The following is a 55,785-nucleotide window of genomic DNA, read 5'->3' as shown; positions in this document are numbered from 1 at the left end:
GAGCCGGCCGGTTCGATGGTCTGGTCGGTGCAGGGGTGACGCGGGACGCCGTACGCGTCGCCGGCGACCTCGGTCTTGACGACGAAGTCCTCGGTGGCGATGAACAGGCCGTCGTCGTGGGCGGTGCTGTCGGCCGGCACGTCGACCTCGAACGCGAGCGTGTCGTTGAGCGGGACGTGGTAGCGGCCGCCGGGGAGACTGACGGACGACTCGCCCGGCTCGCGCTCCGGGAGCGCGAGCACACCGTCGGGGAGGTCGACGTCGTCGGTGGGGGCGGAGCTGTCGTCGGTGGGGACCGAGCTCTCCTCGGTCGCACTGGCGGAGGACGGACTCTCGTCCGCCTTGTCGACACTGTCGGCGCCGCTCTCGGAGCAGGCGCCCAGGAGGGCGGTCACCGCAGCGAGGGCGACCGACGTCCGGAGGGTGATGTTTCGTTGCATGCACCAACGAGGTCCGAACGCGGCGTCGGGTTCCCGGCGCGGTCGAATCTTTACCCTGGGGTCGCTGGTTCGATGACGTTAAGGTCCTGGAAACATCTGGGAGGCACTGTGGACGACATGGCGATGAAACCCGTGACAGTGGTGTTGTTCGGGGCCACGGGTGACCTCTCGCGGCGCAAGCTGCTGCCGGGCCTCCTCCACCTCTTCGAGACCGAGCTGATCCCCGACCTGCAGATCATCGGCACGTCGCTCGACGACCACACGGAGGAGTCGTTCGTCGACTTCGCGCACGAGGCGGTGAAGGAGTTCTCCGGCAACGACGGCGACCTGGACGCCTGGCCGGAGTTCGCGAAGCGGCTGCACTGGGCGCCGGGGGCGGAGGGCCCCGCCGGGCTGCGGTCCGCGGTCGAGAAGGCCGAGGCGGCCTCGGAGGGCGAACGCACCAGGTTGCACTACCTGAGCGTGCCGCCCAAGGCGGCGCTGGCCGTCGTGGCGACACTGCAGGAGGCCGACCTGGCCGCGGGCAGCCGGATCATCATGGAGAAGCCGTTCGGGGTCGACCTTAAGAGCGCGAAGGAGCTCAACGGCAAGCTGCACCGGGTCTTCGACGAGTCGCAGATCTACCGGATCGACCACTTCCTCGGGAAGGAGGCGGCCCAGAACATCCTCGCGTTCCGGTTCGCCAACGGCCTCTTCGAGCCGATCTGGCACCGCAACAACATCGACCACATCCAGATCGACATCCCCGAGGAGCTCGGCCTCGACCAGCGGGCGACGTTCTACGAGTCGACCGGTGCCTACAAGGACATGGTCGTGACGCACCTGTTCCAGGTGCTCGCCTTCATCGCGCTCGAGCCGCCGACCTCGTTGTCGCCGGACGCGATCAACGAGGAGAAGAACAAGGTCTTCCGGTCGCTGTTGCCGATCGATCCGGCTGATGTCGTCCGCGGGCAGTACCAGGGCTACCGCGACATCGAGGGCGTCCCGCACGACTCGGAGACCGAGACGTTCATCGCGCTCAAGTGCTACATCGACAACTGGCGCTGGGCCGGCGTGCCGTTCTACCTGCGCACCGGCAAGCGGATGGCGGAGGGCGCGCGGATCATCTCGATCGCGTTCAAGGAGCCGCCGCGCTCGATGTTCCCGAAGCACTCGGGCGTGGGTGACCACGGACCCGACCACCTCACCTTCGACCTGGCCGACAAGGCGAAGATGTCGCTGTCGTTCTACGGCAAGCGGCCCGGCCCGGGGATGCGGCTGGACAAGCTGTCGATGCAGTTCGCGATGGGCGACACGACCTGGGCAGGCTCGGTCCTCGAGGCCTACGAGCGGCTGATCTACGACGCTGCCCGTGGCGACCAGACCCTCTTCACGTCCGCCGAGGGCATCGAGCGGCTGTGGGAGGTCTCGGCGCAGCTGCTGGAGAACCCGCCGCCCGTGCGGCCGTACCGCCAGGGCAGCTGGGGCCCGAACGCGATCCACCAGCTGATCGCGCCGTACGCCTGGCGACTGCCGTTCGAGCGGGTCTGGCGCGACCCGAACGCGACGGGTGCCTAGGTTTCGAGGCTCCTCGCTGCGCTCGTCGCACCTCAACCAGCGGCGACGGGCTGTCTCGTCGTACTGAACTCGTAGTCGTCGATGGGGAACCGCACCGCCTCGCGGTGCGCGCTGAGCGTCGACGTCGGGCGCAGCAGCACCGCCTCGCCGTGCTGGTTGAAGTAGTAGCTGCGCGCGGTCGCGCAGCTGCCGGCGTTGAAGACCGAGTTGCCGAGCAGGCCGGTCATCCGGTCGAGGAACTCCTGGTTGGCCTTCTCGGTCACCTCGAACACGTCCGCGTCCTTCTCGTGCAGGGCGGTGAACAGTCGCTCCATGTGGGCCATCTGGGTCTCGATGGTCGTGAAGTAGGACAGGCCTGAGTAGGAGTACGGACTGTTGAGCGACAGGAAGTTCGGGAACTTCGGGACGGTGATGCCCTCGTAGGCGCAGAACCGGTTGTCCCGCCACCACCTGCCGAGGTCGCGGCCTTCGCGGCCGATCACCTGGATCGCCGGGAAGTTCTCGTCCCACAGGTTGAAGCCGGTGGCCAGGACCAGTACGTCGAGGTCCGCTCGCCGGCCGTCGGCGGTGATGATCCCGGTCTCGTCGACGTGGTCGATCGTGGTGGTCTCGAGGTCGACGTGCGGCTTGGTGAACGTCGGGTAGTAGCTGTTGGAGAACGTCGGCCGCTTGCAGCCGAAGTCGTAGTCGGGCGTCAGCTTGGCCCGGAGCTCGGGGTCCTTGATCTGGCGCTTGAGGTGCCGCTCGCAGGCCGCCTTGCCGATGGCGTTGGCCCACGGCATGTTCTTGTAGTGCAGCACGCCGGCGACCATCATCACCTCGAGGATCGAGGTCCCGGCCAGGCGGGCGGCCTTCTGGGTGAGCGGGACCTTGGCGAAGGCGGAGCGCACCGGTCCGGGCACGTTGCCGTCCATCTTGGGGCTGACGTAGATGGGCGTGCGTTGGTAGACGGTCAGGTGGCCGGCCACCTTCGCGAGCTTCGGGATCAGCTGGACGGCGGTCGCACCGGTGCCGATGATGCCGATCCGCTTGCCCTCGAGCTCGACGTCGTCGTCCCAGCGGGTCGTGTGGATGACCTCGCCGGCGAACTCGTCGATGCCGGCGATGTCGGGCATCCGCGGCTGGGAGAGGAACCCGGTCGCCGTCAGCAGGTAGCGGCCCCGCTCCGTGCTGCCGTCCGCGAGGGTGACCTCCCAGACGGATGCGTCCTCGTCCCACCGGGCGCCCTCGACGACGATGCCGAAGCGCATGTGCTTGCGGACGTCGTACTTGTCGGCGACGTGGGTCGCGTAGGCCTTGAGCTCCGGTCCGGGCGCGAACAGCCGTGACCAGTGCGGGTTCGGCTCGAAGGAGTAGGAGTACGTAGCCGACGGGATGTCGACCGCCAGACCGGGGTAGCGGTTGACGTGCCAGGTGCCGCCGAGGTCGTCCTCGCGCTCGAGGATGAGCAGGTCGTCGTAACCCATCCGGCGCAGCTGGATGGCCGCTCCCATGCCGCCGAACCCGGCGCCGACGATCACCGCGTCGTGAACGTGAGTCATGGGGCGAGCGTAGGACGTTCTGCCGTCGGCCGGATCCGACCGTGGTCGCAAGTTCACGTCGATGCCGTGATCGGCCGAACCGATCGCCGGATGTGACGCGGCGCGCTGGCCTCGGCATTGAAAGTCTATAAAGTCAGTCGAGTTAAACCTATAAAGCCCAGAGACCCAGGAGACCGCCCATGAGCGTCCAGACCTACCCCGCCACCGATGTCGTCAGGCCGGGGACATCCGCCTTCACCGCGCTGCTCGAGCGGATCGCCGCCGGTGCCGAGGAACGCGAGCGCGAGCGGATCGCGCCGTACGAGGTCATCGGCTGGATCAAGGAGGCCGGCCTGGGTCGGCTCCGGGTGCCGATCGCGGAGGGCGGCGCCGGGCTGAGCGTGCGTGAGTTCTTCGCCGTGCTCATCGACCTCGCCGAGGCCGACTCCAACGCGGCGCACATCCTGCGCACCCACTACTGGTTCGTCGAGCAGCAGCTGCAGACCGCCGACCCGGAGGCGCGGGCGCGGGGGATCGCGCTCCTCAACGCCAACAAGATCGTGGGCAACGCCTTCAGCGAGCAGAGCAAGCGGCCGGTCGGCCTCTCGTTCGAGACCGCGCTGACGCCCGAGCCCGACGGCGGTTACCGGCTCAACGGCACGAAGTTCTACTCCACCGGCAGCATCTACTCCGACTACACCCAGGTGTGGGCGGCCGCGCCGGACAACCGGATCGCCGGCGTCGTGATCCCGGTCGACCGCACCGGGGTGTCCATCCTCGACGACTGGGACGGCTTCGGTCAGCGGCTGACCGGCACCGGTACGACGCAGCTCGACGACGTCCGCGTCGAGCCGGACGAGTTCTTCGACCTCGGCGACCCGGACGGTGAGCAGCCGCCGGGCTACCAGGGTGCGTTCCTCCAGCTCTACCTGCAGGCGGTCACCGCGGGGGTGCTGCGGAGCGTGCGGAACGACGCCGCGGCGCTGGTCTTCCGGCGGGCGCGGAGCTTCAGCCACGCCAACAACCCGCAGTCGCCGGCGCACGACCCGCAGGTGCTGCAGGTGGTCGGCGAGATCGCCGCCGACGCGTTCGCTGCGGAGGCGATCGTGCTGAGGGCCGCAGAGCTCATCCAGGTCGCGACCGACTCGGTCGTCGACGGCGTACCGACTGCCGACGCCGCGGAAGCAGCCCAGTTCGCGGCGGCCGAGGCGAAGGTCGCGATCGACCGGTTCTCCTACGCCACCGCGGCCAGGCTCTTCGACGTCGGCGGAGCCTCGGCGACGCAGTCCGTCTACAACCTCGACCGGCACTGGCGGAACGTGCGGACGATCTCCACGCACAACCCCACCTTCCTCAAGGCGTCGGCGATCGGCGACAACATCGTCAACGGCACCGCGTTCCCCGCGAACGCCTACTTCTGATCGGGGTCTGCTGATGTCTGCGGTCGGACTGCTCTTCGTCGGCGCGGTGCTGTTCGTCAACGGCCTGCTCTTCCTCGGGAGGGTGGACCCCAAGAGCGCCGGGGTCTTCAACCTGTTCGTCGGTGCTCTCCAGACGGCGATCCCGTTCTGGCTGGTCAGCCACGCGACCACCCCGGACGAGATCCTCGGCGCGGCCGGGATCTTCCTGTTCGGGTTCACCTACCTCTACGTCGGCATCGGCAACCTCAAGGGGTACGACGCCAGCGGGCTCGGCTGGTACTCCCTCTGGGTAGCGGTCGTCGCCACCGGCTTCGGGATCACCAACATCGTCCGCTTCGACGACACCCCGACCGGGCTGCTGTGGCTGCAGTGGGCGGTGCTGTGGACGGTGTTCTGGGTGGTGCTCGCGCTCGGTGCCACCCGGCTGACGGCCGCCGCCGGGTCGCTCACCCTGATCCAATCGTTCACCACCTGCACCGTGCCCGGCTTCGTGATCCTGCTGGGGGAGTGGGATCGAGTGACGACCAGGCACATCCTGGCCACGATCGTCGCCTCGGCCGCCGTCTTCGTCGCGGTCGCACTGCGCAAGCCCGTCCCCGCGCCCGCCGTGCCGGCGACCCCGGCCGAGGTGCGGATGCCCGTGTCGGCCTGACCTACGGGCCGATCACCGCGGGGCCGCGTGATCGGGCGCGCGCAGCAGCCGCTCGCACTCCTCGATCAGCCGCCGACGCAGTGGCGCACCGCGCTCGGCGAACAACCGCTGGGCGGCGACGTACTCGGCCTTGCCCTCCGGCGTCTCGATGCGCACGGGCGCGAAGCCGAGGTCGGCGAGGTCGTACGGCGCAGCCCGCATGTCCATCACCCGGATGTCCCACGCCAGCTCGAAGCAGTCGGCGACGAGGTCCGACGACACCATCGGCGACAGCCGGAACGCGTGCTTGTAGAGGTCCATGCCGGCGTGAAGGCAGGCCGGCTGCTCGTACGATGGCCGGTCGTCGCGCCCGGGGGAGAGGGTGTTGAGCGGGCGGGCCGGCGTGGTGAAGAACCGGTAGGCGTCGAAGTGCGAGCAGGCGATCCGGTGCTCCTCGACGACGGCGTCGGTGCCGGTCGCGCCGAGGCGGAGCGGCCAGTCCGCGTGCCGGGTCTCGTCCTCGGCCAGCCGGTAGACCATCGCCCACTCGTGCAGCCCGAAGCAGCCGAAGTTGCCGGTGCGGCCGGCGGTCGCCGTCAGCAGCCGGTGCAGCGAGCGGATGAGAGGCACTCGCTCGGCGACGTAGTCGGCGGTCACCGCTGGGTCCTGTCCGAACCCCGGCGTCCAGCGCCGCAGCTGCGACGGCCGGAACGAGTAGTAGGTGAACAGGAAGTCGAAGACGGGGTGCTTCACGCCCGCGGCGCGGCGTTCCAGGTGCGGCGCCAGGAAGCGGTCGACGCGAGCGGCGTGCGCGTCGGCGCGCGCGTCCCACTCCTCCTGCGTCAGCACCTGCTCCACCACCGTGTCCACGACGGACAAGCCTAGAAGGCCGCTGTCAAGCCGCTCGTTCCCAGGGATGAAACGTTGAGCAAGGCTGAGCGTGACCGCAGGAAATCAGGTGTGGCGACCCCCGTCCTGTGGTTGTCTCCTCCACGGTGCCCGACTCGGTGGCGGGCCGGCCGAGTCCCGTCACCCCTGGAGATCCCACCGATGAACCCCCCAGCCGCCGTACTGTCGCGCCACCGCGCGGCCGTCGCCCTCGGCATCGTCACCGCCCTCGCCGGCACCCTGCTGGCGCTCACCCCCACCCCGGCGGAGGCCGTCGGCCGGCCCGACCTCCGCGTCGCCCGAGCGACCGTCGACAAGACCGCCGTCGTCGAAGGCGGCAAGGTCACCGTCACTCACGTCGTCCACAACCGTGGCAGCCGCAGGGCGGGCGAGTCCCGGACGCGCGTCTACCTCACGACCAACGTCCCCGCGAGCCTCGAGGAGCGGCGCCGGAGCCGTACCAACCCGCGGACCGCACTGACCGACCTCCGCCTCGTCGGCAGGGCGACCGTACGGGCCATCGCCCCCGGAGCCCGGCGCTCGATCGGCGCGACCGCCTTCACCGTCCCGGCCGGCATCCCGGCGGGTGACTACCGGGTCCTGGTCTGCGCAGACGACTACGGCACGGTCCGCGAGTCGGAGGAGGCCAACAACTGCACCGCCGCGGCGACACGTCTGAAGGTCACCGAGGCGCCTGGCAGCGACGATCTCGTGGTCCAGACGTTCGCCGACACCTACCGGTGGCCGGCCAACGAGAACTCGTCCCTCCAGTTCGTCAAGATCTTCTGCACCGCCAGCTACCCGGTGAAGCGGTTCACCCTGGCTGCCGCGGTGACCAGCGTGCGGCAGTTCCTCGAGCAGAAGGCTCCCGGAGGGCTCGCCCAGCTGAGGTCATCGGGCCAGGCCAGCACCCCCGAGAAGGCCCAGGAGCTGGCGGCCACGGCGCTCACAGCCGGTTCGCCCGGCCTCGCCCTCGCCGCCCTGCTGGAGGCCCACCGACTCCAGCCCGGGCGGGGCACCCATCTGGTCAACGCCGCCGCGCTGGCCACCTCGGTCAGCCTGCCCAACGAGGCGATCGCGTTCCTCGACGCGGCGATCGGTCGTGACTTCCTGCGACCGGCGCTCGGCATCCCGCACGAGGCGACAGCCGCCGTCATTCGCGGTCAGGCGCTCGTGATGACCGGTCGGTACGACGCTGCGCAGAGGCTCTTCGCCAGCGCCAAGCAGCTCGCTCCGCTGCTCTCCGAGGCCGACGCCGGGCTGGCCACGGTCGCCGCCTGCAAGGGCCAGGACGCGATCGCCAAGCGCTACATCCGCCGCACCCGGCAGCGCTCGGACGAGGAGGTCCCGAAGACCCCGCCGACGGAGGACCCGGTCCGCCCCGACCCCGAGATCGACTACACCCGCGGAGAGGCGGTGCCGCTGCGGCAGCTGCCGATCGCCGAGACGCCGAGCCAGGCCGTCGACATGCACGACGTGTACGACGGCATCGCGGCCGCCTTCCAGGGCGAGATCACGGACAACAACGCGGAGTACGACGAGCTCACCGAGCATCTGCGGCAGACCGACGAGCTGCGCACCCGTGCCGAGATCGAACGACGCGACTCGCTGATCAGCCTGCTCTACTCGACAGGCGACCTGGCCGAGGTCGTCGCTGCGCGGGACGCGTTCGAAGACAAGATCGACGTGCTGGTCGAGCACCGTGAGGAGTTCTGGGGCGGCGGCACCGGCGAGGTCGAGTACACCTACGGCGAGCTGAACGATGACGCACGCGACGCATGCGTGGGCTCCAGCGTGCCGAACTGCTTCGAGATCGAGATCAACAAGACCTGCCGCCCTGCGCTCGTCCGGGAGCACAGCGAGTGGCGGGTGCTGATCGCGCAGGCCCAGAACCTGGCCAACCACCTGTTCGAGGTCGAGTCGAAGCTGATGACCGGCATCGCGGCCAACCTGATCGACGAGGCTGCGCACCAGTTGGTGCTGAACCACATCGACTCGCAGGAGCGGGCCCTGTACGCCGGGCTGGTGCAGCAGGCCCAGCAGTGGACGCACAGCGTGCAGCTCCACCGGGACCACTGTGTCGAGCCGCTTCCCGAGGAGATCCTCAACCCGCCGGCTGACCCCGACGTCGAGTCGCCCGGTAAGTGCGAGGGCGCCCTCAAGGCGATGAACCTGCGGGCGAACCTGGGACCGACCACCGTCAAGATCAGCTGCGAGCGGATCGAGCAGGGCTTCTCGGTGAACGTCCTCCCGCTGCTCGACGTCTTCGTCGACGTGAAGTTCGACTTCCGCACCGGGAACGTGTCGGTCTGGGCCGGCTCGAAGGGCGGCGGGACCGTCGGCGGTGTCGAGGCGGGCTTCAAGTCCGGCATCTACATCAAGGTCGACCAGCAGGGTGAGCTCGTCGACACCGGTTGGCGGGTCGGCCCGAGCGTGAGCGTCGGAGCCGGTGCCGCCGAGTTCAGCGCCTGGGAGAACGAGATCGACCTGTCCTTCACCTCGAGCCTGACCCCGGGGTACTGACGACGCGACGCACCCGGTGGGCCGGATAGGCTCGCCGGGTGCGTATCGCGAGATTCACCACCGGCGACGAGCCGGCGTACGGCGTCGTCACCGGCGACCTGGACCAGTTCGGACAGCCGGCCGAGGACGCGGTGGTCGTGGAGCTGGCCGGCGACCCGATGTACGTCGGTCTCCGGCTCCTCGAGAAGGAGCACCGGCTGGCCGACGTCAAGCTGCTCGCGCCGGTCCTGCCGCGCAGCAAGGTCGTGGGCGTCGGCAAGAACTACGCGAAGCACGCGGCCGAGATGGGCGGTGACCAGCCGGCCGAGCCGCTGCTCTTCCTCAAGCCCAACACCAGCGTGATCGGGCCGAACGACGCCATCCTCTATCCCCAGCAGACCTCGCACCTGAGCTATGAGGGCGAGGTCGCCGTCGTCATCGGACGGATCTGCCGCGACGTGCCGCCGGAGCAGGCCACCGACGTCATCTTCGGCTACACGATCGCCAACGACGTGACGGCGCGGGACCTGCAGAAGACCGACAACCAGTGGGCGCGAGCGAAGGGCATGGACACGTTCTGCCCCCTCGGGCCCTGGATCGAGAACGACCTGGACCCCCAGGCGTTCATCGACGGCAGACGGGTGCAGACCTTCCTCAACGGCGACGTCGTCCAGGACGGCACGACCGCCGACATGACGTGGGACATCCCCCACCTGATCGCCTACATCTCGGCGGCGATGACGCTGCTGCCGGGCGACGTCATCCTCACCGGCACCCCCGAGGGTGTCGGCCCGATGCACCCCGGCGACGAGGTGGAGGTATTCGTGGAAGGACTCGGAGCACTGACGAACAGGGTGAACAAGCGATGAGCAACGTCAGGGTGCGGATGGCACCGTCTCCGACCGGCAGCCCGCACGTGGGCTTGGTCCGCACTGCCCTCTTCAACTGGGCGTTCGCGCGGCACCACGGCGGCACCTTCGTGTTCCGCATCGAGGACACCGACACCGCGCGCAACACCGAGGAGTCCTACACCTCGATCATCGAGCTGATGCGCTGGCTCGGGCTCGACTGGGACGAGGGCCCCGAGGTCGGCGGGCCGCATGCGCCGTACCGCCAGAGCGAGCGGAGCGAGCTCTACGCCGACGCGCTCGGCAGGCTGCGCGCGTCGTCGTACACCTATGACTGCTACTGCAGGAACGAGGAGGTCGACGCCCGGCGCAAGGCGTCCGGCTCCAAGGTGATGGGGTACGACGGCTTCTGCCGCGAGCTGACCGACGAGCAGGTGGCCGCGTTCGAGGCGGACGGGCGGCGGCCCGTGGTCCGGTTCCGGATGCCCGACGGCACCATCACCTGGGACGACCTGGTGCGGGGCGAGATCAGCTTCGAGAGCCAGTTCGTGCCCGACTACGCGCTGTGCCGCGCCAACGGCGAGCCGCTCTACACGCTGGTCAACCCGGTCGACGACGCGCTGATGGAGATCACCCACGTGCTGCGCGGCGAGGACCTGCTGTCGTCGACGCCGCGCCAGATCGCGCTCTACGACGCCCTCATCGACCTCGGGATCACCGACTCCACGCCACGCTTCGGCCACCTGCCGTACGTCATGGGCGAGGGCAACAAGAAGCTGTCGAAGCGCGACCCGGAGGCACACGCACTGGCCTACCGGGACGGCGGCTTCCTGCCGGAAGGGCTGCTCAACTACCTCGCCCTGCTCGGGTGGTCGATCGCGGCCGACCGCGACGTCTTCTCGCTCGCGGAGATGGTCGAGGCGTTCGACATCGGCGACGTCAACCCCAACCCGGCCCGCTTCGACCTCAAGAAGGCCGAGGCGATCAACGCCGCGCAGCTGCGGCTGCTGTCGGTCGAGGAGATCACCCACCGCGCGCTGCCGTTCCTCAAGGCCGACGGCGTCGTGGGCGACCCGGTGCACGACGCCGACGCGCAGCTGCTCGAGCTGGCGATGCCGCTGGTCGCGGAGCGGATCAACAAGCTGACCGAGGCGTCGGCGATGCTCGGCTTCCTCTTCGTCGACGAGGCGAGCTTCACCGTCGACGCGGCCGACGCCGAGAAGCTGCTGGACGACGCCGGCAAGGGCGTGGTGAAGGCGGCGTACGACGCGCTGGACGATCTCCATCCCTGGTCCACCGACGCGATCCAGAGCGCCTTGCAGGCGGCGCTGGTCGACGGCCTCGGCCTCAAGCCGCGGCTGGCGTTCGGAGCCGTGCGGGTCGCCGTGACCGGTCGCCGGATCTCGCCGCCGCTGTTCGAGTCGATGGAGCTGCTCGGTCGCGACCGCAGCCTCGGGCGCCTGCAGCGTGCCCTCGCCTGACCGCACGGCCGCCGGCGGCGCGCCGGCCCCGCCCCGCCAAGACCTGCGCTACCACCAGCTGCACCGGCTCGGCCGGTTCGGCGCGGTCCGCGCACTGCTCGGCACGCTGGGGATGGTCGTCGCGCTGCTGGTCGTGGTGCCGCTGCTGCTCACCGGCGGCTACAACAGCGCGGGCGAGCCGTACGGCGAGCTCAGCATCGACCCTCTGACGCCGGTCGGGCTGGTGATGGTGTGCCTGAGCCTGGCGGCCGCCGTACCGATCGTGATCGCGACGACGCGGCTCGCGCACGACCTCCCCGGCGGCTGGATCATGTCCGTCGTCGGGCGACTCCGCTGGCGGTGGCTGGTCACGTGCCTGGGCCTCGCCACGCTCGCGCTGCTGGGTTCGGTGCTGCTGGCGCTGGTGCTCCCCGAGCACGGCGGCGCCTCGGTCGAGGGCTCGGTCAACGAGGTCACCGACCGCACGATCGCGTTCGCGCTGATCGTGCTGCTGCTGATCCCGCTGCAGGCGGCGGGGGAGGAGTACGCCTTCCGCGGCTACCTGACGCAGGCCGTCGGAGGCGTGGTGTCGGGTCGCGTCGGTACGGCGGTCGCGGTCGTGGTACCTGCGCTGCTGTTCGCGCTCGCGCACGGCGTCCAGGACCCGCCCGTCTTCATCGATCGGTTCCTGTTCGGTCTGGTCGCCGGGACGCTGGTGATCCTGACCGGCGGGCTCGAGGCCGGCATCGCGATGCACCTGCTCAACAACTGGGTGTTCTTCGGCCTGGCCCTCGCCTTCGGCGACATCAGCGAGGCGCTCGCGCCGGTCGCCGGCACCTGGTGGCTGCTGCCGGGCACCCTCGTGCAGTCCTTGGGCTACCTCGCGCTGGTGGCCTGGGTGGCCCGTCGGCGCTCCCTCGAGACCACGACGGACAGCGTCGTGGCGGTGGGCGTTTTGGAAGGGAAACGACCCCGCGTGTAAGGTTTCTCGTCGGCTCCCGGACTCCTGGAAGTGTGGAATTCTGGGGAGCCGAACAGCAGCACAACAGTGGTCTATGGTGTAATTGGCAGCACGACTGGTTCTGGTCCAGTTAGTCTAGGTTCGAGTCCTAGTAGACCAGCGAGAACAGCCGCAAGCGCAGGCAGAAGGGCCGATTTGGCCCTGAATGCAGGCGCTCGCTAAAGTTCTCTTTCGTTGCGAGGCCGCAAGGCCGGACAACATGTTGCCCCCGTCGTCTAGCGGCCTAGGACGTCGCCCTCTCACGGCGGTAACGCCGGTTCAAATCCGGTCGGGGGTACGAACGAAGGGCCCTGGCCCAGCGCAAGCTGGGTCAGGGCCCTTCGGTCTTGTCTCGTCTGCTCAGTGGTCGTGCTGGTGCCCGGAGTCGGGTGGCACGGTGTCCGGGTCGCGTCTCATCCACGCGGGAGGCGGTGAGGCTCCCCTCAGGTCGTCGGTCTCGTAGAGCGCGAGCATCAGGATGCCCATGATGCGCTGCAGCGGCTGCGACGTGTCGTAGATGCTGCTGATCTCGAGCTGCTGCCCTCTGCGCACGGCGCCGAGGCTGTCCCAGCTGCAGGTCGACATGTCGGTGACCTGGCCCTCGAACGCGCCGGAGGTGCCGTACGCCGCCTCCGACGTGCACATCCGCCGGCCGGTCGCGGCGTTGCGGAGGACGATACCGACGCCGCCCGCGTGCACGTGGCCGCCGGCCGCGACCACGCGACCGGTGAACTTCGAGGGCCAGCCCCAGGTCTCGGTCGAGCGACCGGACGGGACGTCGTACTCGGACAGGCCGCAGTTGGCGACGTCGAGCCAGATCGGGACCACCGGCTTCATGCCGGGCCGGGACGCCGGCACGTGGTAGATGTCGGCCTCGAGATAGACCGTCTTGAACCGGTTGCTGTGGTTCATGATCTCGGCGATGTAGGCCAGGGGCGCGCCGGAGGTCTGGAACCCGTAGCCCCGCGGCAGGGAGATCGGCGTGCGCTCGTTGCCCGCGGCGAAGATGCGGCGGCCGAGGAGGCCGACACCGTTGAACCGCTCGCAGGTGGGGTCGTTGCGGCCGGTGTCCATCAGCACCGTGTGGTGCAGCATCGCCCCGTTGCCGAGGTCGGCCGGGCTGCCGTCGCCGTACACCAGCCGCGGCTCGATGCCGGTGATGTAGCAGTTGCGGCACGGCTGGCTCGGGATGATGCCGGGGCGGTTGAGGTGCGCCTCGCCGCCCATCCTGCTGGGCGGAAGCAGGAACGGTCCGACGCGCATCGTCGTCTTCTCACCCCAGAACTCGGGGTCGGGGAAGTCGTCGGGGACGGCGTGGTTGTCGTGGTCGCCGTGCTGGTCGCCGTGGTTGTCGCCGTGGTCCCCGTGACTGTCGCCGTGGTTGTCGTTATCGCCGTTGTGGTCGCTGTGGTTCCCGGTGTGACCGGTCCCGTCGTCGTGATCGTGGTTCCCGGTGCCGTGGTCGCCCGCCGCATCTCCGTGGCCGGTCCCGTCGCCGTGCCCGTGGCCCGTCCCGTCCCCGTGCTGGTGACGCGCGCCGCCACCGGGCTCGTGACCGTGCTGGTGGTCGCGTCCCGCCTTGTGTCCGTGGCGGTCTTCGGCGTGGTGGCCCTTGTCCCCGTGCGCGTGGGCTTCCGCCCCGTGCACGTGGCCGGGGCCGGCGAGCGCGGCCGAGCCGGTCACCGCCAGGACGGCGGCGGCGGTCACCGCCACGGCGCGACGCCCGGCCGGGAGCGCGACCGCAGCGGCGCTCGCAGGAAGCAGTACGGCGAGGCCGGCGGCACCGACCGCGGTGCCCTCGAGGAGGGTGGCCACGACGTCGCGGACGCCGAGCGGCTCGGCATGTTCGGCTCCGGGGACGAACGGGAGGCCGGTGGTGCGCGAGAGCACCCAGGTGCCGATGACCGCTGCGTTGCCGGCGATGCCGGCCAGCAGGATCGGCCGGCTCGGCGCGACCAGCAGCGCGGCAGCCCAGCCGATCTGGGCGAGCGCGGTCGCCACGAAGAACACGGCCATCAGGGCATGTGACCGGTGCGCGTCGACCGCGAGGAAGTGGATGGCGCCGGCGCCGGCAGCGGCCAGGGCGGCCACCAGGACGACGAGGCGGAACAGTCCGAGAGCGCTTCGTTCGGCTTGCGTCATGGTGAGACCCCAGGAGTGACGAACACGGTTGTTCGTCACACTAGGATGAGGGGCATGGCGGCGCAAGAGGCAGAACCGCTCTCCCAGCTCCCGCGTGGGCCGCACCGCCTCGGCCGCGACGTCGTACGGGCATCGCAGCGACGCCGGTTGCTCGACGCGATGACGGCCGAGGTCGCCGACCGCGGGTACGCGGCCACGTCGGTGCAGCACGTCCTGCGCGCGGCCGGGATCTCGAGGAGCACCTTCTACGAGCTGTTCCCCGACAAGTCCGCCTGCTTCCTCGCCGCGCTCGACCTCGGCATCACCCGGATCGCCCACGAGATCGAGGCTGCGGTCGCCGCCGAGACCGAGAACGACGCGCGGCGGATGGCCGGCTTCCGCGCCCTGTGCCAGGGGCTGGCCGACGACCCCGCCTTCGCGCGGACATCGCTGATCCGCGCTCCCGAGGCCGGCGACGTCGCGCACGCGCACCAGCAGGTCATCCGCGACGGCGCGGTCATGATGATCCGCGACATGGTACGGACCGGCCGACGAGGAAACGCTGGGCCGTGCGAGGTGAGCGAATCGGCCGTGCGTGCCCTCGTCGGCGGCATCGAGACCCTCCTGGCACACCACGTGGAAACGCGCGGCGCGAGGTCGCTGCCCGAGCTGGCGGAGACCCTGGGCGCTGTCACTTCCGCCCTGCTGGAGGCGGACGTTCCCGACGTGGGCGGCGCGTAGACGGCGCCTACTGAGGGATCGATCCCGGATGAACGTCGCGGCTCCCGCGGCGGGGTCAGGCGCGACGATCGGGCGCTGTGCCGGAGAGGCAACCATGAAGCGAGCCGTCGCCGTCCTCGTCGTGATCGCCGCAGCCGCGGCGCCCGGCCCGCTGGGGCGGAGTGATGCCGTCGGCGACAGCAGTCAACGGGTCCCCACCTTCCATCCGATCGCGTGCCCCGACGGGGTCTTCCCCGACGATCGGGTCGTCGACTGCGGCTACGTCGTCGTGCCGGAGGATCGCCGGGAGCCGAATGGCCGGCTGATCCGGGTGGCCGCTGCGGTCGTGCACGCGACGTCGCCCGATCCCGGGGAGCCCATCGTGTTCCTCGGCGGCGGTCCCAGCTTCGGCGCGATCTCCGACTTCGCCCTGGGCGGCTACTTCGCAGACTGGGCGACGGCAGAGGAGCACGACCTGGTGCTCGTCGACACGCGGGGCACGGGGATCTCGCGTCCGCGGCTCGGGTGCCGCGAGCTGGACCGGGCCGAGGTGCGGGCGTTCTACGCAGGGAGGTTCGTGAACTCCGAGGCGCTGCGGATCTTCGGTCATGCGCTTGATCGCTGCTGGGAGCGGTACACCGAGCGCGGCATCGACCTCGCCGACTACAACACCCACCAGAGCGCGGCCGACCTCGAGGCACTGCGCCGGGCGCTGGGCTACGACCAGTGGAACCTGCTGGCGGTCTCGGCCGACGGCACCCTCGGATTGACCTACATGCGCCGGTTCCCCGGCGGCATCCGGAGCGCCATCATCGACTCCGGCATGGCTCCGAACGCCCTGTGGGGCCTCGACTACCACGTCGGCACCGTGCGCATCCTCAACCGGGTGTTCGCGGGTTGCCGCGCCAACGCGGCGTGCCGGTCGACGTACCCGGGGCTCCGGCGGCTGTTCGAGCGCAAGTCGCGGCAGCTCAAGCGCGACCCCGTCGTCGTCACGATCCCGCGGATGCGGCCGGAACCGGTCAGGCTGCTGGTCGACGAAGCCGGCATCTACAGCGATGCCATCTCGCTCATCTACCCCGGCGACCAGTTCTCCCCCTCGCAGATCCCCGGCGTCCTCGCGTTCGCGTGGAAGGTCGCCCACGGACACCTGAAACGGCCCTATCGACGCCTCCTCGGCACCGGGCCGATGGAGAACTCGCACAGCCAGGACTTCTTGGCCGGCGGGAAGACGATGTCGTACGTCTGCCGTGACAACGTCAGGTTCATCACCTGGGAGGACCGTCGGGAGGCCGCCGACGCTGCGCCGCCGTTCGCACGCCGCTTCCTGCGGCGTGGCTTCGACCTCGCCGCGGGCAACAACGACCCCCGATCGCCCGCCGGGTGTCGTCACTGGCCGGTCGGCCGGGCGGGTCATCGCCAGCATGAGCTCGTTGTGAGCGCGATCCCGACACTGGTGCTGGCCAACCGCTACGACCTGGCTGTCCCGCCGCGGATGGTGAGACCGATGCTGCCCGGCCTGTCGCGGTCGACGTACGTCGTGCTGCCCGCCGCCTTCCACCTCTCGCTGGCTTTCTTCACCAACGGCAATGAGTGCGCGCGCGAGATCGCGACGGACTTCCTCGTGAGCCCGGAGACGGCGCCCGACACGTCTTGCGTCGACAGCCTGCCGCGGCTCGACTACACCCCGCGACGCACGACCTCCCCTCTCGCACCGGGATGCTCCGATCGTTACGGACCGGCTACCGGGTCGAGGGTCATCGGGATCCCGTGCCGGGACCGCAACGTGCTCTGGGCCCTGACCCGTACCTGGTGACCCTTCGCCAGTCGCGGGCGGAACTCCTGGCTGAGCCGGCGTACGACGAGCTCGAGCTCGAGCCGTGCGAGCGGCCGCCGATGCACATCCGCTGTCCGGCCGCGAAGGGGTAGTAGGCGTGGCGGTGCGTAGGCGGTCCGTTGCGCCAGCGCTGGGGATCGAAGCGCTCCGGGTCGTCCCAGAGCTCGGGGCGGCGGTGGGTCATCCAGGGCACCAGGAGAACGCTGGCGCCCGCGGGCAGCACGTGGTCACCGAACCGGTCCTCCTCGTAGCTGCTGCGGAGCACCTCCCAGAACGGCGGATAGAGCCGCAGGACCTCGTCGACGACGCAGCGGGTGAACGATCCGTCGGTGTCCGCCCGGACCCGGTCGGCGACGTCCGGGTGCCGGTCGAGCTCGTACCAGGTCCAGGCCAAGGTGTGGGCGGTCGCCTCGTAGCCGCCGAAGAGGAGCGTGATGATCTCGTCGCGCAGCAGCCTCGGGCTCATCGCGCCATCGCTGGCCGCGGCGACGAGCAGCTCGAGCACGTCATCGCGCGGCTCGGTCCGGTCCGCCACGATCCTGCCCACGATCCGGTCGGCGTGGAAGCCCGGCTGCATGATGCGCCGCTGCCGGTGCCAGCTCTCGCCGTCGTTCAGGACCAGGCCATCGCCGAAGAGGAAGTCGGCGCGCCGGAAGAGGCGACCCTTCCAGTAGTTCGCGTTGTTGCTGACGAGGACCCGCTCGACGTGGTCGGGATGGGTCAGCAGGAAGACCTCGCCCCAGATGACCGGCAGGCGCACGACGTCGCCGTACCGCTGCTGCGCGCGGAGGCAGGTACCGAGTGGGTCGCGGGCAAGGTGGGCAGCATTCCCAGGACCGGAGCGCCGCGCGGGCCGGGCACCGACGACATGTCCGCATTCTGGCAGCGTCGAAGTGGTCCTGTGGATCGTTCGCGAGGACGATGCCGAATCGTGTGTGGTCGTGGAAATCTCGGGGTAGACATGACCCATCCGGGTCCCACCAGGGCCCGGATCTCTCGGGTCTGACCACCGTCACCCCACCAGAAGTGAGAGCACACCGATGCGCAGTGATCTGTTCGCCCAGGAGAACCACGAGGTCGAGGGCCCGGGCAACTTCGTCAAGCAGAACTCGAAGATGATGAAGGTCGAGCTCTCCCAGGGCAGCGTCAAGGCGCTCCAGGGGTCGATGGTCGCCTACCAGGGCGACGTCCGGTTCGATGCCCAGGGCGCCGGCGGCGTCGGCAAGTGGATCAAGCAGAAGGTGACCGGCGAGGGCCTGCCGATCATGCGGATGCACGGCACCGGCGAGATCTTCCTCGCCAAGCTGGGCATGGACGTCCACGTCATCGACCTCGAGAACGACTCCATCTCGGTCAACGGCGCCAACATCCTGGCCTACTCCGAGTCGCTCCAGGACAACATCCAGCTGGTCCGCGGCGCGGGGATGCTGTCGGGCGGTCTCTTCAACACCACCCTGACCGGCACCGGCCAGGTCGCGCTCGTGACCGACGGCCCGCCGCTGCTGCTTCAGACCCACGAGGCGGCGACGTTCGTCGACCCCGACGCCGCGGTGTGCTGGTCGGCCGGCCTCCAGATCCAGCTCAAGACCGACATCGGCATGAAGGCGCTGATCGGGCGGACGTCGGGCGAGGAGTTCCAGCTCGGCTTCCACGGCCAGGGCTTCGTGATCGTCCAGCCGAGCGAGAACATGCGCTTCGGTGGGGCGCAGGACGCCGGCCAGCAGGTCCAGCAGCAGAGCCCGCTCGGCGGTCTCGGCAACCTGTTGCGCTGATAGGACGGCGCGAGCGCGTCGCTCCTTCGTCACGCCGCGCTGCCGCGCGCGCAGTCGACGTAGGTGCCATGACGGGCTGCTGGGCGGCTCACCGGCCGGCATCGCGAAAGCCGGACCGGGCTGCGGCTCCGGTCGCTCGTGCCTCGCTCTCTCCGCCTCGCCGGGCCGGTTTTCGCGACTGGCCGGCGCTGCGCAATCACGGCGTGGTGCCGCCTCCCCGGCGGCGCCACGCCCTAGCGTCGAAGCACCATGGGGATCCTGCAGCACGCGGGCACGGCGCCGCGCCTGCGTGTGACGAGCGACGACGCCAGCGTCGAGTACGACGAGGCGGCCAGCGTCGGTGCGCTCCGAATGGTGCGCGCGGAGGGTGGCTGGACCCTGGTCGACGCAGGCGTCGAGGGTGGCGTCTATCGCGACGGCTGCCGGGTCGGCCAGCTCGCGCTGCGCACCGGCCGGTCAGTGCGGCTGGCGGCAGGAGCCCCGGACGGGCCGACTCTGCTGTTCGAGGCGATCCCGCCGCCCACCCCGGCGGTCGAGCGGCACGAGTCCCGGCACGGCGTACTCATCCTCGGGCGCGGCGCCGGCAACACCGTCGTCCTCGACGACCCCCTGGTCTCGCGCCACCACGCGGTCGTCGACCTCACCACGCCGCCGGTGCTGCGCGACCTCGGCTCGTTCAACGGCACGTTCGTCAACGGGGAGCGGGTCACGTCGATCCCGCTGCGCAACGGCGACCAGGTCGTCGTCGGCGCGCAGACGCTGGTGTGGGACGGCCGGCGGCTGGCCCCGCCGCAGCGGACCGTACGGCGGATGCTCGTGGCTGACGGCCTCAGCACGGTCACGCCCGAGCACGTGCGCCTGCTCGACGGGGTCTCGCTCGAGCTCGCGTCCGGCACGCTCACCGCGGTCATCGGCCCGTCCGGCGCCGGGAAGTCGACGCTGCTCAACGCGCTGACCGGCCTCGTGCCGGCGGGTCGCGGCCGGGTGCTGTGGAACGGGCACGACCTCTACCGCCACTACGAGGAGCTGCGCTTCCAGATCGGTCTGGTGCCGCAGGAGGAGATCCTGCACCCGCAGCTGACGGTCCGCGAGGGGCTGCGCTACGCCGCGCGGCTCCGGCTGCCGCCCGACACGACCCGCGCCGAGCAGGAGCGGCGCGTCGACCAGGTCCTCGACCGGCTGGGGCTGACCGGCCAGCGGGACCTGAGGATCGGGCGCCAGCTGTCGGGCGGGCAGCGGAAGCGGGTCTCGATCGCGACCGAGCTGCTGACGGCGCCGCCCTTGCTGTTCCTCGACGAGCCGACGTCCGGCCTGGACCCCGGCCTCGACCGCTCGGTGATGGAGCAGCTGCGCGACCTCGCGGACGACGACCGGGTGGTCGTGGTCGTCACCCACTCGGTGCTGGCGCTCGATCTCTGCGACCAGGTCGTCGTGCTCGGCAAGGGCGGTCGTGCGCGGTACGTCGGACCGCCCGCCGCGCTCCTCGACCACTTCGGGTGCGACGACTACCCCGCGCTGTTCCAGCAGCTCGACAAGGCCGCGCCGCGGCCGAGGCCTGCCGGAATCACGGACAGCGGGACGATCCCGGCGGTGCCGCGCGCCGTCGTACCCCCGCAGCGACCGTCGCGGTGGCGGCAGCTCGGCACCCTCATCGCCCGGGACGTCGCCGTGGCCCGGGCCGACCGGACCTTGATGACGATGCTCGTGCTGCTGCCGCTCGCGCTGGCCGGCCTGAGCCGGATCGTCCAGGGTGGCGCCGGCCTGTCCCTCCGGGCCGCCCGCGAGGGCCGGGTCTTCGACGGCTCCGAGGTCGGCCAGCGGCTCACGATCCTGGTCGTCGCGGCCGCGCTGATGGGCGTGGCGATGACGATCCGCGAGCTGGTGAAGGAACGCGCGATCCTGCGCCGGGAGTACGCCGTCGGCCTGTCGCCGGGGCCCTACCTGCTGAGCAAGGTCGTCGTCCTCGGCGGCGCATGCTTCGTCCAGGGCATCGCCCTCACGTGGCTGGCGACCGTCGGCCTCCCCGGACCGGACCGCGGCGGCGTGCACGGCTGGGGCTGGTGGGAGATCGCCCTCCCGGTGGCCGCGCTGGCGACCACGATGGCCGTCGTAGGACTCGCGGCGTCCGCGCTGATCCGCAGTGCCGACCACGCGATGCCGGTCCTGGTGGCGCTGGTGATGGCGCAGCTGGTGCTCTCCGGTGCCATCGTCGGCATCGCCGGCCGGCCGGTGCTCGAGCAGGTCGCCTGGCTGGCGCCGTCGCGCTGGGCCTACGCGGCGTCGGCCGCCAGCGTCCACCTCGGGCGGACCCAACGGGGCGTCGAGGACGCCGTCCGCGACCCGCTGCAGGCGTACGACGCGGGCAGTGGAACCACCACCTCGCCGTGATCGTGCTGATCGGGGTGGTCGCGGCGGCGGCCGGGGTCGTCGCCGTACGACGCAGCGCGCGGAGCGTGCGCGGCTGAGACCTCGCCTGAGATCGGGCTAGGCCGTGCTCCTCGGCTTCGGCGTGGTCGCCTTCCGGGCCGGAGCCTTCGCCGTGGTCGGCTTCTTGGCGGGCGCCTTGCTGGGTGCCTTGGTGGGCGTCTTGGTCGCGGCCGCGACCTCTGCCTTGGCCGTCACCCGGGAGGCGCGCGTCTTCGGGGGAGTGGGATCGGTGCCGACGACGGCGAAGACCGGTGCGGTGACCCGCTCCAGGGCGGTGACGGCGTCCGCGTGCCGTTCGGCGAGCTTGGCGACGACGTTCGCGAGCTCAGACTGGGCCTCCGCGAGGGTCGCCACGGTCTCGGCCAGCTCGCGCTGGCGCACGATGAAGTCCTGGAGCGGCTGCGCGGTGGCGCCGGCCAGCCCGGTGATCGCGCCGGCCATGTTGGCGACGGCGCCGGCCAGGTCGCCGACCTGCCGCACGAGCTCGTCGGGCTGGGTGACTCCGGTGACGGCGGCGTTCGTGACCGTGCGGAACGTGTCGCCCGCCAGCTTGAGGGCGATCTGCTGAGACCTGATCAGCAGGTCGATCGGGTTCTCCACCATGCGCACAGGGTGGCAGATGCGCGCGCCGATGGGCGGGACATCGCCGGGACGGACAACTCGGCGTGCCCGCGGAGGAACTCGGGACCTTGCCCGACGGCCATGTCCGATTTCCGCGAGAACATGTCGGCGGCGCCGTACAGAATGGAGCCATGACGACCACCACTGCAGGGATCCCGGGGCTCGACACGGAGTCCTGCTACTCCGCGGTGAAATCGCGCGATCGCCGGTTCGACGGGGTGTTCTACATCGCGGTGCGGACCACCGGCATCTACTGCCGGCCGTCCTGCCCGGCCCGGACGCCGGCTCTGCAGAACGTCAGCTTCCACCGCAGCGCAGCTGCGGCCCAGGCGGCCGGCTACCGGGCCTGCAAGCGATGCCTGCCGGACGCGACGCCGGGCAGTCCGGACTGGGACGTCGCCGCGACCGTCGCCGGCCGCGCGATGCGACTCATCGCCGACGGTGTGGTCGACCGCGAGGGGGTCGACGGCCTGGCCCACCGGCTCGGCTACACCGCGCGTCACCTGTCGCGGGTGCTGACCGCCGAGCTCGGGGCCGGACCGCTCGCGCTCGCCCGAGCGCAGCGCGCGCAGACCGCCCGGGTGCTGGTCGAGACCACCGACCTGAGCTTCGCCGACGTGGCGTTCGCTTCCGGGTTCGCCAGTGTCCGCCAGTTCAACGACACCGTGCGGGAGGTCTACGCCGCATCGCCCACCCAGCTGCGAGGTCGGCGGGGCGGAGCGCGTACGCCGGGGGCGATCGAGCTCCGCCTGGCGGTGCGGACGCCGTTCGCCGGGTCCGCGCTGCTGCGCTTCCTCGCCGCCCGCGCCGTGGAAGGCGTGGAGGTGGCGGGCGACGGGTGGTACGCCCGGACCCTCGACCTTCCCCACGGCCCGGGCACGGTCCGGCTCGAGCTCACCGATGTGCTCGACCCCGGCCAGACCGCCCTCGTGCCCGCGCGGTTCGTGCTGCACGACCTGCGTGACACCGCAGCGGCGGTCGCCCGGGTCCGTCGGCTGCTCGACGGCGACTGCGACCCGATCGCCGTCGCCGACCACTTCGCCGGCGATCCGGTGATCGGGCGGCTGATCCGGCTCCGGCCGGGGCTGCGGGTGCCCGGCCACGTCTCCGGCGACGAGATCGCCGTGCGCGCGGTGCTCGGCCAGCAGGTGAGCGTCGCCGGTGCCCGCACGGTCGCCGGCCGGCTCGTCGCGTCCCACGGGCGCCCGTTCGAGACCGACATCCCCGGCCTGACGCACCTCTTCCCCGACGCCGCGACGGTCGCGGCGCTCGACCCCGAGCAGCTGCCGATGCCGCGGGCGCGCGGCCGCGCTCTGACCGGCCTGGCCGCAGCCCTGGCCGCCGGCGACGTCGCGCTCGACCGCGGCCCGGACCGCGACGACGTACGCCGGGCGCTGGTGGCGATCCCCGGCATCGGACCCTGGACCGCCGACTACATCGCGCTCCGCGCGCTGGGCCACCCCGACATCTACCTGCCGACCGACATCGGCGTGCGCAACGCGCTGGCCGGACTCGGCCTCACCGACGCCGACCCGACGACCTGGGCGCCCTGGCGCTCCTATGCCCTGCTACACCTGTGGACCTCACTGGAGGAGAAGTCATGACCTGGACCGTGATCGACTCACCGATCGGCGAGCTGCGACTCGTGGCACGCGGAGGCGCGCTGACCCAGATCGAGTTCACGCCGTTCCGCGACGCCGACGGTCGGCCTAAGGGCGACCGTGTCGACGACGACCCGCTGCTCGTCGAGGCGGCCCGGCAGCTGCGCGACTACTTCGCCGGCGACCTCAAGGACTTCGACCTCCCGCTGGCCCCCGTCGGCAGCGCCTGGCAGCAGTCGGTCTGGGACCAGCTGACGAAGATCGGCTACGGCGAGACAGCGTCGTACGGCGAGGTCGCCGCGCGCCTCGGCAAGTCCAACGCCGCCTCCCGCGCCGTCGGCCTCGCCAACGGCGCCAACCCGATCCCGATCGTCATCCCGTGCCACCGGGTGATCGGCGCCAACGGCACCCTCACCGGCTACGCCGGCGGGATCGAGCGGAAGCAGACCCTGCTGTCGCTCGAGCAGGACGCCTTGTTCTGACCGCGCGAAGTGTCGATGTTGGTCGTGCGAGGGGTGACACCTCGAGGGGCCAACCCTGACACTTCGAGGCGCCAACCTTGACACTTCGCGCTATTCGGCAGCAGCCCGCCGCAGCGACTCGGAGAGCCGCTCCGCGGCAGCGAGTACGGCGGGGGCGTGCATCCGGCCCGGCTGGCGGGAGAGCCGCTCGAGCGGGCCGGAGACCGACACCGCGGCGATGACCTTGCCGCCGGGGGAGCGGACGGGGGCGGACACGGAGGCCACGCCCTGCTCGCGCTCGCCGACGGACTGCGCCCAGCCCCGGCGCCGGATCGCGGAGAGCTCGGCCGCGGAGAACGCGGCGTTCTGGAGGCCGCGGTGGATGCGGTCCGGGTCGTCCCACGCGAGCAGCACCTGGGCGGCGGAGCCGGCGCGCATGGTCAGCTGCGATCCGACGGGGATCGTGTCGCGCAGGCCGGACGGCCGCTCGGCGGCCGCGACGCACACCCGGTGGTCGCCCTGGCGCCGCCAGAGCTGTGCCGATTCGCCCGTGATGTCGCGCAGCCGCGCGAGCACCGGACCGGCGGTCGCCAGCAGCCGGTCCTCGCCGGCCGCGGCGGAGAGCTCGGCCAGCCGCGGGCCGAGCACGAAGCGCCCCTGCATGTCGCGGGCCACCAGCCGGTGGTGCTCCAGTGCGACCGCCAGGCGGTGCGCTGTCGGACGCGCCAGACCCGTGCCGGCGACCAGGCCGGCCAGGGTGGCGGGCCCGGACTCCAGGGCCGTGAGAACCAGGGCGGCCTTGTCCAGCACGCCCACGCCGCTCGAGTTGTCCATATGGCAAGACTATCGTCTCAGATCATGGGATGCAAGCGTAGGGTTGCTCCAACAAGCCGGAAGGACGATGAGACCCGTCACACCCACCGGCCAGAACCGATCGAGGAGGAGCGAGTCATGGGCAAGACCCTGGCGGAGAAGGTGTGGGACGAGCACGTCGTCCGGTCGACCCCGGGGGAGCCTGACCTCCTCTACATCGATCTCCACCTCATTCACGAGGTGACCAGCCCCCAGGCGTTCGACGGCCTCCGTCTCGCCGGCCGCAAGGTACGACGCCCCGACCTCACCCTCGCGACCGAGGACCACAACGTCCCGACCCTCGACTGGGACAAGCCGATCGCCGACCCGGTGAGCAAGACCCAGGTCGACACGCTGCGCAAGAACGCCGCCGACTTCGGCGTACGACTCCATCCGCTCGGTGACATCGAGCAGGGCATCGTCCACGTCGTCGGCCCGCAGCTGGGTCTCACCCAGCCGGGCATGACGATCGTGTGCGGCGACAGCCACACCAGCACCCACGGTGCGTTCGGCGCGATCGCGTTCGGCATCGGCACCTCCGAGGTCGAGCACGTGCTCGCCACCCAGACCCTGATGCAGGCGAAGCCCAAGACGATGGCGGTGACCGTCAACGGCAGCCTGCCGGACGGCGTCACCGCCAAGGACCTCGTCCTGACCCTGATCGCGCACACCGGCACCGGTGGCGGCCAGGGCTACATCGTCGAGTACCGCGGCGCTGCCATCGAGGAGCTCTCGATGGAGGGCCGGATGACGGTCTGCAACATGTCGATCGAGTGGGGCGCGAAGGCCGGCCTGATCGCTCCCGACCAGACCACGTTCGACTACATCGAGGGCAAGCCCGAGGCGCCCAAGGGCGCCGACTGGGACGCCGCGGTCGCGCACTGGAAGACGCTGGTCACCGACGCGGACGCCGAGTTCGACAAGGAGATCGTGCTGGACGCGTCGACCATGACGCCGTTCGTCACCTGGGGCACCAACCCCGGGCAGGGCGTCCCGCTCGGCGCGAACGTCCCGAGCCCCGACGACTTCGACGAGCCCAACGACAAGATCGCGACCGAGAAGGCCCTGGAGTACATGGGCCTCGAGGCCGGCACCCCGATGCGCGAGATCAAGGTCGACACGGTCTTCGTCGGCTCCTGCACCAACGGTCGGATCGAGGACCTCCGCCTCGCCGCCGAGATCATCAAGGGCCACAAGGTCGCCGACGGCACCCGGCTGCTCGTCGTGCCGGGCTCGGTCCGGGTCCGCAACCAGGCGATCGAGGAGGGCCTCGACAAGGTCTTCCTCGAGGCCGGCGCGGAATGGCGCGGCGCCGGCTGCTCGATGTGCCTCGGCATGAACCCCGACCAGCTCGCTCCCCAGGAGCGCAGCGCGTCGACGTCCAACCGCAACTTCGAGGGCCGGCAGGGCAAGGGTGGTCGCACCCACCTGGTGTCGATCCCGGTCGCCGCCGCCACCGCGGTCCGCGGCACCCTGTCGTCCCCCGCCGACCTCGAGCCGCAGGAGGCCTGAGCCATGGACAAGTTCACCACCCACACGGGCGTCGGCGTACCGCTCAAGCGCAGCAACGTCGACACCGACCAGATCATCCCGGCCGTCTACCTCAAGCGGGTGACCCGCACCGGGTTCGAGGACGGGCTCTTCGCCGCGTGGCGCAACGACCCGGACTTCGTCCTGAACAAGCCGGAGTACGCCGCCGGCTCGGTGCTCGTCGCCGGCCCCGACTTCGGCACCGGCTCGTCCCGCGAGCACGCCGTCTGGGCGCTGCAGAACTACGGTTTCAAGGTCGTTCTCTCGGCCCGCTTCGCTGACATCTTCCGCGGCAACTCCGGCAAGGCCGGGCTGGTCGCGGCGCAGGTCGACGAGAAGGTCATCCAGGCGCTCTGGGACTACCTCGAGGACAACCCGGGCGGCGAGATCACCGTCGACCTCGAGGCGAAGACGGTCAGCACGCCGGGCGGCGAGGTGCAGGACTCGTTCGACATCGACGACTACACCCGCTGGCGCCTGCTCGAGGGTCTCGACGACATCGGCATCACCCTGGGCCACGACGAGACCATCTCGGCCTACGAGAGCACCCGACCGAGCTGGAAGCCCCAGACCCAGCACGCCTGAGCCCAGGCTTCACACGGCCATCCGGGCGAAGGCGCTGCGGTGGAAGACCAGGGGGGCGCCGGCTGATCCGGCGTCGTCCTGGTCGATGGCGTGGGCGACCGCGTGCAGCAGGAGCAGCACGATGGTGTGGTCGCCCGCCTCGACCTCGCGGTAGATCGAGCAGTCGAACCGCGCCAGGCCCTCGTCGAGGGTGACCGCGCCGGCGTCGGTCACGGTGACCGGGACCTGGTCGAACCGCTGGGCCACGGGACCGGCGAGCTGGCGGCAGACGTCGCCGTGGTGCTCGGCGAGCACGGTCAGGCCGAGCCGGGCGGCGCGGCGCAGGTCGGGCCAGGTCTTCGAGGTGTTGGCGACGGAGACGGAGACCAGCGGCGGGTCCAGGCTGACCGACGTGAACGAGCTCGCGGCGAGCCCGACGAGCGCCCCGTCGACCTCGGCCGCGACGGCGACCACGCCGCTCGGGAAGCTGCCGAACGCCGCGCGCAGCCGCGCCTGGTCGAGGTCCTGGTTGGTGGTGAGCGTGATCGGCGCGGTCACGGTCATGCGGTTGCTCCTCGGGGCAGGGTGAGCAGGGCGGAGATCGCGGGGCGGGCGCTGGCGAGCCACTCGGCATAGGCGGCCGGGTCGTCGTACTCGTTCTCGAGCACGTACAGGCCGGGCGTCGGCACCAGCGCGCCGAGGTGGGTCAGCAGCGGCCGGAGCCCGATGTCCGGAGCCAGCGCGTGGGCCGGCCCGGCCCCGAGCATCAGGGGTACGGCGACCCCGGCGAGCTGCCCGACCGAGAACCGGTCGAGGAACAGCTTGAGCAGGCCGGTGTAGGTGGCCTTGTAGGTCGGGCACGCCACGACCACCAGGTCCGCCCGGCCGACGTCGGCGACGAGGTCGTTGACCGAGGCGGCGCGCCAGCTCACGAGCTCGGCGCCGATCGTCGCGAGGTCGACGACGAGGTCCGGCTCGGCGCCGGTGAGCTCGCGCGCGAGGTACGACGCCGCGGTCAGTGTGCGGCTCCCGGCCTTCGGGTTCCCGACGACCACAGCCGTGGTCGGCCCGGTCACGAGGCAGCCCGTCCGGCGGTGGCGAAGGGGACCGCGGCGTTGTGGTGCCGCTGGGGTCGCGGATCCTTCCAGAGGCCGCGCTCCGCCAGGATCGGCAGCACCCCCTCGCCGAACCAGTAAGCCCCCTCGAGATGGGGATAGGCCGACAGGACGAACTCGTCGATCCCGAGCGCGGCGTACTCCTCGATCCGGTCGGCGACCTCCTCGTGGCTGCCGACGAGTGCGGTCCCGGCCCCGCCGCGCACCAGGCCCATGCCGGCCCACACGTTCGGGTAGACCTCCAGGTTGTCGGCGCTCCCGCCATGGAGGGCGAGCATCCGCCGCTGTCCCTCCGACTCGCTGCGGCGCAGGCCCTCCTGCACGCGCCGGATCGCGTCGTCGGGGATCTGGGCGAGCAGGCGGTCGGCCTCGGTCCAGGCCGCGGTCGTCGTGTCGCGGGTGATCGTGTGCATCCGGATGCCGAACCGGATCGGCCGTTCGTCGCCCCGGCCCTCCTCCACGGCCAGCTTCCGGATCCACGCGATCTTCTCCGCCACCGCGTCCGGCGGCTCGCCCCACGTCAGGTAGACGTCGGCATGTCGCGCCGCCACCCGGCCGGCGGCGGGTGACGAGCCGCCGAAGTAGATCGCCGGCACCGGGTCGGGGATCTGGTCGAGCGAGGCGCCGGTGACGGCGAGGTGCTCGCCGTCGAAGTCGACCGTCTCCCCGGCCCAGAGCCGGCGTACGACTTCCAGGAACTCGTCGCACCGTGCGTAACGGCCGTCCTTGTCCAAGAAGTCGCCGTACATGCGCTGCTCGTGGGGCTCGCCGCCGGTGACGACGTTGAGCAGCAGGCGTCCACCACTGAGGTTCTGGAACGTCCCCGCCATCTGAGCGGCCAGGAACGGCGCGACCAGACCGGGCCGGAAGGCGACGAGGAACTTGAGCCGTTCCGAGGTCTGGCTCAGCATCGCCGTCGACAGCCAGGCGTCCTCGCACCAGGCCCCGGTCGGGGTCAGCGCCGCGTCGAAGCCGTTGTCCTCGGCGGCACGGGCGACCTGGGTCAGGTAGGCGACGTCGCCGGGGCGACCGGAGCGGCCGGGTGAGATCCCGTGGCCACCGCCGACCACGTGCCGGCCGTCCCCGCCGTTGGTCGGGAGGAACCAGTGGAAGTTGAGAGTCATTGCGGTCCTTACAGCTGGCCGTGCCGGGGCGGGAGGGTGCCGTCGATCGCGTAGCGACCGAGGTGCTGGACCTTCCAGGCGGCCGGGTCGTGGAGGGTGTGCGTGCGGGCGTTGCGCCAGTGGCGGTCGAGGACCAGGGAGGCGAGCGCCGACCGGGTGCCACACACCTCGAACAGCCGGCTGCCGGCATCCACCGACGCCGCCGTCGTCGCGGCCCGGGCGGCAGCGACCGCGAGACTGGCTCGCGCGGCCGTCGACTCGTTCAGGTCCTCGTCCGCGCGGTCGACAGCACGGCCGGCCTCGGCGAGCAGTGCCTCGGCGGCGCGGACCTGGACCTCGAGCTCGCCGAACGCGTGCACCACCAGCGGGTCGTCGGCCGCCCGGTCGACGCCGGCGTCGGGATAGGGCCGGCTCCGGGTGGTGACGAACTCGGCCGCGTCCGCCAGCGCGGCGCGGGCGATGCCGGCGTCGATCGCGGCGTGCAGCAGCTGCGCGAACGCCCCGAACGTCTGCGGGCGCTCGAAGGTGAGGTGGTACGGCGTGATCCGGTCGAACGGCACCCGGACCTGCTCGAGTCCCACGGTCCCGCTCGCGGTCGTCCGCTGACCGATCCCGTCCCAGTCGTCGATCACGGTCACGCCGGGCGCATCGCGCTCGACCCAGGCGACGTAGAGCGGGCCGTCGTCGTCGAGGTGGGCGAGCACCGGGATCCAGTGCGCGAAGAGCGCGCCCGTGCAGTAGCCCTTGGTGCCGTCGAGGATCCACTCCGCGGCACGCGCCGGGCCGGCGCCGAGCCGTGGGCCGATCGGGCGCAGCGTCGTCGCGTGGTCACGGGCGTGCTTGCTGCGGATCTCGGACTGGGCGTTGCCGAACCGCGCCCCCTGCCGCACCTCACCGAACAGCAGCTCCTTCTGGGCCGCGGTCCCTTGCTCCCGGAGCACGTTGACGTAGACGAAGTGGCTGTGCGGGATCTGGGCGACGTTGGGGTCGCCGGTGGCGATGAGCCGCACCACCTCGGTGAGCGTCTCGGCGGAGAGGTCGGCTCCGCCGTACTCCCGCGGCACGGTGACGGCCAACAGGCCGGACGCCGAGAGCTCCTCGATCTGCTCGGTCGGCAGGACCCGGCGCCGATCGCGTTCCGCGGCTCCGGCAGCGAACCGGGCTGCGAGGTCGCGTGCGACCTCGACCGCCTTCTTGGGACCCAGCACCGGAACCTCGGGACGGTCGAGTGCGAGCGGCTCGGCGAGCTCGTGGACTTCGTGCAGGGCGGTCATCAGACGCGCTCCAGCTCGGCGGTCTCGAGCTCCCGGACGATCGGGAGCACCTCGCGGCCGAAGTACTCGACGTCCTCGAGGTAGTGCAGGAAGCCGAGCAGGAAGAGGTTCACCCCGCGTCGCTTGTACTCCAGCATCCGGGTCGCGATCTGCTCCGGCGAGCCGATCAGCCCGGTCCGGAAGCCGTCGTTGTACTGCACCAGGTCGGCGAACTCGGAGTCCTGCCACATGCCCTTCTGGTCTCCCGTGCTCTGGCCGGCCTGCTTGACCGCCGACCCGAAGCCTTCGACGGCCTCCCGGTCGGCCTTGTCGACGATCTCCCGCAGTACGTCGCGCGCCTCCCGCTCGGTGTCGCGGCCGATGAAGAAGCCATTGACGCCGAACCTCACGGACCGGCCGTGCACGGTGGCGACGTCGGACACGTCGCGGATCTGCTCGGAGATGCCCTCCGGGGTGTTGCCGTTGGCGAAGTACCAGTCCGACACCCGGCCGGCCATCCCGCGCGCGTCGGTCGAGTTGCCGCCCTGGAAGATCTCGGGGTGCGGCCGGTCCGGCCCGACGACCGGCTTCGGCTTCAGGTCGAAGTCGTGCAGCCGGTAGAAGTCCCCGTTGAGCTCGGCATGCTCGGAGGTCCAGATCTCGCGCACGTAGCGGATGAACTCCTCCGACCGCCGGTAGCGCTCACCGTGCTCGAGCCACGGCTCGCCGAGCTTGGTGAACTCGTCCTTGAACCACCCGCTCACGACGTTGATGGCGGCCCGGCCGCCCGAGATCTGGTCGGCGGTGGCGATCCACTTGGCGAGCACGCCGGGGTGCCAGAGGCCCGGGTGGATGGCGGCAATCACCTTGAGCCGCTCGGTGGCGAGCAGCAGCGCGAGGCTGAAGCTCGTGGACTCGTGCTGGTAGGCGGCGCCGTACGACGCGATGTAGCGCACCTGTGACAGCGCGTAGTCGAACCCGTTGTTCTCCGCGAGCTGGGCGAGCTGCTTGTTGTAGTCGTAGCCCCAGTCGGTGCGCTGCTCGATCTTGCTCACCACGAGTCCGCCGCTGACGTTGGGGACCCAGTAGGCGAACTGCAGCGGGGTGGCGAAGGACTCGGGGTCCACAGGGGGATGGTGACTCATCGTCTGCTCCTCGGCTCGGCGCGTTGTTTGTTCTTTGTATATCAAGTTACTAGAGTTTGAGGTCCACACAAGCAGCGACTGGCAGGTGTCCCGGATCGAACGATCGGGTGGGCCTGTCACCCACGGCGCGCAGCACGAGACAGAGGCGGACGGCATGCGGATCGAACAGCTCGAGTACCTCGCGGCGGTGACCCAGCACGGGTCCTTGCGCCGCGCCAGCGAGAGACTCCATCTCTCCCAGCCGGCGCTGAGCGAGTCGGTGACCAAGCTCGAGCGCGAGCTCAAGGTCACCCTCCTCGACCGGCGACGGTCGGGGGCCCGGATCAGCAGGGAGGGTCGTGAGCTGCTGCCCTACATGGAGGAGGTGCTGGCAGCGGTCAGCCGGCTCCGGGCCGCCGCCGGCGACCAGCGGGTCGATGGGAGGCTGATCCGTCTCGGCACTGTGCACGCCGCGACGGCGACGCTGCTCGTCCCGGCGGTGCGGGCGTTCCAGGCCGGCCGGCCGGCCGCGACGGTCGAGGTGCTCACCCTGCAGCAGGCCCAGATCGACGAGGGTCTCGCCGAGGGCACCCTCGACCTCGGCCTGGTCAACGTGCTCGAGGGCGACGACGCCCCGGCCGGCCTGGTCGGGACGGACCTGCTGCACGGACGGCCGGTCGCCGTGCTCCCGTCCGACCACCCGCTGGCCGCGCAGGCCCAGGTCTCGATCGACGACCTGCGCCGCCAGCGGTTCGTGATGATGCGGGCCGGCTACCTCATGCACCGCTACGTCCACCGGATCTTCGGCACCGAGCTGCCCCGCACCTGCCACAGCACCGACGGCGCCGAGATGGGCAAGGCGCTGGTCGCCGAGGGCCTCGGCGTGACCGTGCTGCCGGACTACAGCGTCGTCGGAGACCCGCTGCACCGCGCGGGACTGATCGTCACCCGGCCGATCGCCGGTGATCCCACGCTGGTCACGCTCGTCGTACGCCAGCGCACCAACCTGCCGGTGTTGCTGCAGGTGCGTGAGCTGCACGCCGCACTGCTGGCGAGGGCGGGGGAGTACCGCGCGGCGCAGGCATCCTGACGCCTGAGGTCGTACGCCGGACCGCCGCGCCGGTCGTCGCGAGATCGGCGAGACGCCCATCGGCAACTTACGATTAACCGCGTGTCCACCTCCTCCGTCGCCGACCCGCCTGTGCCGGCCGACGACGAGGGCGAGGAGCTGCAGGTCGTCGACGACGACCTGCCCGAGGAGGCCGCCGGCAAGGCACCGCACAGGCTCGGTGTCGTCCTCCGGCGCGGAATCCTGGCCTCGTTCCTGGTGGCGATCGTCCTGACCCTCGTCCTCGAGGTGTCGACGCTGTGGATGGGCGACCCGCTCTTCATCCAGGACCAGTTCGTCAACTACGTGGGGTTCTACGTCGACGTCGTGCTGGTCTGGATCATCCTGGTCTTCCTGTGGTCCGTGATCGGCCGGCTGTGGTGGTCGACCGGGCTGCTCGCCGCGGTCGTGATCCCGGTGGCGGCGGCCAACCGGATCAAGATCGACCTCCGTGAGGAGCCGATCTATCCCAGTGACACCGACTTCCTGACGGAGCCGGGCTTCCTCAGCGCGTTCGTCTCGCCGTCCAAGGCGGTGCTGCTCGTCCTCGGCCTCGGCATCCTCATCGCGGGCTGCGTCCTCGTGGGTCGCCTGCTCGGGCGCCGCTACCCACGGCCGTCACTGCGCCGGCTGCCCCGGCAGCAGGCCGTGCGGCTGGGCCTGCTCCGCGTCGGCGTACTCCTGGTGAGCGCCACGCTGCTCTTCCAGACGACCAAGTTCAACGAGCCGGGCAACGTGTGGCGCAAGGCCTACGAGATCCGGGGCGAGCACTGGCGCTACTGGAACCAGAAGACCAACTACCGCAGCAACGGCTTCGGTGGCGGCTTCCTCTACAACATGCCGATCTCGGCGATGGCGAAGCCCGGCGACTACGACGAGGCCGCCATGGAGCAGCTCGCCGATCGCTACACGCAGACCGCGGAGCGCATCAACCGCACCCGCACCGGGAGCCTCGACGACGTCAACGTGGTGCTCGTCCTGAGCGAGTCGTTCACCGACCCCACGCAGCTCGACGGGTTCGACCTCGAGCGCGACCCGATCCCGCAGACCCGCGCAGTGATGCGGGAGACGACGTCCGGCACCATGCTCGCGCAGCTGTTCGGCGGCGGCACGGCCAACATGGAGTTCGAGACGCTGACCGGTGAGTCGATCGCGTTGTTCCGGCCCCAGATGGTCTCGCCGTACCAGATGCTCGTCTCCGACCACGCGAAGTACCCGTCGGCCGTCGGCTGGTTCAAGTCACAGGGCCACAAGGCGATCGCGATCCACCCGTACATGGTGGGCCTCTACAAGCGCGAGCAGGTCTACGAGACCTTCGGCTTCGAGGAGTTCATCCACGACACGTCGATGCAGTCGACCGAGAAGATCGACAGGAACCCCTACATCGACGACCACGCTGCGTTCGACGAGGTCCTGCACCAGATCGACGAGAACGACGATCCGCTGATGATCAACCTCGTCACGATGCAGAACCACATCCCGGTCGACGGCAACTACGAGGACCCCCTCGAGGTGAGTGGCATCGGCGGCGACCAGGCGGACCGGATCGGCCAGTACGCACGGGGTCTCGAGCACAGCGACGCCGCCCTCACCGAGTTCCTCGCCGACCTCGAGGCCAGCGACGAGAAGTCGATCGTGCTGTTCTTCGGTGACCACCTGCCGGGCATCTACGACTCCGAGGTGAAGAACGCCAACACCGACGGGCTGGGGCTCTACCAGACGCCGTTCTTCGTGTGGAGCAGCGAGGGCAACGCGCACCAGCCGATGCCGCTGACCAGCCCGGCGTTCTTCCTTCCGCTCGTCTACCGCGTCGCCGACGCCCCGGTGCCGCCGTACTTCGCACTGCTCGATCGCCTGCACGGCCGCGTGAGTGCCCTGCAGCAGGGCCGCATCATCACCAGCGACGGTGCTGAAACCCCCGAGGATTCGCTGGATCCGAGGTCGGCGCAATTGCTCGGCGACATGCGTCTGGTGCAGTACGACTTCTCGATCGGCGAGCGATATGCCGTCGACGAGCTGTGGCCCGGCGCCGACGACTAGCAGGGCCGCGAAACGTGCTGATGTGACGAAAGTGGCGTCAAAACGGCCAATTCGGCACATATCGAAGAAAAAACCCGCGGCATTCCGCGCGTGGTGATTGTGACGTCGGCCACGAATGCCTAGCGTGCCGGAGAAGGAATCCGGGCGCACGCTCGGTACTCGACGGCCAAGGGGCGGCGATCATGCCGGTCCAGGCGGAAGGACAAGTAGTGAACAAGTCTCAGTTCATCGATGCGCTCGCCGAGCGCTACGACGGGAACCGCAAGGCTGCTGCCCACGCGCTCGACTCCGTGCTCGACACCATCACCCGCCAGGTCGCCAAGGGTGAGAAGGTCGCCATCACCGGCTTCGGTTCGTTCGAGAAGGCAGTGCGCAATGCGCGCTGGGTCCGCAACCCGCAGACCGGCGCCCGAGTCAAGACCAAGAAGAAGGCGGTGCCGAAGTTCAGCGCCGGCGCCGATCTCAAGAACGTCGTCTCCGGTGCCAAGAAGCTTCCGGCACTGAAGAAGGCAACCGCTCCGGCCAAGAAGGCTGCGGCACCCGCAAAGGCAGCGGCCAAGAAGGCCACTGCTCCGGCGAAGGCCGCCGCCAAGAAGGCGACCGCCCCGGCAAAGGCCGCTGCCAAGAAGGCCGCTCCGGCGAAGAAGGCTCCGGCCAAGAAGGCGCCCGCAAAGTCGGCACCGGCGAAGAAGGCTCCGGCGAAGAAGGCACCTGCCAAGAAGGCTCCGGCGAAGAAGGCGCCCGCGAAGAAGGCACCTGCCAAGAAGGCTCCGGCCAAGAAGGCACCTGCGAAGAAGGCGCCCGCGAAGAAGGCTCCGGCCAAGAAGTCCTGAGCTTCCAGATCACCCGCGACGGGCCGTCCTCACCACGAGGGCGGCCCGTCGTTCCTTTCCGGTACGGAGAACGCGCCCGCGGCCAGTGCCGCACGGGTGGCCGGCCCGACCCCCAGTGTCACCGCGGCCTGCAGGCTGACGACGTCGTCGACGTCCTGGCGGAGACCGGGGAGCTCGCCCGGCAGCGGCGACGCTCCGGCGGCCGCATGGGCGGCGGCGGAGTCGACGCCGAAGCGGGGGTCGAAGTCGTCGTACGCCGCGGTGTAGAGCGTGGTGCCGGTGCCCGCGGCATCGGCGACGTACGCCGTACGACCTGCGACGGACGCCAGCGCCGTTGCCAGGTCCTCGGCGCGCAGGGCAGGGAGGTCCGCGCAGAGCGCGACCGGGCGCAGGTCGGGCCAGCGGCGCGCAGCTTCGGCGACCGCCTGGACCAGGGCCTGGTTGAGGCCGTTCTCCCCGTCCGGGCAGGCCTCCGCTCCCAATGCGCTGAGGGTGGACGCGAACCGGGCGTCGTCGGTGGTGACCAGCACCCGCTGGACACCGTCGGTCGCGAGGCACGCCGTCACCGTGTCGATGGCGAATGCCCGGGCGAGCGCGACCCGCTGCTCCGGGGGCACGCCGACCAGCCGCGTCTTGCCCACCCCCGGAGGCTTCACGGGGATCACGACGACGTGCTGTGCAGTATCGACCTTCGGGTCCGCGACCACGTGCCGATCCTGTCAGGTGGGCCCGAGCGGACCGCACCGGTGTCCTGCGCAGTGGCAGAGGTCACGGGCCGGTAGCCTGCGTCCCGTGAGGGTGCGCAAGGTGCAGGAGAAGCGCAGCTGGGCCATCGGCCTGGCGGTCGTGATCATCAAGCCGACGTTGCTTGCGACCACGAAACGCGAGTGGATCGGCGGTGAGGACAACCTCCCCGCGGACCAGGGCTGCGTGATCGCGCTCAACCACCTCTCCCACCTGGACCCGATCACCTCGGCGCTGTTCGTCTACGACCACGGGCGGATCCCGCGCTACCTGGCCAAGGACGGTCTGTTCAAGAACAAGGCGCTCGGCTTCTTCCTGCGCCAGGCGGGCCAGATCCCGGTGCACCGCGAGACGCCCGGTGCTGTCGGTGCCTACGAGTCCGCGGTCGCTGCTGTCAGACGGGGCGAGGCAGTGATCATCTACCCCGAGGCGACGATCACGCGCGACCCCGAGATGTGGCCGATGCGCGGCAAGTCGGGTGCTGCCCGGATCGCCCTGGAGACGGGTTGTCCGGTGATCCCGGTGGGGCAGTGGGGCGCGCAGGAGATCCTGCCGCCGTACACGAAGAAGCCGTTGGTGTTCCCGCGCAAGAAGATCGTCGCCCGCGTCGGGCCGCCGGTGGACCTGGGCGATCTCGCCTCGCGGCAACCGCGCAGCGCCGATGTCATCAACGAGGCCACGGACCGGATCATGGCTGCGATCACCCAGCAGGTGGAGCTGATCCGCAACGAGGAAGCGCCGGACGAGCGCTACGACATGCGGATCCACGGTGACCGCTTCAAGAACCGGAAGAAGGCCTCATGAGCAAGGTTGCGGTGCTGGGAGCGGGCTCCTGGGGTACGGCGTTCTCCATGGTGCTCGCCGACGCCGGCAACGATGTCGTGATCTGGGCCCGCCGGGAGGAGGTCGCCGCCGGGATCCGCGAGCGGCGCGAGAACTCCGACTACCTCCCGGGCATCGAGCTCCCGCGCACGGTCACCGCGACCCACGACCCCGAGCAGGCGCTGCGCGGGGCCGACGTCGTCGTACTGGCGGTGCCGTCGCAGTCGCTGCGCACCAACCTGCAGCCGTTCCTGCCGTTCCTCGAGCCGGACGCCGTCCTGGTGTCGCTGATGAAGGGCATCGAGCTCGGCTCGCTGGAGCGCATGAGCGAGGTGATCCAGGAGGTCGCCGATGTCGACCCCGGCCGGATCGCGGTGGTCAGCGGCCCGAACCTGGCCAAGGAGATCGCCCGCCGGGAGCCGGCCGCCTCGGTCGTCGCGTGCATCGACGAGGACGTCGTCACGATGCTGCAGAAGCGCTGCCACTCGCCGGCGTTCCGTCCCTACACCAGCGTCGACGTGCTCGGCTGCGAGCTGGGCGGTGCCTACAAGAACGTCGTCGCCCTCTGCGTCGGCATGGCCGTCGGGCTGGGTTTCGGCGACAACACCACGGCGTCGCTGATCACCCGCGGCCTCGCCGAGACGGCGCGGCTCGCCATGCGGCTCGGTGCGAACCCGCTCACGCTGATGGGGCTCGCCGGCCTCGGCGACCTGGTCGCCACCTGCTCATCGCCGCTCTCGCGCAACAGGACGTTCGGCGAGAAGCTCGGGCTCGGGCTGACGGTCGAGGAGATCGTGGCGTCGACCCGGCAGGTCGCCGAGGGCGCCAAGTCGTGCTCCTCGATCCGCGCGCTGGCCGAGAAGGCGGGCGTCGAGGCCCCGATCGCCGAGCACGTCGATGAGGTCGTCGCCGGTCGGATGACCACCTCCGAGATGATGGAGGCGTTCATCAGCCGCGATCCGAAGGCCGAGATCGACTAGCCCCTGGGCGTGATGCCCGCCAGCGCCTGCTCCAGGTCGGCCCAGAGGTCCTCGACGTCCTCGATGCCCACGGACAGCCGCACCAGGCCCTCGGGGATGGTCGCGGCCTCGGCCCTCCAGCGGCGTCGACGCTCGAGCGTGGACTCGACGCCGCCGAGGGACGTGGCGTGGACCCACAGCCGTACGTCGTGGGCGAGCAGGTCGGCTGCCGGCGCGCCACCGGCGACCACCGCGGCCACGATCGCGCCGAACCCCGGGTAGCGCACCTCCTCGATCGCAGGGTGCTCGCCGAGGCGTCGGGCGATCTCGGCGGCGTTCGCCTGGGCGCGGTCGAGGCGGACGTGCAGGGTGCGCAGGCCGCGGAGCGCCAGCCAGGTCTCGAACGGGCCGGGGATCGCGCCGACGAGGTCGCGCCGTCCCTTGAGCGCGGCGTGCACCTCGTCGTCGGACACCACCAGGGCGCCGAGCTGGACGTCGCTGTGGCCGGCCAGGTACTTCGTCGCCGAGTGGACGACGATGTCCGCGCCGAGCGCGAGCGGCTGCTGCAGCAGGGGAGTGGCGAACGTGTTGTCGACGACGACGCGCACGCCCAGCTCATGTGCGGCCGCGACGAGGGCGGGGATGTCGGCGAGCTCGAGGGCCGGGTTGGTCGGCGACTCGATCCACAGCAGCGCGCAGTCCTCGTCGTCGTTGATCGCGGCGATCACCGCGTCGGTGTCGGCGATGTCGACCAGCTGGCAGTGCAGCCGCTCCCGCGCCTCGAGGTCGGCGAGCGCCATCACCGTGCCGCTGTAGGCGTGCCGCGGCGCCACCACCCCGCCCCGCAGCCCGACCAGGTCGAGCACCGTCGACGCGGCGGCCATCCCGGACGCGAACGCCAGCGCCCGGCCGCCCTCGAGCGTGCCCAGCACCTCCTCGAACGCCGACCAGGTCGGGTTGCCGTAGCGGCCGTACTCCAGGTCGCCGGTCGCGACGTACGTCGACGCCATCGTGATCGGGGGATTGAGCGGCGCGTCCGGCTCGTGGGCCGGACGTCCTGCCGTCACGGTGATGGTCGCCGGGCGCAGGACGTGAGCAGGCTGGTCATCGGGTTCGGGCATGGGACAACGGTAGGGTCGTCGCCGATGAACGAGCCCACCGGTCGCCGTACCCGTGTCGCCGTCGTCTTCGGCGGCCGCTCCTCCGAACACGCGATCTCGTGCGTCACCGCCGGCAGCGTGCTCAAGGCGCTGGACCGCGATCGCTACGAGGTCATCCCGATCGGCATCGCCCCGGACGGGCGCTGGGTTCTCGAGGCCGACGACCCGGACCGGCACGCCATCAAGGGCCCCGACCAGCTGCCGTCCGTCGATGCCGACCGCGCGCCGGTCACCCTCACCCGCACCGGGAGCGGTGCCGGCCTGGTCGTCAGCGAGCCCGCCGCGCCGCCTCGTGAGCTCGGGGGCGTCGACGTCGTCTTCCCGCTGCTCCACGGCGCGTGGGGCGAGGACGGCACCATCCAGGGGATGTTCGAGATGGCCGGGGTCCGGTACGTCGGGGCCGGGGTGCTCGCGTCCGCCGTCGGGATGGACAAGGCCTACCTGAAGGTGGTGCTGGCCGCGGCGGGGCTTCCGGTGCTGCCGTCCACGATCGTCACCGAGCGGGAGTGGGCGGAGGAGCCGGCGTCGGTCCGGGAGCGGGTGGCCGCGCTCGGCTACCCGGCGTTCGTGAAGCCGGCGCGCGGTGGGTCCAGCATCGGCATCGGCAAGGCCCACACCGCCGACGAGCTCGATGCGGCGATCGAGGGCGCGCTCCGCCACGACCCGAAGGTGCTGGTCGAGGTCTCCGCGGAAGGGGCACGCGAGGTCGAGTGCGGTGTGCTCGAGACGCTCGACGGCGGCGTCGAGACGACCGTGCCGGCCGAGATCCGGATCACCGGCGACCACGAGTTCTACGACTTCGAGGCCAAGTACCTCCCCGAGGAGGCCACCGAGCTCGACGTTCCCGCCGACGTGCCGGAGGAGACCGCTGCCGAGGTGCGGGCGCTGGCGGAGCGGGCGTTCCGAGCCGTCGGGTGCGAGGGGCTGGCGCGGGTCGACTTCTTCCTGATGCCGGACGGGTCGCTGGTGGTGAACGAGCTCAACACGATGCCCGGGTTCACGCCGCTGTCGATGTTCCCTCGGATGTGGGCCGCGAGCGGGCTGGACTACCCGGCCCTCGTCGACCGGCTGGTCTCGCTCGCCCTGCAGCGCGGCACCGGACTGCGCTGAGCTCGGTCAGAGGTCGCAGTCCCCGGCCTCGCGGAGGTGCTCCTGGACCAGAGGTGAGAGCACGGCCATGACCCCGCCCTCGTTGCCGCGGAGCTCCGCCGGCAGCTCCACCTGCACGCGGGGCTCGTGCCACGCCGACGTGATCACGAGGTCGAGGCTGAGGTCGTCGTACTGCTCCGGCGGGATGTACCACGGCACGTCGTTGACGACCTCGCACTGGGCGCCCAGCCCGAACCCGGCGGGCTCGCCGACGCCACAGGTGACGACGACGGGCGGGTCGCCGTAGGCAGCCGCCGGAGCGTCGGACGGCTCGATGTCCACCCGGGACTCGTCGGCAAGGGTGTCCGGCAGCTCGTCGGCGAAGGCGTCGCAGGCGGCCGAGTCCTCGGCGTCGAGGTCGGGTACGTCGACCTCGACGGCTCCGCCGCAGGCCGACAGCAGCAACAGGCCTGCGAGCAGGCCCGCAAGTCGCACGGTCAGATGTGGACGACCGGGCAGGTGAGGGTGCGGGTGATGCCGTCGAGGTTCTGCACCTTGGAGACGACGAGCTTGCCCAGCTCGTCGACGTTGCGGGCCTCGGCGCGCACGATGACGTCGTACGGACCGGTGACGTCCTCGGCGAGCGTGACGCCCTTGACCTCGGCGATCGCCTTGGCGACCTCGGCGGCCTTGCCGACGTCGGTCTGGATCAGGATGTAGGCCTGCACCACCATTGGTTGCACTCCTGGGGGATTGAGGTCGACGGACGGCGACCGTCCGCCAGGACGGTCGCGACTGCCCAACCTACCGCGCGGACGCCCGGACCGCCTCTTCGGCGACAGCCCCGATCTGGTGGGATGGGTTCCGTGCCTGACGCGCTCCCCGCCCCCGACGCCACGCTGGCCGATCTCGGCGAGTTCGGGCTGATCGACCACGTCACCCGGATCGTCGCGGAGGTCGCGCCTGGCGAGGAGGTGCTCGTCGGCCCGGGCGACGACGCGGCGGTGCTGCGGGTGAGGCGGGGCCACGTCGTGGTGTCGACCGACCTGATGGTCGAGGGCCGCCACTTCCGCAAGGACTGGGCCGACGCGATCGACATCGGCCACCGGGCGGCCGCTCAGAACCTCTCCGACGTCAACGCGATGGGCGGACGAGCCGCCTGGCTGACGGTCGGCTTCGCCGCACCACCGACCCTCCCGGCCCGGTGGGCCCTCGACTTCGTCCGGGGTTTCGCCGAGGAGTGCGCGTCGGTGGGCGCCGGCGTCGTCGGCGGTGACGTGACGAGCTCCGACAAGATCACGGTCGCGGTCACCGTCCTGGGCGCCTGCACGGTCTCGCCGGTGCTCCGCTCCGGCGCCCAGCCCGGCGACGTGCTCGCTCTGTGCGGGCGGCAGGGCTGGGCCGCCGGTGGCCTGGCGGTGCTGGGGCGGGGCTTCCGCTCGCCCCGGGTCCTGGTCGACGCCTACCGGCGCCCGCAGCCGCCGTACGACGCGGGCCAGCTCGCCGCCGACGCCGGCGCGACCGCGATGATCGACGTCTCCGACGGGCTCCTCGCCGACGCCGCCCACGTCGCCCACGCCAGCGGGGTCGGCATCGACGTCACGTCGGCGACGCTCGACATCCCCGAGCCGCTCCTCGCCGTCGGCAGCGCGACGGGTGCCGACCCGCTGACCTTCGTGCTCGGGGGAGGAGACGACCACTCGCTGCTCGCGACCTTCCCCGCCGGCACCGCGCTGCCCGAGGGATGGGTGCGGATCGGTGCCGTGGCCGATCCCGGGCCCGACGGGCCGGGCGTCACGGTCGACGGCTCGCCGTACGAGGGTCCCACCGGCTGGACCCACTTCTGAGGATCGAATCGGGCGAAATCCGAAACGAAACGGGAGGAGTCCACGGCCAAGCCGTGGACTCCTCCCGTTTCGTTTCGGATTTCGCCCGATTCGATCTCTAGCGGGTGACCTTGCCGGCCTTGATGCAGCCGGTGCAGACGTTCAGACGCTTCGGGGTGCCGTTGACAACCGCGCGGACGCGCTGGATGTTCGGGTTGAAGCGTCGCTTGGTGATCTTGCGCGACCAGGGCCGGTTGTTGCCGAAGCCCGGCTTCTTCGCGCAGATGTCGCAGACGGCAGCCACGGGTTTGCTCCTACAGATCGGTTTTCTGACTCAAGTTCATGGGTGCCCCGGTGAGAGGGCAACCGGATCAGATTAGCCGAATGTCGGCGGCAGTCCGAAATCGCCACATCCTCTAGATTGACCCCATGGCAGGCGGCATCGAGCTCGGCACCGTGCTGCGCTTCGTCGACATCGCTGTCGACGCCTTGTCCGAGGCGCGCGAGGAGATCGACGCCCTCAACGTCTACCCGGTGCCCGACGGCGACACCGGCACGAACATGTACCTCACGATCGCCGCCGCCCGGGACGCGATCCGCGAGGTTCCGGGTGCTCCGAGGCGGGCCGCGCTGGCGGCCTTCTCCCGGGGCGCCCTGCTCGGGGCCCGGGGCAACTCGGGCGTGATCCTCAGCGAGATGCTGGGGGCGATCGCGCGCCGGATCTCGTCGGCCACCGACGACGACCGCAACGCCGAGGTGATGGCAGAGGCGCTGCGGCGGGCGACCGAGGCGAGCTACGCGGCCGTGGGGGAGCCGGTCGAGGGCACCATGCTCACCGTCGCCCGAGCGGCCGCCGACGCCGCCGCGGAGTCGGTCAAGGACCCGGCCGCCCGGACCCATGACGTGATCCGCGCCGCCGCCGGCGCCGCCCGGGAGGCACTCGGCCACACGCCCGAGCAGCTCGAGGTCCTCGCCCGTGCCGGCGTGGTCGACGCCGGTGGCCGCGGGGTGTGCGTGATCCTCGACGCCGCCGAGACGGTCCTCACCGGCAAGCGCCCGGTCCCGGTGACCCAGCCGCTCGGCCAGCACGCGATCCCGGTGCCGCAGCTGGCGCCGGCCGGCGCGGGCGACCTCAGCATCGACGGGCCGGCGTACGAGGTGATGTACCTCCTCGACACCCAGGACGGCGAGATCCCGTCGCTGCGCGCCCGGCTGGGCGAGCTCGGCGACTCGGTCGTGGTCGTCGGCGGCGACGGGCTGTGGAACGTCCACGTCCACGTCGACGACGTCGGCGCCGCCATCGAGGCCGGCCTGGCCGTCGGTCGCCCTCACCGGATCCGGGTGACGCACTTCGCCGAGCAGGTCGCGGCAGCCGCCGGCGAGGCGCCTCCCGGTCACCGGGGTCCGGCGCCGGCGGGCCGCACGGTGATCGCCGTGGCCGCAGGTCCTGGTCTGGCGGCCCTCTTCGCCGACGCCGGCGCGCTGGTCGTCGAAGGCGGCCCCGGTCGCCGGCCGTCGACCGGCCAGCTGCTCGACGCCATCTCCGGGAGCGGCGCCCAGGAGATCGTGATCCTGCCCAACGACCCCGACTCGGTCCGGGCCGCCCGCGTCGCCGCGAGCACGGCGGAGTCCGACGGCACCGCGCAGGGACTCCGGATCTCGGTCATCCCCACCGAGGCCCAGGTCCAGGGACTGGCCGCGATCGCCGTGCACGAGCCAGGTCGGACCTTCGACCAGGACGTGACCGAGATGACCGCGACCGCGCGGCACGTGAAGCACGGTGCGGTCACGATCGCGGTCAAGGAGGCGATGACGTCGGCCGGACCCTGCCAGGAGGGCGACGTCCTCGGCGTCATCGCGGGCGACTTCGTGGTGATCGGTTCCGAGCTCGAGGAGGTCGCGGTCGCCGTACTCGAGCGCCTGCTGGCGTCCGGCGGCGAGCTGGTGACCCTGGTCCGCGGCAAGGAGGCGGGCGACGTCGCCGATCGCGCGGCGGCCTGGGTGGAGGAGCACCACCCCCATGTCGACGCCGTGGTGTACGACGGTGGCCAGGAGCGCTACCCGCTCTTGATGTCCGTCGAGTGAAAGGCCCTGCGTGACCACCCTGGACTCACCGATCGCCTCGGTGCTCGGCAAGGCCACGCCCGCGAAGCGCAAGAAGCTCGAGGACGGGCTCGGCCTGCGCACGGTGGGTGACCTGCTGCGCCACTTCCCGCGCCGCTACCTGGAGACCGGCAAGCTCACCAAGGTCCACGACCTCAAGATCGGCCAGCTGCTGTGCGTGGTCGGCGAGATCGTCGAGTGCCGGCAGCTCACCTACAAGGACCGGCGCACGGGCCGACCTGCCTATCGGGTGGAGGCGGTGCTCAGCACCGACGGTCCTCGGCTGAAGATGACGTTCTTCGCTAAGAACAAGCACATGGCCGACTGGCACCAGAGCCGGGTCGCGGAGGGCCGCCGCGGCGTGTTCCTCGGGAAGGCCGACCGGTTCCGCAACGAGTGGCAGCTGGTCAACCCGGCGATGACGATCTTCGGCCTCGCCGACGATGCTGAGGGGGAGGAGAGCATCGTCGACCAGATCGGCGACCTCTACCCGATCTATCCGCTCACCAAGGGCGTCGAGACCTGGGACATCGCCCGCGCCGTCCGCGCGGCCCGCGGCCAGGTCGACGTCATCCCCGAGCTGCTGCCCGACGGCGTCCGGGAGGAGTACGACGTCCTCGACGTCGTCACGGCTCTCGACTGGATCCACACCCCGGACCGCCGCGAGCAGGTCGCCCGCGCGCAGCACCGGTTCCGGTTCGAGGAGGCCCTGGTCACCCAGCTCGTGCTCGCCCGGCGCCGGCGCGCGCTCCGCGAGCTCGGCGCGACCGCCCGCACCGGCGGTGACGGTGCGCTGCAGGTGGCGTTCGACGAGCGGCTGCCGTTCACGCTGACCGACGGTCAGCGCGAGATCGGCGAGCAGATCGCGCGCGACCTCGCCCAGCCGCACCCGATGAACCGGCTGCTCCAGGGTGAGGTCGGCTCCGGCAAGACGCTGGTCGCGCTCCGGGCGATGCTGCGCGTGGTCGACTCCGGCGGCCAGGCAGCGCTGCTGGCGCCGACCGAGGTGCTGGCGCAGCAGCACTACCGGTCGATCGTGACGATGCTCGGTGAGCTGGCCGAGGGCGGCACCATCTTCGGCTCCGGGGAGGGCACCCGGGTCGACCTGCTGACCGGCTCGATGACCAAGACCCAGCGCACCGAGCCGATGTCGCGGGCCGCGAGCGGCGAGGCCGGGATCGTCATCGGCACCCATGCGCTGCTCCAGGAGAAGGTGCAGTTCGCCGACCTCGGGCTCGTGGTGGTCGACGAGCAGCACCGGTTCGGCGTCGAGCAGCGGGCCGCGCTGATCGACAAGGCCCAGGTGCCGCCCCACCTGCTGGTGATGACGGCGACCCCGATCCCGCGCACGGTCGCGATGACCGTCTTCGGCGACCTCGAGGTGTCGACCCTGCGCGAGCTCCCCGCCGGCCGGGCGCCGATCCAGACCAACGTCGTCCCCCTCGCCGAGCAGCCCTCCTGGATCAACCGGGTGTGGGCCCGGGTCGGCGAGGAGGTCGAGAAGGGCCACCAGGTCTACGTCGTGTGCCCGCGCATCGCCGGCGACGACGCCGAGGCCGACCAGGACGAGGTGGTCGATGTCGACGACGAGGGCAACCCGGTCGCGCCCGCCGCCTCCCTGGCCGCGGTCGAGGAGGTCGTCCAGCACCTCGCCAAGGGCCCGCTGGAGGGTCTGCGGGTCGCCCGCCTCCACGGCAAGCTCCCGGCCGACGAGAAGGACGCGACGATGCGCGCGTTCGCCCGCCACGACATCGACGTACTGGTCTCGACGACGGTCATCGAGGTCGGCGTCGACGTGGCCAACGCGACCACGATGGTCATCCTCGACGCCGAGCGGTTCGGCGTCTCCCAGCTCCACCAGCTCCGCGGCCGGGTGGGCCGGGGTGGCCTGCCGGGCCTCTGCCTGCTCGTCAGCCACGCCGACGACCCGACGTCTCCGGCGCGGGAGCGGCTGGACGCGGTCGCCAGCACGACCGACGGCTTCGTCCTCAGCCGGATCGACCTCGAGCAGCGGCGTGAGGGCGATGTCCTCGGCGCCTCGCAGGCCGGGCGGCGGTCGAGTCTCGAGAACCTCCGCGTCCTGCGCGACGAGGACACCATCGTCGCGGCCCGCGAGGCGGCCGAAAGGCTGCTCGAGCGGGATCCCGCGCTCACCGACGCGCCGCTGCTCGCCGACGCGGTCGCCGACCTCGAGCGGTCCCAGCGCGGCGACTTCGTGGACAAGTCATGACCCGGATCATCAGTGGCAGCGCGGGCGGCCGGCGGCTCGAGACCCCCGACGGCGACCGCACCCGGCCCACCAGCGACCGGGTGCGGGAGGCGCTGTTCTCGGCGATCGAGTCCCGCGTGGGCTCGCTGCGCGGCCTCCGGGTCCTCGACCTGTACGCCGGCTCCGGCGCGGTCGGGCTCGAGGCCTGGTCACGCGGCGCCGAGGCGGTGACCCTGGTCGAGAGCGACCGGCGGACGGCCGAGCTGATCCGGCGCAACGCCCGCGTGGTCAGCTGCGACGTCGCCGACATCCGCGCCGCCACGGTCGCCTCGGCGCTCGCGACCGCCCCGGCGGCGCCGTACGACGTCATCTTCAGCGACCCGCCCTACCCGCTCACCGAGGAGGAGCTGGCCCACGACCTGGAGCTCCTCGCCGACCACGGCTGGCTCTCTCCCGACGCGCTGGTGGTGGTCGAGCGCGGCTCGCGCAGCCCCGAGCCGGCGTGGCCGGCTGCGATCGAGCCGTGGACAGGCAAGCGCCGGATGCGGAAATACGGGGAGACCAAGCTCTGGTACGCCACCGCTGAGGTTCCCGCTCCGACGTAACCACTACGGTGGCGGCATGCGTCGCGCCGTCTGCCCGGGCTCGTTCGACCCCGTGACCAATGGTCACCTCGACATCTTCGGTCGAGCCGCCGCCCTCTTCGACGAGGTCGTCGTCGCCGTCGGGGTCAACAAGTCGAAGTCCACCACGTCCAACCGGCTCTTCACCTCCGACGAGCGGCTGGACATGATCGCCGATGCGGTCAGCCCGTGGCCGAACGTCAAGGTCCAGGGCTTCACCGGGCTCGTCACCGACTTCTGTCGCGAGATCGGGGCCCAGGCGATCGTCAAGGGTCTCCGCGGCTCCGGCGACTACGACTACGAGCTCCAGATGGCGCAGATGAACGCCCACCTGACCGACGTGGAGACCGTCTTCCTGATGACCGACCCGAGCATGTCGTTCGTGTCGTCGAGCCTGGTCAAGGAGGTCGCGTCCTTCGGCGGCGACGTCTCCGGGCTGGTGCCGGCCACGGTCCTCGACCGGCTCACCGAGCGGCTCGCCGAGCGGCGGGCCGGTGCCTGACTGCCAGATTTGGCCGGGTCGAGCGCTGACCGATACTCTTCTCGCTGATCTGTTGTGTCCGGACCGGGAGTGATCACATGACCAGCCTGGACCCGAGGGCGCCGCTCGTGCTCGATACTCGCGAGCTCGGCCGCCGCCCGGGGTCCCAGCGGGAAGTGACGCTCACGGCCCCGGCCCCGGCAGATCTGGGCATCGAAGTCCTCTCGGTCACCGAGGGTTCGCCGGTCGACATCGACCTGCGGCTCGAGGCGGTCATGGAGGGAGTCCTGGTCACCGGCACGGCGACAGCCGTGGTCGAGGGCGAGTGCACGAGGTGCCTGGAACCGATCCGCGAGGACCTCGAGGTGACGTTCCAGGAGCTGTTCGTGTACGACGACACTCGGCACGGTCAGCAGGATGACTCCGGGGAGGACGACGAGACCAGCCGACTCGAGGACGACCTGCTCGACCTCGAGCCGCTCCTGCGGGACTCGGTGGTGCTTGCACTACCGTTCCAGCCGCTGTGCCAGCCGGACTGTCCCGGGCTGTGTCCCGAGTGCGGGGCCCGCCTGGCCGATGACCCGGACCACGCACACGACGCGGCCGTGGATCCGCGGTGGGCAGCGCTGGCCGAGCTCGACCCCGAAGACCAGAACTAACGAGGAGAAGACAGTGGCTGTTCCGAAGCGGAAGATGTCGCGCAGCAACACGCGGCACCGTCGCTCGCAGTGGAAGGCCGTCGCCCCCACGCTGGTGACCTGCGCCAACCCGGCCTGCGGTGCGAAGCACCTCCCGCACCGTGCGTGCGGCACGTGCGGCCAGTACGGCGCTCGCGCCGAACGTCGCCAGGTCCTCTGACCCCCCACGCCTGAGTCAAGGCACCGGGCATCAGCGCCTACGAGACACTCCGGCGGGCGCTCGGGGATCCTGAGCTCGACCCCGAGCTGCTCGACCGCGCCCTGACACACCGGTCCTACGCCTACGAGAACGGCGGGCTGCCGACCAACGAGCGCCTCGAGTTCCTCGGCGACTCGGTGCTCGGCGTCGTCGTCACCGAGACGCTCTACCTGCTGCACCCCGACCTCTCCGAGGGTCGGCTGGCCAAGCTCCGCGCCGCGGTCGTCAACGCGCGCGCTCTCGCCGAGGTCGCCCGGGTCATCGGGCTCGGCGAGTACATCAAGCTCGGTCGTGGCGAGGAGGCCACCGGCGGTCGCGACAAGGCGTCGATCCTCTCCGACACCGTCGAGGCCGTGATCGGCGCCGTCCACCTCAGCGCCGGCATCGAGACCTCCGCCGACGTCGTCCACCTGCTCTTCGACCCGCTCATCGAGGCCGCATCGGCCATGGGCGCCGGCCTCGACTGGAAGACCTCCCTGCAGGAGCTCGCCGCCGAGCACAGCCTCGGCGTGCCGGAGTACGTCATCCAGGACGAGGGCCCCGACCACGCCAAGACCTTCACCGCCCAGGTCCGGGTCGCCGACCACCTCTACGGCAACGGCACCGGCCGGTCCAAGAAAGAGGCCGAGCAGGGCGCGGCCGAGACGGCGTACGGCGAGATCGTCGCCTCCCGGTCCGCCATCGCCGACGCCAACGACTGACCCGAGCCGCTCTCCGTGCCCGAGCTTCCCGAGGTCGAGGTGGTCCGCGCCGGCCTCGAGCGCCACGTCGTCGGCGCCCGGCTGGGCGAGGTCGAGGTGCTGCACCCGCGGCCGGTCCGCCGCGACCCGCGCGGGCCTGCGGGGTTCGCCGCCGCGCTGACGGGACGGCGGGTCGAGGCAGCCCACCGCCGCGGCAAGTACTTCTGGCTCCCGCTCGACAGCGGCGACGCCCTCCTCGGCCATCTCGGCATGAGCGGCCAGATGCTCGTCCAGCCGATCGGAGCGCCGGACGAGCGGCACCTGCGCGTGCGGTTCGGCCTGGACTTGTCGGGGGTTCCTGGCGCTTGCCGGCCGTTGCAACCCACCACACGTGCAGGAATCCCCGGTCGGCCGGGGATTCCTGCAGCGCTCGAGCTCCGCTTCGTCGACCAGCGCATGTTCGGCGGCCTCCTCGTCTCGGCGGGGGGAGCGGAGCTGCCGCCGGAGATCGCGCACATCGCACGCGACCCGATCGACCCCGAGTTCGACGACGAGGCGTTCGTCGACCGGGTGCGTCGTCGTACGGCGGGCGTCAAGCGACTGCTGCTCGACCAGGGCCTGATCTCGGGCGTGGGCAACATCTACGCCGACGAGGCGCTGTGGCGGGCCCGGCTGCACGGCGACCGACCGGGCGACCGGCTGCGGCGTGGTCAGGTGCTCGAGCTGCTCGGGCACGTGCGGGACGTGCTGGGCGAGGCGCTGGCCCAGGGTGGCACGTCGTTCGACGCGCTCTACGTCAACGTCAACGGCGAGTCCGGCTACTTCGACCGCTCGCTGTCGGCGTACGGGCAGGAGGGCGAGCCCTGCTCGCGGTGCGGTACGCCGATCCGCCGGATCGCGTTCATGAACCGGTCCTCGTTCTTCTGTCCGCGCTGCCAGAAACGGCCCCGCCGAGTTTGACCCGCGCGCTCGGAAGTGGGACTCTTGGAGACGGTTCGGAACCCACGGACCCACGCGTTTAACACCGGAAGGCTCATCCATGGCCAAGGCGCTGATCGGGCACCTGAACAGCGACCTCCGCGACCCCCGCCTCGCCGTCGAGAACGCTCGGCTGCGCAACCGGGTGGCCGAGCTGGAGTCCCTCGTCCTCCGTCTCAGCGAGGAGAACGACAAGTTGATGTCGGCACGTGCGGCCGAGATCCTCACCGTCGAGCAGGAGATGCAGCCGGCCTGAGCCCGGAGCATCATCCGTCCGCCGCTCGGCGGAAATCGGTCGCGCCTGCACCCGGTGGTGACTAGCGTCCCTGTCCGTGGGCCGCATCCTCGACGCCGTCGCACCGGTGCGGCTCGGACCGCGGTTCCGGTGGCTGTTGGCGTCCAGCTGGACCGCCAACCTGGGTGACGGCATCGCTTTCGCGGCCGGCCCGCTGCTGGTGGCGTCGCAGACCCGCTCGCCGGCCCTGGTGTCGATGTCGGTGCTGCTCCAGTACCTGCCGTGGCTGCTCTTCGGGCTGTACGCCGGCGCCATCGCCGACCGGACCGACCGCCGCCGCCTGATCATCGTCGCGAACCTGCTGCGCGCGGTGGTGCTGGTCGGGCTGTGCCTGACGATCGTCACCGACATCGTCGACATCAGGCTGGTGCTGCTCGCGGTGTTCCTGATCGGCACCGCGGAGGTGTTCGTCGACACCACCTCCCAGACCGTGCTGCCGATGCTCGTGGAGAAGCGCGACCTCGGCGTCGCCAACGCCCGGCTGCAGTTCGGGCACATCACCCTCAACCAGCTCGCGGGCGCGCCGATCGGCGCCGCGCTCTTCGCGGCCGGCACCGTGCTGCCGTTCGGCGTGCAGGTCGTGTGCGTCCTGCTGGGAGTGGTCCTGGTCGCCCGGATCGCGCTGCCGCCCGGGCCGGTGCGCGACGTCGGCGAGACCCACGTACGACGAGACATCGCCGACGGCGTCCGCTGGCTGCTCGGGCACCCGCCCGTGCGCACGCTCGCGCTGGTGATCTTCACGTTCAACGTGACCTTCTCGGCGGCGTGGTCGGTCCTCGTCCTCTACTCCCTCGACGTGCTCGACATGGGGCCGGTCGGGTACGGCCTGCTCACGACGGCCGCAGCCGCGGGCGGGCTGGTGGGGACGACGTCGTACGGCTGGTTGGAGCGGCGGGTGCCGCTGGCCGCCCTGATGCGCACCTGCCTCCTCCTCGAGGTGTTCATGCACCTCGGCTTCGCGCTGACCACCGTGCCGTGGGTCGCGATGGTGATCATGTTCGGCTTCGGCTGCTACGCGTTCGTGTGGGGCACCCTCTCGCAGGCGGTCCGGCAGCGGGCGGTGCCGACGGAGTTCCAGGGGCGGGTCGGCTCGGTCTACCTGGTCGGCGTGTTCGGAGGGATGGTCGTCGGGAGCGGCATGGGGGGCCTGATCGCCGAGCGCTGGGGCATCACGGCGCCGTTCTGGGTCGGATTCGTCGGCTCCGTGGTCCTCCTCGCGCTCGTCTGGCGCCAGCTCGCCCACATCGCCCACGCCGACGAGGCGGCCCGGGTCCCGTCTTCGGACCCCGTCGCCGGGTAGCCTGAGGTCCGCCGAGCTTCCCCCGCGACGGCGCACGCCGGGTCACCTGACAGGATCCGGGGGCTGCGTCGTCGGCGTCCGCCGACAAGTCACAACATGGTCTGACCAAAGGGAGCCTGGGTGTACCTGAAGAGCCTGACCCTCAAGGGGTTCAAGTCCTTCGCCTCAGCGACCACGCTGCAGCTGGAGCCGGGCATCACCTGCATCGTCGGTCCCAACGGGTCCGGCAAGTCCAACGTCGTCGATGCCCTGGCCTGGGTCATGGGCGAGGCGAGCGCGAAGAGCCTGCGCGGTGGCAAGATGGACGACGTCATCTTCGCCGGTACGTCGGGCCGCCCGCCCCTCGGCCGAGCCGAGGTGATGCTGACCATCGACAACTCCGACGGCGCGCTGCCGATCGACTACTCCGAGGTCACGATCAGCCGGACGATGTTCCGGACCGGCGGCTCCGAGTACGCCATCAACGGCACCCCCTGCCGGCTGCTCGACGTGCAGGAGCTGCTCAGCGACTCCGGCATCGGGCGCGAGATGCACGTCATCGTCGGCCAGGGACAGCTCGACACGATCCTGCACGCGACCCCGGAGGACCGGCGCGGGTTCATCGAGGAGGCCGCGGGCGTCCTCAAGCACCGCAAGCGCAAGGAGAAGGCGCTCCGCAAGCTCGACTCGACCGAGGGCAACCTGACCCGGCTCAACGACCTGCTGAGCGAGATCCGTCGCCAGCTCAAGCCCCTCGGCCGGCAGGCGGAGGTGGCTCGGCGCGCCGCGACCGTGCAGGCCGACGTCCGCGACGCCAAGGCCCGGATCCTCGCCGACGACCTGGTGGCCGCCCGCACCGCGCTGGAGCAGGAGATGGCCGACGAGAGCGTGCTGGTCGCCCGCCGCGCGGAGGTGGAGCAGGAGACCGCTGCCGCCCGCGAGCGCGAAGCTGCGCTCGAGGAGGCCCTGCGCGAGGACCTGCCCGCGCTGTCGGCCGCCCAGGAGAGCCTCTCGTCCCTCGGAGCGCTCCGTGAGCGGCTCCGCGGCACCCAGAGCCTCGCCGCGGAGCGGGTCCGCAACGCGGCCGGAGTCCAGGAGGCCGAGGTCGAGCAGGGGAAGGACCCGGCCGAGCTCGACGCCGAGGCCGACCGGCTGGCGGAGCACGAGGCCGAGATCCTCGCGCTCGTCGCCGAGCAGCAGACCGCCCTGGACGAGGCGGTCGCTGCCCGCAAGGCCGCCGAGGACGCCGCGGCCCACGAGGAGCGCCGGGTCGCCGGCCTGCTCCGCGCGGCCGCCGACCGCCGCGAAGGGCTGGCCCGGCTGCACGGCCAGGTCAACGCGCTGCGGTCGCGGGCGACCGCGGCCGAGGAGGAGCGGGGCCGGCTCGAGGCGACCCGCGCCGACGCGCTGGCGCGCGCCGAGCGTGCCCACCACGACTTCACCGCGCTCGAGACCAGGGTCGCCGGCCTCGACGCCGGCGAGGAGGGTCTCGACGCCGAGCACGAAGCGGCTGTCGCAGCGCTCGAGGACCTCGACGACCGACTGGCGAAGACCCGCGAGGAGGCCCAGCAGGCCGACCGCGACCGCTCGGCGCTGGGTGCCCGCAAGGAGGCCCTCGAGCTGGGCCTCGCCCGCAAGGACGGCGCCGGCGCGCTGCTCGCGGCCTCCGACACGCTGTCCGGCCTGCTCGGCTCCGTCGCCGCGCTCGTCAACGTGCGGTCGGGCTACGAGGCGGCGGTGGCCAGCGCGCTCGGCGCGGCCGCTGACGCCGTGGCCGTCACCGACGCCGATGCCGCGGTCGCGGCGATCAGCCACCTCAAGACCGACGACCTCGGCCGCGCGGGACTGCTGCTCGGCGGGGGAGCGGCCGACCGCAGCGGCTGGCCGGCACTGCCCGGAGGCCCCGGCAACATGGGGTACGCCGCCGACGTGGTCGAGTGCCCCACCGAGGTGCGTCCCGCGCTGACCCGCCTGCTGCACAAGACCGTGGTCGTCGACGACCTCCCGGCCGCCCGCAGCCTGGTCGCCGACTACCCGGACCTGGTCGCGGTGACCCGTGACGGCGACCTGCTCGGCGCCCACTTCGCCGCCGGCGGCTCGAACGCCCAGCAGAGCCTGATCGAGATCCAGGCCGCGGTCGACGAGGCCACGACGGCGCTCGCCGAGGCGGTCGCCGACAGCGAGCGACTCGGCTTCGACCTGGCCCGGCTGGAGGCCGAGCGGGAAGACGCCAAGCGGCGTGCCGACGTCGCCCTGGCGAAGCTCCACGAGTCCGACGCGACCCTGGCGGCCGTGGCCGAGGAGCTGGGCCAGTACGGCTCGCTCGCCCGGTCGGCGCGCGCCGAGGCCGAGCGGGTGACCGAGGCCATCGCCCAGGCCGAGGCCGCGCGGGTCCAGGCCGCGGCCGGCATCGCCGAGCTCGAGGAGCGACTGGCGTCGGCCGAGGAGACCGGCGACGAGGAGCCCGACACGGCCGAGCAGGAGCGGCTGACCCAGGCGGCTCGAAGCTCGCGGCAGGCCGAGATGGAGGCGCGGCTCGCGCTGCGCACCTCCGAGGAGCGCGGTCGCGCGCTGCACGGCAGGGTCGACCAGATGCGGAAGGCCGCCGCCGCCGAGCGGCAGGCGCGGGCCCGTGCGGCCGAGCGACGCGAACGGCTGCTGCGCGAGGGCAAGGCGGGCCGGGCGGTCGCGAGCGCTGCCTCGTACGTCCTCGGCCGGCTCGAGGTGTCCATCGACCGCGCGCAGCGCGCCCGGCAGGAGATCGACGAGTCGCGGCGCGGCCGCGAGCAGGACCTGATGACCGTCCGTGGCCGGCTCCGTGAGCTCGGGCGCGTGCACGACGAGCTGGTCAACTCCGTCCACCGCGACGAGATGGCTCGCGCCCAGCAGCGGATGCGGATCGAGCAGATCGAGGCCAAGGCTCTCGAGGAGCTCGGCATCGAGGCGGACGTGCTGGTCGCCGAGTACGGCCCCGACCAGCCCGTGCCCGTCTGGGCGATCCCCACTGAGGAGGAGGCCGCCGCTGCGGCTGCGGCCGACGAGGCGGGCGAGGAGACGGAGCCGCAGACGGTGCCCTTCGTCCGCGAGGAGCAGGCGAAGCGGCTGCGGTCCGCGGAGCGCGCGCTCAGCATGCTCGGCAAGGTCAACCCCCTCGCGCTGGAGGAGTTCACCGCGATGGAGGAGCGGCACAAGTTCCTCACCGAGCAGCTCGAGGACCTCAAGGCCACCCGCAAGGACCTGCTCGACATCGTCAAGGACGTCGACGCCCGCGTCGAGCAGGTCTTCACCGAGGCCTACGCCGACGTGACGAAGGCCTTCGACCAGACCTTCTCGCGGCTGTTCCCGGGCGGCGAGGGCCGGCTGGTGCTCACCGACCCCTCCAACATGCTCACCACCGGCATCGAGGTCGAGGCCCGGCCGCCGGGCAAGAAGGTCAAACGGCTCTCGCTGCTGTCCGGCGGTGAGCGGTCGCTGGTGGCGGTCGCGTTCTTGGTCGCCCTGTTCAAGGCCCGTCCGTCGCCGTTCTACATCCTCGACGAGGTCGAGGCGGCGCTCGACGACGTCAACCTCGGGCGGCTGCTGGAGATCTACGAGGAGCTGCGCGAGAACTCCCAGCTGCTCGTGATCACCCACCAGAAGCGGACGATGGAGGTCGGCGACGCGCTCTACGGCGTCACCATGCGCGGCGACGGTGTCTCGACCGTCATCAGCCAGCGGCTCCGCCAGGAGAGTGCGTGAGCGCCTCGACAGGCTCGGCGGACGGAAAGCAGCGACCGGCTCGGTCGTCGTACGTCGCCTGGGACAGGGCCACCCTGCGCTGGGCCGACATCGATGTCTACGGCCACATGAACAACGCCCGCTACTTCGAGCTCATCGACACGGTGGTCAACGACCAGCTCGCTGCTGCCGTCGGCACCGACATCCGGGCACTGCCGGCGATCGGCGTGGTGGCCGAGGTCTCGTGCCGCTACTTCGCCGAGGTCACCTACCCCGGCAGCCTCGACCTCGGCATCTACGTCGAGCGGCTCGGCACGTCCTCGATCGTCTACCGGGTCGGCATCTTCCAGGGCGAGCCGGACCGGGGCGGCGCCTTGGCTGCCGCCGAGGGTCGCTTCGTCCACGTGTACGTCGACAACACCGATCCGGCGCGGCCGGTCACCCCGCTGCCTGCCGAGGTCCGCGCGGCGGTCTCACCCCTCGTGCGCTGACGAGCGCGATGCCTCCCGCTCGGCGATCCGCCGGATCGACGGGTGCTCGTGCTCCGGGATCT

Annotated in this window: 52 protein-coding genes and 2 tRNA genes (2 of these 54 cut by a window edge); 36 read left to right on the top strand and 18 right to left on the bottom strand. The window is 71.2% G+C overall.

Annotation, left to right across the window (positions count from 1 at the left end; all coding sequences use genetic code 11):
• Positions 1-440, bottom strand: partial view of a hypothetical protein gene (locus D0Z08_RS31965; protein WP_182481193.1) — the 5' portion only. The gene continues 337 nt to the left of window position 1, outside the view; only the first 440 of its 777 coding nucleotides appear in the window; it begins with the start codon at positions 438-440; its stop codon lies beyond the left edge, outside the window.
• Positions 441-557: 117 nt separating this feature from the next.
• On the opposite strand from D0Z08_RS31965, the gene zwf reads away from it, so the two are divergent.
• Positions 558-1,997: a glucose-6-phosphate dehydrogenase gene (gene zwf / locus D0Z08_RS06440; protein WP_245993713.1), complete on the top strand. Its 1,440-nt coding sequence runs from the start codon at positions 558-560 to the stop codon at positions 1,995-1,997.
• Between the two features lie 32 nt (positions 1,998-2,029).
• Here the strand turns inward: zwf and D0Z08_RS06435 are convergent, their stop codons facing one another.
• Entirely contained in the window at positions 2,030-3,538 is a 1,509-nt protein-coding gene (locus tag D0Z08_RS06435; RefSeq protein ID WP_118923829.1) for a flavin-containing monooxygenase, read from the bottom strand.
• A gap of 179 nt (positions 3,539-3,717) precedes the next feature.
• Here D0Z08_RS06435 and D0Z08_RS06430 point away from each other — a divergent pair, with 179 nt between their 5' ends.
• Positions 3,718-4,938: an acyl-CoA dehydrogenase family protein gene (locus tag D0Z08_RS06430; protein WP_118923827.1), complete on the top strand. Its 1,221-nt coding sequence runs from the start codon at positions 3,718-3,720 to the stop codon at positions 4,936-4,938.
• A gap of 13 nt (positions 4,939-4,951) precedes the next feature.
• Positions 4,952-5,590: an AmiS/UreI family transporter gene (locus tag D0Z08_RS06425; RefSeq protein WP_118923825.1), complete on the top strand. Its 639-nt coding sequence runs from the start codon at positions 4,952-4,954 to the stop codon at positions 5,588-5,590.
• A gap of 12 nt (positions 5,591-5,602) precedes the next feature.
• On the opposite strand, the gene D0Z08_RS06420 is transcribed toward D0Z08_RS06425, so the two are convergent.
• Positions 5,603-6,439 (bottom strand): 3-methyladenine DNA glycosylase, encoded by an 837-nt coding sequence (locus D0Z08_RS06420; protein WP_118923823.1) that lies wholly within the window; start codon positions 6,437-6,439, stop codon positions 5,603-5,605.
• A 180-nt stretch (positions 6,440-6,619) separates the two neighbouring features.
• Between D0Z08_RS06420 and D0Z08_RS06415 the strand changes: the two genes are divergently transcribed.
• The 6 genes from D0Z08_RS06415 (at position 6,620) to D0Z08_RS06390 (ending at position 12,565) form a co-directional block, all read left to right on the top strand.
• On the top strand, positions 6,620-8,980 hold the full coding sequence (locus tag D0Z08_RS06415; RefSeq protein WP_118923821.1) for a CARDB domain-containing protein: 2,361 nt from the start codon (positions 6,620-6,622) through the stop codon (positions 8,978-8,980).
• 38 nt (positions 8,981-9,018) lie between these two features.
• On the top strand, positions 9,019-9,828 hold the full coding sequence (locus D0Z08_RS06410) for a fumarylacetoacetate hydrolase family protein (protein ID WP_118923819.1): 810 nt from the start codon (positions 9,019-9,021) through the stop codon (positions 9,826-9,828).
• Positions 9,825-11,288 carry a glutamate--tRNA ligase gene (gene gltX / locus D0Z08_RS06405; protein WP_118923817.1) on the top strand — a complete coding sequence of 488 codons (1,464 nt, stop codon included), beginning with the start codon at positions 9,825-9,827 and terminating at the stop codon, positions 11,286-11,288. Before D0Z08_RS06410 ends, gltX begins: the two co-directional genes overlap by 4 nt.
• On the top strand, positions 11,275-12,249 hold the full coding sequence (locus D0Z08_RS06400; RefSeq protein WP_245993711.1) for a CPBP family intramembrane glutamic endopeptidase: 975 nt from the start codon (positions 11,275-11,277) through the stop codon (positions 12,247-12,249). Before gltX ends, D0Z08_RS06400 begins: the two co-directional genes overlap by 14 nt.
• A 67-nt stretch (positions 12,250-12,316) precedes the next feature.
• Positions 12,317-12,388, top strand: a tRNA-Gln gene (locus D0Z08_RS06395).
• Between the two features lie 104 nt (positions 12,389-12,492).
• A tRNA-Glu gene (locus tag D0Z08_RS06390) sits at positions 12,493-12,565 on the top strand.
• 62 nt (positions 12,566-12,627) lie between these two features.
• Here D0Z08_RS06390 and D0Z08_RS06385 read toward each other — a convergent pair.
• A complete protein-coding gene (locus D0Z08_RS06385; RefSeq protein WP_118923815.1) occupies positions 12,628-14,409 on the bottom strand; it encodes a hypothetical protein in 1,782 nt (593 codons plus the stop codon).
• A gap of 54 nt (positions 14,410-14,463) precedes the next feature.
• Here D0Z08_RS06385 and D0Z08_RS06380 point away from each other — a divergent pair, with 54 nt between their 5' ends.
• Positions 14,464-15,129 carry a TetR/AcrR family transcriptional regulator gene (locus tag D0Z08_RS06380; protein WP_182481192.1) on the top strand — a complete coding sequence of 222 codons (666 nt, stop codon included), beginning with the start codon at positions 14,464-14,466 and terminating at the stop codon, positions 15,127-15,129.
• A 94-nt stretch (positions 15,130-15,223) separates the two neighbouring features.
• The gene (locus D0Z08_RS06375; RefSeq protein WP_182481191.1) at positions 15,224-16,924 is read left to right on the top strand and encodes an alpha/beta fold hydrolase; all 1,701 of its coding nucleotides are present in this window, start codon (positions 15,224-15,226) and stop codon (positions 16,922-16,924) included.
• On the opposite strand, the gene D0Z08_RS06370 is transcribed toward D0Z08_RS06375, so the two are convergent.
• Positions 16,866-17,915, bottom strand: a complete 1,050-nt coding sequence (locus D0Z08_RS06370; RefSeq protein WP_118923809.1) for a cytochrome P450 — start codon at positions 17,913-17,915, stop codon at positions 16,866-16,868. The genes D0Z08_RS06375 and D0Z08_RS06370 overlap by 59 nt on opposite strands.
• A gap of 70 nt (positions 17,916-17,985) precedes the next feature.
• Here D0Z08_RS06370 and D0Z08_RS06365 point away from each other — a divergent pair, with 70 nt between their 5' ends.
• Both D0Z08_RS06365 and D0Z08_RS06360 read left to right on the top strand, forming a co-directional pair.
• Positions 17,986-18,717: an AIM24 family protein gene (locus tag D0Z08_RS06365; protein ID WP_118923807.1), complete on the top strand. Its 732-nt coding sequence runs from the start codon at positions 17,986-17,988 to the stop codon at positions 18,715-18,717.
• A 249-nt stretch (positions 18,718-18,966) separates the two neighbouring features.
• Positions 18,967-21,105, top strand: a complete 2,139-nt coding sequence (locus D0Z08_RS06360; RefSeq protein WP_118923805.1) for an ATP-binding cassette domain-containing protein — start codon at positions 18,967-18,969, stop codon at positions 21,103-21,105.
• Between the two features lie 96 nt (positions 21,106-21,201).
• Here the strand turns inward: D0Z08_RS06360 and D0Z08_RS06355 are convergent, their stop codons facing one another.
• On the bottom strand, positions 21,202-21,747 hold the full coding sequence (locus D0Z08_RS06355; RefSeq protein ID WP_147381342.1) for a hypothetical protein: 546 nt from the start codon (positions 21,745-21,747) through the stop codon (positions 21,202-21,204).
• A gap of 149 nt (positions 21,748-21,896) precedes the next feature.
• On the opposite strand from D0Z08_RS06355, the gene D0Z08_RS06350 reads away from it, so the two are divergent.
• Positions 21,897-23,369 carry an AlkA N-terminal domain-containing protein gene (locus D0Z08_RS06350; RefSeq protein WP_118923801.1) on the top strand — a complete coding sequence of 491 codons (1,473 nt, stop codon included), beginning with the start codon at positions 21,897-21,899 and terminating at the stop codon, positions 23,367-23,369.
• Complete coding sequence (locus D0Z08_RS06345) at positions 23,366-23,848, top strand: methylated-DNA--[protein]-cysteine S-methyltransferase (RefSeq protein WP_118923799.1); 483 nt, start codon at positions 23,366-23,368, stop codon at positions 23,846-23,848. The genes D0Z08_RS06350 and D0Z08_RS06345 overlap by 4 nt, the downstream gene beginning before the upstream one ends.
• Positions 23,849-23,938: 90 nt before the next feature.
• On the opposite strand, the gene D0Z08_RS06340 is transcribed toward D0Z08_RS06345, so the two are convergent.
• Positions 23,939-24,661 carry an IclR family transcriptional regulator gene (locus D0Z08_RS06340; protein WP_109696101.1) on the bottom strand — a complete coding sequence of 241 codons (723 nt, stop codon included), beginning with the start codon at positions 24,659-24,661 and terminating at the stop codon, positions 23,939-23,941.
• 117 nt (positions 24,662-24,778) lie between these two features.
• On the opposite strand from D0Z08_RS06340, the gene leuC reads away from it, so the two are divergent.
• A complete protein-coding gene (leuC, locus tag D0Z08_RS06335) occupies positions 24,779-26,191 on the top strand; it encodes a 3-isopropylmalate dehydratase large subunit (RefSeq protein WP_118923797.1) in 1,413 nt (470 codons plus the stop codon).
• A 3-nt stretch (positions 26,192-26,194) separates the two neighbouring features.
• Positions 26,195-26,794 (top strand): 3-isopropylmalate dehydratase small subunit, encoded by a 600-nt coding sequence (leuD, locus tag D0Z08_RS06330; RefSeq protein ID WP_118923795.1) that lies wholly within the window; start codon positions 26,195-26,197, stop codon positions 26,792-26,794.
• A gap of 9 nt (positions 26,795-26,803) precedes the next feature.
• Here the strand turns inward: leuD and D0Z08_RS06325 are convergent, their stop codons facing one another.
• The 5 genes from D0Z08_RS06325 to sfnG are packed head-to-tail and all read right to left on the bottom strand — an operon-like array spanning position 26,804 to position 31,410.
• Positions 26,804-27,337 (bottom strand): flavin reductase family protein, encoded by a 534-nt coding sequence (locus tag D0Z08_RS06325; protein ID WP_118923793.1) that lies wholly within the window; start codon positions 27,335-27,337, stop codon positions 26,804-26,806.
• A complete protein-coding gene (locus tag D0Z08_RS06320; protein WP_118923791.1) occupies positions 27,334-27,849 on the bottom strand; it encodes an NADPH-dependent FMN reductase in 516 nt (171 codons plus the stop codon). The genes D0Z08_RS06325 and D0Z08_RS06320 overlap by 4 nt, the downstream gene beginning before the upstream one ends.
• A complete protein-coding gene (locus D0Z08_RS06315) occupies positions 27,846-29,012 on the bottom strand; it encodes an LLM class flavin-dependent oxidoreductase (protein ID WP_118923789.1) in 1,167 nt (388 codons plus the stop codon). Before D0Z08_RS06315 ends, D0Z08_RS06320 begins: the two co-directional genes overlap by 4 nt.
• Positions 29,013-29,020: 8 nt before the next feature.
• On the bottom strand, positions 29,021-30,286 hold the full coding sequence (locus D0Z08_RS06310) for an SfnB family sulfur acquisition oxidoreductase (protein WP_118923787.1): 1,266 nt from the start codon (positions 30,284-30,286) through the stop codon (positions 29,021-29,023).
• Positions 30,286-31,410 (bottom strand): dimethylsulfone monooxygenase SfnG, encoded by a 1,125-nt coding sequence (gene sfnG / locus D0Z08_RS06305; protein ID WP_118923785.1) that lies wholly within the window; start codon positions 31,408-31,410, stop codon positions 30,286-30,288. Before sfnG ends, D0Z08_RS06310 begins: the two co-directional genes overlap by 1 nt.
• A gap of 154 nt (positions 31,411-31,564) precedes the next feature.
• Between sfnG and D0Z08_RS06300 the strand changes: the two genes are divergently transcribed.
• The 3 genes from D0Z08_RS06300 to D0Z08_RS06290 all read left to right on the top strand — a co-directional run bounded on the left by D0Z08_RS06300 (position 31,565) and on the right by D0Z08_RS06290 (position 35,370).
• A complete protein-coding gene (locus D0Z08_RS06300) occupies positions 31,565-32,479 on the top strand; it encodes a LysR family transcriptional regulator (protein ID WP_118923783.1) in 915 nt (304 codons plus the stop codon).
• Between the two features lie 81 nt (positions 32,480-32,560).
• Positions 32,561-34,537 carry an LTA synthase family protein gene (locus D0Z08_RS06295; protein ID WP_118923781.1) on the top strand — a complete coding sequence of 659 codons (1,977 nt, stop codon included), beginning with the start codon at positions 32,561-32,563 and terminating at the stop codon, positions 34,535-34,537.
• Positions 34,538-34,746: 209 nt separating this feature from the next.
• Positions 34,747-35,370, top strand: a complete 624-nt coding sequence (locus tag D0Z08_RS06290) for an HU family DNA-binding protein (RefSeq protein WP_118923779.1) — start codon at positions 34,747-34,749, stop codon at positions 35,368-35,370.
• 29 nt (positions 35,371-35,399) lie between these two features.
• On the opposite strand, the gene cofC is transcribed toward D0Z08_RS06290, so the two are convergent.
• Positions 35,400-36,077 carry a 2-phospho-L-lactate guanylyltransferase gene (cofC, locus tag D0Z08_RS06285; protein WP_118924145.1) on the bottom strand — a complete coding sequence of 226 codons (678 nt, stop codon included), beginning with the start codon at positions 36,075-36,077 and terminating at the stop codon, positions 35,400-35,402.
• 85 nt (positions 36,078-36,162) lie between these two features.
• Here cofC and D0Z08_RS06280 point away from each other — a divergent pair, with 85 nt between their 5' ends.
• Both D0Z08_RS06280 and D0Z08_RS06275 read left to right on the top strand, forming a co-directional pair.
• A complete protein-coding gene (locus D0Z08_RS06280; protein WP_182481212.1) occupies positions 36,163-36,918 on the top strand; it encodes a lysophospholipid acyltransferase family protein in 756 nt (251 codons plus the stop codon).
• Entirely contained in the window at positions 36,915-37,916 is a 1,002-nt protein-coding gene (locus D0Z08_RS06275) for an NAD(P)H-dependent glycerol-3-phosphate dehydrogenase (RefSeq protein ID WP_118923777.1), read from the top strand. Before D0Z08_RS06280 ends, D0Z08_RS06275 begins: the two co-directional genes overlap by 4 nt.
• Here the strand turns inward: D0Z08_RS06275 and D0Z08_RS06270 are convergent.
• Complete coding sequence (locus D0Z08_RS06270) at positions 37,913-39,016, bottom strand: trans-sulfuration enzyme family protein (protein WP_118923775.1); 1,104 nt, start codon at positions 39,014-39,016, stop codon at positions 37,913-37,915. The genes D0Z08_RS06275 and D0Z08_RS06270 overlap by 4 nt on opposite strands.
• 24 nt (positions 39,017-39,040) lie before the next feature.
• Between D0Z08_RS06270 and D0Z08_RS06265 the strand changes: the two genes are divergently transcribed.
• Complete coding sequence (locus tag D0Z08_RS06265; protein ID WP_118923773.1) at positions 39,041-40,165, top strand: D-alanine--D-alanine ligase family protein; 1,125 nt, start codon at positions 39,041-39,043, stop codon at positions 40,163-40,165.
• Positions 40,166-40,171: 6 nt separating this feature from the next.
• Here D0Z08_RS06265 and D0Z08_RS06260 read toward each other — a convergent pair whose 3' ends face one another.
• Together D0Z08_RS06260 and D0Z08_RS06255 are read right to left on the bottom strand one after the other, a co-directional pair.
• The gene (locus D0Z08_RS06260) at positions 40,172-40,639 is read right to left on the bottom strand and encodes a DUF3515 family protein (protein ID WP_182481189.1); all 468 of its coding nucleotides are present in this window, start codon (positions 40,637-40,639) and stop codon (positions 40,172-40,174) included.
• A gap of 2 nt (positions 40,640-40,641) precedes the next feature.
• Complete coding sequence (locus D0Z08_RS06255; RefSeq protein WP_118923769.1) at positions 40,642-40,878, bottom strand: Lrp/AsnC family transcriptional regulator; 237 nt, start codon at positions 40,876-40,878, stop codon at positions 40,642-40,644.
• A 132-nt stretch (positions 40,879-41,010) separates the two neighbouring features.
• Here D0Z08_RS06255 and D0Z08_RS06250 point away from each other — a divergent pair, with 132 nt between their 5' ends.
• Positions 41,011-41,991 carry a thiamine-phosphate kinase gene (locus tag D0Z08_RS06250; protein WP_245993709.1) on the top strand — a complete coding sequence of 327 codons (981 nt, stop codon included), beginning with the start codon at positions 41,011-41,013 and terminating at the stop codon, positions 41,989-41,991.
• Between the two features lie 97 nt (positions 41,992-42,088).
• Here D0Z08_RS06250 and rpmB read toward each other — a convergent pair whose 3' ends face one another.
• Positions 42,089-42,274 carry a 50S ribosomal protein L28 gene (gene rpmB, locus D0Z08_RS06245; protein ID WP_118923765.1) on the bottom strand — a complete coding sequence of 62 codons (186 nt, stop codon included), beginning with the start codon at positions 42,272-42,274 and terminating at the stop codon, positions 42,089-42,091.
• 125 nt (positions 42,275-42,399) lie between these two features.
• On the opposite strand from rpmB, the gene D0Z08_RS06240 reads away from it, so the two are divergent.
• The 12 genes from D0Z08_RS06240 (at position 42,400) to D0Z08_RS06185 (ending at position 55,723) form a co-directional block, all read left to right on the top strand.
• Positions 42,400-44,055, top strand: coding sequence for a DAK2 domain-containing protein (locus tag D0Z08_RS06240; RefSeq protein WP_118923763.1), 1,656 nt, complete (start codon positions 42,400-42,402; stop codon positions 44,053-44,055).
• A gap of 10 nt (positions 44,056-44,065) precedes the next feature.
• Positions 44,066-46,303, top strand: coding sequence for an ATP-dependent DNA helicase RecG (locus tag D0Z08_RS06235; RefSeq protein WP_118923761.1), 2,238 nt, complete (start codon positions 44,066-44,068; stop codon positions 46,301-46,303).
• Complete coding sequence (gene rsmD, locus D0Z08_RS06230) at positions 46,300-46,887, top strand: 16S rRNA (guanine(966)-N(2))-methyltransferase RsmD (protein WP_118923759.1); 588 nt, start codon at positions 46,300-46,302, stop codon at positions 46,885-46,887. Before D0Z08_RS06235 ends, rsmD begins: the two co-directional genes overlap by 4 nt.
• Before the next feature lie 16 nt (positions 46,888-46,903).
• Complete coding sequence (gene coaD, locus D0Z08_RS06225) at positions 46,904-47,407, top strand: pantetheine-phosphate adenylyltransferase (protein WP_118923757.1); 504 nt, start codon at positions 46,904-46,906, stop codon at positions 47,405-47,407.
• A 77-nt stretch (positions 47,408-47,484) separates the two neighbouring features.
• Positions 47,485-48,045: a YceD family protein gene (locus D0Z08_RS06220; RefSeq protein ID WP_118923755.1), complete on the top strand. Its 561-nt coding sequence runs from the start codon at positions 47,485-47,487 to the stop codon at positions 48,043-48,045.
• Positions 48,046-48,058: 13 nt separating this feature from the next.
• Complete coding sequence (gene rpmF, locus D0Z08_RS06215; RefSeq protein ID WP_118923753.1) at positions 48,059-48,244, top strand: 50S ribosomal protein L32; 186 nt, start codon at positions 48,059-48,061, stop codon at positions 48,242-48,244.
• A 29-nt stretch (positions 48,245-48,273) separates the two neighbouring features.
• Positions 48,274-48,984: a ribonuclease III gene (gene rnc, locus D0Z08_RS06210; RefSeq protein ID WP_118923751.1), complete on the top strand. Its 711-nt coding sequence runs from the start codon at positions 48,274-48,276 to the stop codon at positions 48,982-48,984.
• Between the two features lie 15 nt (positions 48,985-48,999).
• On the top strand, positions 49,000-49,923 hold the full coding sequence (mutM, locus tag D0Z08_RS06205) for a bifunctional DNA-formamidopyrimidine glycosylase/DNA-(apurinic or apyrimidinic site) lyase (protein ID WP_118923749.1): 924 nt from the start codon (positions 49,000-49,002) through the stop codon (positions 49,921-49,923).
• A 79-nt stretch (positions 49,924-50,002) separates the two neighbouring features.
• Positions 50,003-50,197 carry a hypothetical protein gene (locus tag D0Z08_RS06200; RefSeq protein ID WP_118923747.1) on the top strand — a complete coding sequence of 65 codons (195 nt, stop codon included), beginning with the start codon at positions 50,003-50,005 and terminating at the stop codon, positions 50,195-50,197.
• A gap of 76 nt (positions 50,198-50,273) precedes the next feature.
• Positions 50,274-51,536, top strand: a complete 1,263-nt coding sequence (locus D0Z08_RS06195) for an MFS transporter (RefSeq protein WP_118923745.1) — start codon at positions 50,274-50,276, stop codon at positions 51,534-51,536.
• Positions 51,537-51,656: 120 nt separating this feature from the next.
• On the top strand, positions 51,657-55,253 hold the full coding sequence (smc, locus tag D0Z08_RS06190; protein ID WP_118923743.1) for a chromosome segregation protein SMC: 3,597 nt from the start codon (positions 51,657-51,659) through the stop codon (positions 55,251-55,253).
• Positions 55,250-55,723, top strand: coding sequence for an acyl-CoA thioesterase (locus D0Z08_RS06185; protein ID WP_245993707.1), 474 nt, complete (start codon positions 55,250-55,252; stop codon positions 55,721-55,723). Before smc ends, D0Z08_RS06185 begins: the two co-directional genes overlap by 4 nt.
• Here the strand turns inward: D0Z08_RS06185 and D0Z08_RS06180 are convergent.
• Positions 55,706-55,785: the 3' portion of a hypothetical protein gene (locus D0Z08_RS06180; protein WP_118923741.1), read on the bottom strand. The gene runs 1,006 nt beyond the window's last position; only the last 80 of its 1,086 coding nucleotides appear in the window; its start codon lies beyond the right edge, outside the window; its stop codon occupies positions 55,706-55,708. The two genes, D0Z08_RS06185 and D0Z08_RS06180, sit on opposite strands and share 18 nt — an antisense overlap.

This window comes from Nocardioides immobilis, from assembly GCF_003515065.1.
In the GTDB taxonomy this organism is placed as follows: Bacteria; Actinomycetota; Actinomycetes; order Propionibacteriales; family Nocardioidaceae; genus Nocardioides; species Nocardioides immobilis.
The sequence above is the reverse complement of the archived record's forward strand: the minus strand, read 5'-3'. Positions and strand labels throughout refer to the sequence as shown.

Excerpts from the sequence above, each read along its gene's own strand:
- D0Z08_RS06315 (WP_118923789.1), bottom strand. The coding sequence starts at position 29,012 with ATGACTCTCAACTTCCACTGGTTCCTCCCGACCAACGGCGGGGACGGC.
- D0Z08_RS06270 (WP_118923775.1), bottom strand. The coding sequence starts at position 39,016 with ATGCCCGAACCCGATGACCAGCCTGCTCACGTCCTGCGCCCGGCGACC.
- D0Z08_RS06360 (WP_118923805.1), top strand. The coding sequence starts at position 18,967 with ATGGGGATCCTGCAGCACGCGGGCACGGCGCCGCGCCTGCGTGTGACG.
- D0Z08_RS06220 (WP_118923755.1), top strand. The coding sequence starts at position 47,485 with ATGACCAGCCTGGACCCGAGGGCGCCGCTCGTGCTCGATACTCGCGAG.
- gltX (WP_118923817.1), top strand. The coding sequence starts at position 9,825 with ATGAGCAACGTCAGGGTGCGGATGGCACCGTCTCCGACCGGCAGCCCG.
- D0Z08_RS06350 (WP_118923801.1), top strand. The coding sequence starts at position 21,897 with ATGACGACCACCACTGCAGGGATCCCGGGGCTCGACACGGAGTCCTGC.
- D0Z08_RS06385 (WP_118923815.1), bottom strand. The coding sequence starts at position 14,409 with ATGACGCAAGCCGAACGAAGCGCTCTCGGACTGTTCCGCCTCGTCGTC.
- D0Z08_RS06325 (WP_118923793.1), bottom strand. The coding sequence starts at position 27,337 with ATGACCGTGACCGCGCCGATCACGCTCACCACCAACCAGGACCTCGAC.
- D0Z08_RS06425 (WP_118923825.1), top strand. The coding sequence starts at position 4,952 with ATGTCTGCGGTCGGACTGCTCTTCGTCGGCGCGGTGCTGTTCGTCAAC.
- D0Z08_RS06365 (WP_118923807.1), top strand. The coding sequence starts at position 17,986 with ATGCGCAGTGATCTGTTCGCCCAGGAGAACCACGAGGTCGAGGGCCCG.
- D0Z08_RS06275 (WP_118923777.1), top strand. The coding sequence starts at position 36,915 with ATGAGCAAGGTTGCGGTGCTGGGAGCGGGCTCCTGGGGTACGGCGTTC.
- sfnG (WP_118923785.1), bottom strand. The coding sequence starts at position 31,410 with ATGAGTCACCATCCCCCTGTGGACCCCGAGTCCTTCGCCACCCCGCTG.
- D0Z08_RS06200 (WP_118923747.1), top strand. The coding sequence starts at position 50,003 with ATGGCCAAGGCGCTGATCGGGCACCTGAACAGCGACCTCCGCGACCCC.
- D0Z08_RS06435 (WP_118923829.1), bottom strand. The coding sequence starts at position 3,538 with ATGACTCACGTTCACGACGCGGTGATCGTCGGCGCCGGGTTCGGCGGC.
- D0Z08_RS06310 (WP_118923787.1), bottom strand. The coding sequence starts at position 30,286 with ATGACCGCCCTGCACGAAGTCCACGAGCTCGCCGAGCCGCTCGCACTC.
- leuD (WP_118923795.1), top strand. The coding sequence starts at position 26,195 with ATGGACAAGTTCACCACCCACACGGGCGTCGGCGTACCGCTCAAGCGC.
- zwf (WP_245993713.1), top strand. The coding sequence starts at position 558 with ATGGCGATGAAACCCGTGACAGTGGTGTTGTTCGGGGCCACGGGTGAC.
- coaD (WP_118923757.1), top strand. The coding sequence starts at position 46,904 with ATGCGTCGCGCCGTCTGCCCGGGCTCGTTCGACCCCGTGACCAATGGT.
- D0Z08_RS06430 (WP_118923827.1), top strand. The coding sequence starts at position 3,718 with ATGAGCGTCCAGACCTACCCCGCCACCGATGTCGTCAGGCCGGGGACA.
- rsmD (WP_118923759.1), top strand. The coding sequence starts at position 46,300 with ATGACCCGGATCATCAGTGGCAGCGCGGGCGGCCGGCGGCTCGAGACC.
- D0Z08_RS06240 (WP_118923763.1), top strand. The coding sequence starts at position 42,400 with ATGGCAGGCGGCATCGAGCTCGGCACCGTGCTGCGCTTCGTCGACATC.
- D0Z08_RS06380 (WP_182481192.1), top strand. The coding sequence starts at position 14,464 with ATGGCGGCGCAAGAGGCAGAACCGCTCTCCCAGCTCCCGCGTGGGCCG.
- D0Z08_RS06415 (WP_118923821.1), top strand. The coding sequence starts at position 6,620 with ATGAACCCCCCAGCCGCCGTACTGTCGCGCCACCGCGCGGCCGTCGCC.
- leuC (WP_118923797.1), top strand. The coding sequence starts at position 24,779 with ATGGGCAAGACCCTGGCGGAGAAGGTGTGGGACGAGCACGTCGTCCGG.
- D0Z08_RS06375 (WP_182481191.1), top strand. The coding sequence starts at position 15,224 with ATGAAGCGAGCCGTCGCCGTCCTCGTCGTGATCGCCGCAGCCGCGGCG.
- D0Z08_RS06345 (WP_118923799.1), top strand. The coding sequence starts at position 23,366 with ATGACCTGGACCGTGATCGACTCACCGATCGGCGAGCTGCGACTCGTG.
- D0Z08_RS06340 (WP_109696101.1), bottom strand. The coding sequence starts at position 24,661 with ATGGACAACTCGAGCGGCGTGGGCGTGCTGGACAAGGCCGCCCTGGTT.
- D0Z08_RS06300 (WP_118923783.1), top strand. The coding sequence starts at position 31,565 with ATGCGGATCGAACAGCTCGAGTACCTCGCGGCGGTGACCCAGCACGGG.
- D0Z08_RS06255 (WP_118923769.1), bottom strand. The coding sequence starts at position 40,878 with ATGGTGGTGCAGGCCTACATCCTGATCCAGACCGACGTCGGCAAGGCC.
- D0Z08_RS06370 (WP_118923809.1), bottom strand. The coding sequence starts at position 17,915 with ATGGGTCATGTCTACCCCGAGATTTCCACGACCACACACGATTCGGCA.
- D0Z08_RS06355 (WP_147381342.1), bottom strand. The coding sequence starts at position 21,747 with ATGGTGGAGAACCCGATCGACCTGCTGATCAGGTCTCAGCAGATCGCC.
- D0Z08_RS06265 (WP_118923773.1), top strand. The coding sequence starts at position 39,041 with ATGAACGAGCCCACCGGTCGCCGTACCCGTGTCGCCGTCGTCTTCGGC.